A 56,667-nucleotide genomic window follows, 5' to 3' on the forward strand; every position below is an offset into this window, starting at 1 on the left:
ATGCGCCGAACAAAGGCCGATGCAGAAGCAACAAGACAGAAGATCCTGAGCGCCGCCGAGCGCGTCTTCTACGAAAAGGGCGTCTCGAACACGACGCTCGAAGAAATAGCCAAGGCCGCCGGCGTGACCCGTGGCGCCATCTACTGGCACTTTGCCAACAAGACCGACCTGTTCCTCGCGCTGCACGACGCTGTGCCCTTGCCGCAGGAAGACATGGTCGCCCGCGAGATCGAAGCGGAAGCTGCCGATACACTCTCCATCCTCGAAGGTGCCATGGGCGACTGGCTGGATGTTCTGGCCGCCGACGAGCAGCGCCAGCGCATTCTGACGATCATGTTGCGCACCAATTACGACGGCGACCTGGGCGAGGTCCTCGCCCGCCAGAAGGAACTCGACGAGCACCACAATGTCGTGCTCGAACTCGCTTTTTCCCGCGCGCTTGCCAAGGGGCAGATGCACGAGACCTGGACCCCCGCCTCCGCGACGCGGACCCTGCACTGGATGATGCTCGGGCTCTGTACGGAATGGCTGCTGTTCGGCCGCACCTTCGATCTGACGGCCGAGGGACGCGAGGGCCTGAGCCGGCTCTTTGCCAGCTTCCGCGCGCCGGCCGTTACCGCGACCGCCGTCGTAGCCCGCCTGTAACAGCTGTAGCCGGCACCCCTGTGAGTACCGGCTACATGAGGCGCCTTCCGGAACCCTCTAGCTGAACACGACCGTCTTGTGACCGTTGAGCATGACGCGCCGCTCCAGGTGCAGCTTGACGGCGCGCGCCAGCACCCGGCTTTCGATATCGCGGCCGGTGGCGACGAAATCTTCCGCCGTCAAGGCATGGCTGACGCGTTCGGTTTCCTGTTCGATGATCGGGCCTTCGTCGAGGTCCGGCGTGACGTAGTGCGCCGTCGCCCCGATCAGCTTCACGCCACGCTCATGCGCCTGATGATAGGGCTTGGCGCCCTTGAAGCTCGGCAGGAACGAATGGTGGATGTTGATCGCCTTGCCGTAGAGGCGCTTCGACAGATTGTCGGAAAACACCTGCATGTAGCGGGCAAGGATGACGAGATCGGCGCCGGTCTCCTGGACCAGTCGCAGAAGCCTTTCCTCCTGCTCGGCCTTGTTGTCCTTCGATACCGACCAACAGTGATAGGCGAGCCCTTCGGCTTCAGCCGTACGCCGGCTGTCTTCGTGGTTGGAGACGATGGCGACGACCTCCGCGTTCAACCAGCCGACACGGATCTGGTAAAGCAGGTGCAGGAGCGCATGGTCGAACTTGGAGACGAGGACCAGGATCTTCGGCTTGACCGCAGCATCCGTGAGCGTGGTCCGCATCTGGAAACGCTCGACGGCCGGGCGAAGCGCCCGCTCGACATCACCAGCCTGAACGCTCGCTGCAACCTGGAAGGCGATGCGCATGAAGAAGCTGTTGGTCTTGGTATCCCAGAACTGGTTGCTCTCGGCGATGTTTGCGCCAAGGGCGGCAAGCTCCGTGGTGACGGCGGCGACAATGCCGGGTTTGTCGTCGCAGGACAGGACAAGAATGAAGGTCTTCGGCGCCATGATCTCCTCCGATTGCAGCCGTTTCGGATGAGGCTCGAGCCCCTTCCCAAAGGCTGCCTATGAGGAGTTGAACGCGCCGGCAATCGTTCCGGCTGCGACGACTGACGCTTTCTATCATCCTGATGGAAAGGCGCCCGGGAGCATGGAATGCCCCCGGGCGCTGCAAGATTCGTCGCATTCGGCTTTTGAGGTTTTCTGAGAGGTTTCCATCAAAAACCCGGTGTGCACCGACTAGATCAGTGCGCCTCGTCCCAGTTGGTCGCCGCGCGCGCATCGACCTTCAGCGGCACCTTCATGTCGAGCGCCGGCATGGCGGCGTTCTCCATCACCGAGACGACAACCGGAATGGTGTTTTCGACCTCGGCGTCCTCGACCTCGAAGATCAGTTCGTCGTGCACCTGCAGCAGCATGCGGGCCGAAAGCTTCGCCTCGGCCAGCGCCGGCTCCATCTTCACCATGGCGCGGCGGATGATGTCGGCGGCCGAGCCCTGGATCGGCGCATTGATCGCGGCGCGCTCGTTGAAGGCACGGTGCGACGGGATCGACGAGCGGATGTCCGGATAGTGGGCGCGGCGACCGAAGATCGTCTCGACGTAGCCGTGCTCGCGGGCAAACACCTTGGTGCCCTCCATGTAGTCGCGGATGCCGGGGAAACGCTCGAAATAGCGCTTGATGTAGTCGCTGGCTTCGGAGCGCTCGATCGACAGCTGGTTGGCAAGGCCGAAGGCGGAGATGCCGTAGATGATACCGAAGTTAATCGCCTTGGCGCGCCGGCGGATTTCGCTCGGCATGCCCTCGACCGGAACGCCGAACATTTCCGATGCGGTCATCGCATGAATGTCGACGCCATCGGCAAAGGCCTGGCGAAGCTGCGGAATGTCCGCAACATGGGCAAGCACGCGCAGTTCGATCTGGCTGTAGTCGGCCGAGACGAGCTTGTGGCCGGGCGTTGCGATGAAGGCGGTGCGGATCTTGCGGCCTTCGGCGGTGCGCACCGGAATGTTCTGCAGGTTCGGATCGGACGACGACAGGCGGCCGGTGGTCGTGGCGGCAAGCGCATAGGACGTATGCACGCGCTTCGTCTCCGGATGGACGAAGCCCGGAAGCGCATCGGTATAGGTGGACTTGAGCTTGGTCAGCTGTCGCCAGTCGACGATCTTGCGTGGCAGTTCGTGGCCTTCGGCTGCCAGGTCTTCCAGAACCTGTGCCGAGGTCGACCATTGCCCGGTCTTGGTCTTCGAGCCGCCGGCAAAGCCCATCTTGCCGAAGAGGATATCGCCGAGCTGCTTCGGCGAACCGATGGTGAAGGTTTCGCCAGCGAGCTTGTAGATCTCGTCCTCGAGCCCGGCTGCGCCCTGGGCGAGCTCGCCCGAAAGCCGCGAGAGGATCTGGCGGTCGACGGTGATGCCGCGGTCTTCCATGCGTGCCAGAACGGCAACCAGGGGTCGCTCCAGCCGCTCATAGACGCGCGTCAGCCCCTTGGCGGCCAATCGAACCTTCAGGATATGCCAGAGCCTGAGCGTGACGTCCGCATCCTCAGCCGCGTAAGCGGTTGCCCGGTCGATATCGACGAAGTCGAAGGTCACCGAGGATTTGCCGGTTCCGGTGATGTCCTTGTAGGCGATCGGCTTGTGGTTCAGCCAGCGCTCAGACAGCGAGTCCATGCCATGGGTGCCGTTGCCGGCATCGACGACGTAGGACATCAGCATCGTGTCGTCGAAGCTTTCGACGGTGATGCCGTGCCGCTTCATCACGAGGTAATCGTATTTCAGGTTCTGGGCGACCTTGAGGACCGAAGGGTCCTCCAGCAGGCGCTTCAGCCGGCTCAAGGCTTCTGCGGTCGGGATCTGGTTTTCGGCGAGCCCGCCGCCGAGCAAGTCGCCGACGCCGGTCTTGTGGATCAGCGGCACATAGGCCGCCCGGATCGAGGCGCCGGTCGGGTCGGCCTTGTGGTCGGCGATCGCCAGCGAGAAGCCGACGAGGTCCGCCTGCATTGCATCGAGCGAGGTCGTTTCCGTGTCGAAGCCGACGACACCGGCTTCGCGCGCGTCCGATATCCACCGGTCGAGAGTGGCGATGTCGCGGATCGTCACATAGGCGCTCTGATCCCTCGGCGCCTTGGCGAAGATTTCAGCGCGTGCCGCAGCGAGCGCCTCAGGCGTCGCGTCCGCGCCATTCGCTTCGCCGGCACGCGACAGGACGGCGGCGGCTTGCGCAGCCTCGCCACGGGCGGCAGCCGCGGTGGAGGAGCCCTCGCTGACCTTTTCCGCCCCATCTCCCTTGTCGAGATCAGGGCCGCGCGCCTCGGCGCCCCATTCTACCGGCACCAAGGCTGCTTCAACGGCATCGGCGTCCGTACCGGTCGCGGCGGCGACGCGACGCGTCAGCGTTGTGAATTCCATCGCCTTCAGGAAGGCGATCAGCTTCGGACCGTTCTGCGGCTCGAGGCTCAGCTCTTCGAGCGGAACGTCGAGCGGCGTGTCGGTCTTGAGTTCGACGAGCTGGCGCGACAGACGAGCGAGATCGGCATTGGCGATGATGTTCTCGCGGCGCTTGGCCTGCTTGATCTCGCCGGCGCGGGCCAGCAGCGTTTCGAGATCGCCGTACTCATCGAGCAGCTGTGCCGCCGTCTTCGGGCCAATGCCGGGAATGCCCGGGACATTGTCGGTGGAGTCACCGGTCATCGCCTGCAGGTCGATCATCTTTTCCGGCGGCACGCCCCATTTCTCGATCACTTCCGGGATCGAGATCTGCTTGTCCTTCATGCTGTCGTACATCGACACGTTCGAGGTCACGAGCTGCATCAGGTCCTTGTCGGACGAGACGATGGTGACGCCGGCGCCGGCGGCTTCTGCAAGCCGGGCGTAGGTGGCGATCAGGTCGTCGGCCTCATAGCCTTCCTTCTCGATGCAGGGCAGGTTGAAGGCGCGGGTCGCGTGACGGATCAGCCCGAACTGCGGGATCAGATCTTCCGGCGGCGCCGTGCGGTTCGCCTTGTACTGATCGTAGAGCGCGTTGCGGAAGGTCTTCGACGAATAGTCGAAGATGACCGCGAAATGGGTCGGCGTGACGCCGACCGAGGTGTCGCGCGCATCGGTGAGCAGCTTCCACAACATGTTGCAGAAACCCGATACCGCGTTGACCGGAAGGCCATCGGATTTGCGGTTGAGCGGCGGGATGGCGTGGAACGCCCGGAAGATGAATCCGGAGCCGTCGACGAGGAAGAGATGATCACCGTTTTTCATGGGCAAATGGATAGCGCGGGGCAAGCCAAAGGTCCATTGCGGTTTTCCCGCCAGACACTACATTCTCCACCGGTCGCGGTGGCCGCGATCGCCACCGCGGATTGCGAAAACGGGGGCTGATTTCGCCTTGGGATCGAGCGCCAAAAGGCTTCGCAAGCGCCCGTTCGGCTTCACGCAAACGTTACATATTTGTAATGTCCGATTCAGCCCTGGTATCCTTGAAAAGCCACATTTGAATCCTCAAATCTTACTCAACGGCACCGAGTGATGCCGTCTTCTGGTGATTGGCCTGTCCCCCGCCCGCACCAGATGAGGACAAAGGCCTTATCCCCCTCTCCGGGCCTTTGTCCCGTTTTCAAAAGACCGTCACGGCGCCGCCTCCGCACCGTGACGGTTTTTTGTTTCTGCCGTCCGATCACCTCCGCTCAAATCCCGGTGAGACCCGGCGGTCTCAAGGTCCATCGCCTGCATTGTAACTTGTCTTCATGGCGGTTCGGGCGTACCGATAGGCATGGCCTTCAATCGTATGGAATCTGCGACCTACCTGGCCAGCCTGCTGGCTAAGAGCTTTTCGCGCGCGCTTCACGAGCGCGGCCAGAAGCTTGGTTTTGCGCCCGGTCAGTTTCCCATCCTGCTCGAGCTTTGGGCCGAGGAAGGCCTGACGCAGAAACAACTGCTCGATCGCCTCGACATCGAACAGGCGACGATGGCAAACACGCTCTCGCGCATGGAGCGCGACGGGCTCATCCTCCGCCGCAAGCATCCGCAGGACAAGCGCTCGCAGCAGATCTACCTCACCGAAAAGGCAAAGGAGATGGAGGCGGCCGCCAAGGAGGCAGCGCTTGCCGCCGACCAGTCGCTGCTTGCCGGCCTCAGGAATTTCGAACGCGAACTGATGCTCGAATATATGCGCATGGCGCTCGCGAGCGTGGCACGCAGCGACAGTCGCGCCTGACGCACCACCCCCTTATGATCATTCCATCAAAAAAATTGGCTTAAAGCGGGCGTTCGCCCGTTCTAAAGCGGGGGCAGACGCGTCGATCCGGGCGCCCCGGCGCTCACCTTGCCGACGCGCCGGGCTCTCCGTTCACCGTCACCTGAGACCTCGGCCCAAAATCGCTCAAATCGATTTCGCTTTGGCGGCACATGCAGTAGGTTCCGGCGAAACTTGAAGCAAGGATATGCATGATGGCTGACATCACCCCCGTTCTCGAACGCGCAGACGCCAACCTGCCAAGGAGCCTCGACCGGCTGTTCGACCTCGTTCGGATCAAGTCGATCTCGACCGACCCGGCCTTCAAGGCGGAATGCCGCAAGGCGGCCGAATGGCTGGTGGCCGAACTCAACAGCCTCGGCTTCACCGCATCGGTGCGCGACACCCCCGGCCATCCGATGGTCGTCGCCCACCATGACGGCGCCAAGCCCGATGCGCCGCATGTGCTGTTCTATGGCCACTATGACGTACAGCCGGTCGATCCGCTGAACCTCTGGGACACGGATCCGTTCGAGCCCGGCATCAAGGAAATCGAACCCGGCCGCAAGGTGATCACCGGCCGTGGCACGGCTGACGACAAGGGCCAGCTCCTGACCTTCGTCGAGGCGGTGCGCGCCTACAAGGACGTGCATGGCGCCCTGCCCTGCCGCGTCACCATCCTATTCGAAGGCGAAGAGGAATCCGGCTCGCCGTCGCTGAAGCCCTTCCTCGAAGCCAATGCCGCCGAACTCAAGGCCGACTATGCGCTGGTCTGCGACACCAGCATGTGGGACCGCGATACGCCGGCGATCTCCGCTGGCCTGCGCGGCCTCGTCGGCGAAGAAGTCATCGTCCGGGCTGCCGACCGCGACCTGCATTCCGGTTATTTCGGTGGTGCTGCCGCCAACCCGATCCGCATCCTCACCACCATTCTCGCCGGCCTTCATGACGAAAACAGCCGCGTGACGCTGCCAGGCTTCTACGACGGCGTCGAAGAGACCCCGGCCCAGATCAAGGCGGCCTGGGAAACGCTCGGCCAGACGGCAGAGAAGTTCCTCGGCGAAATCGGCCTTTCGATCCCGTCGGGTGAAAAGAACCGCTCGGTGCTGGAACTGACCTGGGCGCGGCCGACCGCGGAAGTCAACGGCATCACCGGCGGCTATACCGGCGAAGGCTTCAAGACGGTGATCGCGGCCGAGGCTTCGGCAAAGGTTTCCTTCCGCCTGGTCGGCAACCAGAACCCGGAAAAGATCCGCGAAGCCTTCCGCGCTTATGTGCGCTCCAAGGTTCCGGCCGACTGCTCGGTCGAGTTCCATGCCCATGGTGGTTCGCCAGCGATCCATCTTCCATACGAATCGCCGCTGCTCAACACGGCGAAGGTGGCCCTGTCCGACGAGTGGCCGAAGCCGGCCGTCATCATCGGCATGGGTGGCTCGATCCCGATCGTCGGCGACTTCCAGAAGATGCTCGGCATGGAATCGCTGCTCGTCGGCTTCGGTCTTTCCGACGACCGCATCCATTCGCCGAACGAGAAGTACGAGCTGCAGTCCTATCACAAGGGCATCCGCTCCTGGATCCGTATCCTCGACGCGCTCGCCGCCTGATGATCGGTGCGGGAAGGGGCGCGATTTTCTGCGCGCATCCCGCCCGAGTCACTTGACCCCGGAAGCCGTGGCGGAGCCTTCCGCCACGGCTTCTTCGCTATGGTTGCGTGGCTGGAGCTGATGCAGCCCTCGCGCGCAAGCGCTCCATCGACGCGCATGCATCTCTGCCCGATCGGCGGGATGTCCACGCTTTACCGTTTCCCCTTCACTGTTTCCCGGCGGTTTCTCCGTTGTCGGCGGGCCGTCAATCCTTGACCTCCGGGGTCTCAGGTGCTTCCTTTTTGTGAAACAAATCACAAAGGGAAATCGGATCGTTGGCAAGGGTAAGGACCGAAGCGTCGCGCTGCGGGCGTGACGTTATGACAAAGCGGCTCAGAAAACTGAACGTCTCCGCTCGGAGAAACCCTCCGGCCGCTGCAACGGAAGTGTCCTTGAAACAACCCCGCCACGCCCTCGCATCCATCGCGGCACCGGCATGAAGCGGCTGCAGACCTATTTCTGGCCCGTTGTCGGCCTTCTGGCGATCCTGTTTTCGGTGAACGCGCTCTATCATGAGCTGCGCGGCCTGTCGTTCGACGAGTTTCTCGCAAGCTTCAATGCGATTTCGCTGAGGAGCTGGCTTCTGGCGATCGGCTCGACGCTCCTCGCCTATGCAGCTCTGGCGGCCTACGACCGACTTGCGCTCGACCACCTCGGCCACCGCATTTCGCTCTGGTTCATCACGCTCTGCTCGTTCACGACCTACGCGCTGTCGCACAATCTCGGCGCCTCGGTGTTCTCCGGCGCGGTCGTACGCTACCGCGCCTACCGCTCCAAGGGGCTTTCCCCGGGCGAAGTCGGCGTTCTCGTCGCCTTCTGCTCCTTCACCTTCACGCTCGGGACCTTGGTTCTATCGGCCGTCGTGCTTCTGGTACGGCCCGACATCATCGAGCGTTTTGCCGAGTTCCTGCCGGTCGAAATGTCGCTCACGACCGGCGTGCTCATCCTCATCGTCATCGGGCTCTATGTCATCGGCAGTCTCGTCGGGCTGCCGTCGTTCCGCACGCGCTGGTTCCAGCTGCACTACCCGAAGCCGAAGATCGTTTTCCGGCAGCTGGTGATCGCTCCGGTGGAGCTGATCGGCGCCGCCGGGATCATCTATTTCGCCCTGCCGGAAGCGGGAAATCCGGGCTATATCGTCATTCTCGGGATCTTCCTTGCGTCCTTTTCGGCAGCCCTTCTGTCGCATGCGCCCGGCGGGCTTGGCGTACTCGAGCTGATTTTCATCGCCGCCTTGCCGGAAATGGACCCGGCTGCCGTGCTTGCGGCGCTTGCGATCTTCCGGCTGCTTTACCTCGTCATCCCGTTCGTGCTTGCGCTGATCGTGATCCTGGTGTTCGAGCGGGCGCGTTTCGTGGCGGAGCGCCAGCCGCCAAAGGGAAGCGACCTCCCCTAGGCGAAGGGACCACGTCCATCACGGATATCAGGGCGCGTTGCAGACAGTGGGCAGCGCCTGCTCGAGCGGCCCCTTCACCTCGTGCAGGCGCGCCGCTTCGATCTGGTAGGGTGTAAACGGCGGCACCTGCAGCGACGGATTGATGATGCGGGCGAGATAGCAGCCGGCGAAGAACCGCACCCGCCCCCGCTTCTCGATCGATTTCACCGCGACGGGAACGGCGGAATAGATACTGCCCGCCCCGGCCTCCGTCTTCACCTTGCCGACCTTGATCTCGACAGACACCGTGCGCTCATAGCCGCGGGTGAAGGCCTTGAAGCCGCCGACGGGTTTCGATTCGCCGAAATAACCGTAGGCGCGGGCATATTCCTTGCGGTTGACGGCGTTGTAGAGCGAGCGGACGAGCGCGGCCCCATCGGACCGGTCATCGACATAGGCGACGCTGTCCTGCGCCAGAGCTTCGCCATTCAGGGCTGCAAATGCGCCGAGGGCAAAGACGGTGGATCGAAGCTTCATGGCAGTCCTCCTTTGTCGCGCGGGCAGCCGAACACAACAATGAGGCGAAGCCATAGCAGGATTCGCGAGCGGATCGATAACGAGGCCAGCCACCGTCCGGCGCGGCACCGGCGATCCGTTTGACTCAGTAAATTTGGGAGGCGGTGGGCGGCGTCACGCCGATGAGCAGAAAGCCGCGGGCGTAAGCGCAAAATGAAAAGAGCCCCGTGTGGGAGGAGGTACACGGGGCTCTCGAACTTGATCGGCAGCTGGGAGGAGGAGTGCCGCCGATCCGCATCGGGCGCCGCGGGAGGAGGTGCAGCGCTTCGATAAGTCGTATAATAGTTATGCGCCGCAACAATTTCAAGACATCATTTTGCACTGCACAAAATCGTGAAGGAAAGGCAGGGCCAAAGGCATCGTCCCTGACGTCGGATCGCGGATGGTGCATCCGGAGGACCGCCGCGACCGATAACCTCATAGAAACCACAACTACTGATGGCAGGTTCCTTTTGTTCAGCTTTTTCTACATACACCTACGTGTAAGCCAAGAATAAATTTTCACTCAGTAATTGCAGGCGCTCAAATGAAATTGCTGCTCCAGATTCCGACCGCCCTCATCGTTGTCCTGATCCTTGCGACCTGGCTTGCCAGCCTCCGTCTCGTGGTGCTGCCGCCCGGCTCCCTCAAACTCAAAGCGATGACGGCCCTCGTTTATCAGGGACATGGCTTCCGTCTGATCGACAGCCCGCTCGGCATGTGCGGCCGTCGGGCCTACCCGGCCGCCGACTGCGAGGAGGTGGCCATGAACCATCTGGGCAAGCGGGTGCTGCTGCGGATGCCTTTCAGCCAATGGCTCTACGATTTCACCGATCCCTATCCGGCAAGCCCCACGGCATCGGTCGAAGAGACTCCGCTTCGAAACGCCATCCAGTGAGAACCGGCGAGCACGGGCTCGGACCTGGAGGCGCCTGCGCGCCTCAGCGTCAAGGTTTTGAACCATCAGGCTTTTTCACAACGACTTTCTTAACCACCCCTTAAATTGCCGCATTTAAAGTTCACCCGGTCGCCGTGGCGGATGGGCGTGGGACGCCGTTACCGCCGTCGAAATCGATTGGCCGCAACGATAGCGCCAAGGGCCACCGCTGGGGTGAGGGATAGATCAAACGGCATGGCAGCAAGCGGCAGGTCAGGACAGCGGATCGAGCCCTCGTTCGGCGGAAACGAGGACGATGACGACGACGATTTTCGCGTCGAGGCCAGCGACCGCGTGACCACGAGCCGCAAGGCGCCACGCGGCAAATCTTCCGGCCAGACCAACAGGAGCAGCGGCAAGAAGAAGCCAGCCGGCAAGCGCGGCGGCGGCCGTCGCGGCTCCGGTGGCGGTGGCGGTGGCTTGGTCGGCCTTGTCCGCACGCTGTTCTACTGGTGTATCGTGCTCGGCATCTGGGGCGCGATGGGCGTCGGCGGCCTGGTGCTCTACTATGGCGCGCGCATGCCGAGCGCCGAAAGCTGGTCGATCCCCGATCGCCCGCCGAACGTGAAGATCCTTGCCGTCAGCGGCGACATCATCGCCAACCGCGGCACCACGGGCGGCGAAGCGCTTTCGCTCGAAAACATGTCGCCCTATATCCCGCAGGCAGTCATCGCCATCGAAGACCGGCGCTTCTATTCCCATTTCGGCATCGACCCCTTAGGTCTGGCCCGCGCCATGCTGACGAACGTCACTACGGGCCGCATGGTCCAGGGCGGCTCGACGCTGACGCAGCAGCTCGCCAAGAACCTGTTCCTGTCGCCGGAGCGCACGCTGGAGCGCAAGGTGCAGGAAGTCTTGCTCGCCTTCTGGCTCGAGCAGAAATATTCCAAGGACCAGATCCTGGCGATGTATCTCAACCGGGTGTTCTTCGGCTCCAACGCCTACGGCGTCGAAGCGGCCTCGCGGCGCTACTTCAACAAGTCGGCACGCGACGTGAACCTCGGCGAGGCGGCACTGCTCGCGGGCTTGCTCAAGGCCCCTTCGCGGCTCTCGCCGGCGCGTGATCCGAAGGCGGCGGAAGAGCGCGCCCAGATCGTGCTGGGCGCGATGCGCGAGGAAGGCTTCGTCACCGACAGCGAGATCAAGACGGCGATGTCGCAGACGCCGACCAAGGCCAAGAGCTACTGGTCGGGCGCCGAGCATTATGTCGCCGACATGGTGATGGACCAGCTTCCGGGCATGATCGGCGAGATCAAGGAAGACCTGGTCATCGACACGACGATCGACCTCAATCTCGAAAAGAAGGCCGAGGAAGTGATTGCCGCGACGCTGGACGCCGACGGCAAGAAGCTCGACGCCTCGCAGGCCGCCCTCGTCTCGGTCGACGGCACCGGCGCCATCCGGGCGCTCGTCGGCGGCAAGGACTATGCCGAGAGCCAGTTCGACCGCGCCTCCAAGGCCAAGCGCCAGCCGGGCTCGGCCTTCAAGCCCTTCGTTTATGCCGCGGCCATGGAGATCGGCCGCACGCCGATGTCGATCCGCAATGACGGTCCGGTCCGGATCGGCAACTGGACGCCGGAGAATTACGACCAGAAATATCGCGGCGAGGTGACGCTTGCCGATGCGCTCGCCAACTCGCTGAACACGATCGCAGCCCAGCTGGTCATGGAGGTCGGTCCTTCCAACGTCGTCAAGGTCGCGCACCGCCTCGGTATCGATTCCGAGATGCAGGCAAACGCCTCGATCGCGCTCGGGACGTCGGAAGTGAGCCTCGTCGAACTGACGTCGGCCTATGCCCCCTTCATGAATGGCGGCTTCAAGGCGACGCCGCACGTGATCCGCCGCATTTCCAAGGCGGACGGAACGGTGCTCTACGAAAACACCTACGACAACCCGCCGCGCGTGCTCGATCCGGCGATCGTCAGCGAGATGAACCAGATGCTGCTGCGGGTGCTGACCAAGGGCACTGGCAAGAAGGCGCAACTGAAAGGCTGGGAAGCGGCCGGCAAGACCGGCACGACGCAGTCCTTCCGCGACGCGCTGTTCGTCGGCTACACCTCGAATCTCACGACCGGCGTCTGGTTCGGCAACGACGACGGCAAGTCGATGAAGAAGGTCACCGGCGGCGGCCTGCCGGCCAAGGCCTGGCACGATTTCATGATGGCGGCCCACGAAGGGCTTTCGCCCTCGCCGCTGTTCGGGACGACCGGCGTGCAGCCGGTCTTCGACGACAGCACCGCGCCGCCCCCCGGCGACCTGATGTCCGGCGACCCGGAAGCCTTCCCGGAAGCACCCGTCGGCGTCGATGGCGGCGTCGCGGTCGGGCAGCGTCCGGTCGACCAGGGCGGCGCCCCTTGGGGCGGCCAGACGGCGGACCAGGGCAACGGCGGCATGGTACCGCCGGCCGATGTCGGCCAGACGACCGGGGCCACGCGCCGCACCACGCTTTTCGATATTCTGACCGGCGGCTGAGCCGCCCGTGAACCTCGATTTGACAGGGGATCCGGCCTGTAGGCAGGCTGCGGCCGATGGCCCATTTCGGGCTAGACAAATCCCGGGCTTGCTTTTGCCCCCAAACGCCCCGCAGAATGCCTTGCAGTCCGAAACGCCGGTCCTTATATACGCCGCATCGGCGCAGTCTAAGCTGCGAAGAAATCCAAAGACCATCCCGTTAGGGGCTGTCTCACGAATGCCTGACCGGGTTCCGACAGTCCGCTGCAAGGAGAGAACGACATGGCTAAAGTTATTGGTATTGACCTGGGAACGACCAACTCCTGCGTCGCCGTCATGGACGGTAAAGACGCGAAGGTGATCGAAAATGCCGAGGGTGCGCGCACGACCCCCTCGATGGTGGCATTCAGCGAAGACGGCGAGCGTCTCGTTGGCCAGCCGGCCAAGCGCCAGGCTGTCACCAATCCGGAAAACACGCTTTTTGCGATCAAGCGCCTGATCGGCCGGACCTTCCAGGACCCGACCACGCAAAAAGACAAGGACATGGTTCCTTACAAGATTACCAAGGCCGACAATGGCGACGCCTGGGTCGAAGCGCACGGCACGGATTACTCCCCGTCGCAGATCTCCGCCATGATCCTTCAGAAGATGAAGGAAACGGCCGAATCCTACCTCGGTGAAAAGGTCGAGAAGGCCGTCATCACCGTTCCGGCCTACTTCAACGACGCCCAGCGCCAGGCAACCAAGGATGCCGGCAAGATCGCCGGTCTCGAAGTTCTGCGCATCATCAACGAGCCGACCGCGGCAGCGCTCGCCTACGGCCTCGACAAGAAGGACGGCAAGACGATCGCCGTTTACGACTTGGGTGGTGGTACCTTCGATATCTCGGTTCTCGAAATCGGCGACGGCGTCTTCGAAGTGAAGTCGACCAACGGCGACACCTTCCTCGGTGGCGAAGACTTCGACATGCGTCTCGTCCAGTACCTCGCCGGCGAGTTCAAGAAGGAACAGGGCATCGACCTGAAGAACGACAAGCTCGCTCTTCAGCGCCTGAAGGAAGCCGCTGAAAAGGCCAAGATCGAGCTGTCCTCGTCGCAGCAGACCGAAATCAACCTGCCGTTCATCACGGCTGACGCTTCCGGTCCGAAGCACCTGACGATGAAGCTGACCCGCGCCAAGTTCGAAGCGCTTGTCGACGACCTGATCCAGCGCACCGTCGCGCCGTGCAAGGCAGCCCTCAAGGATGCCGGCGTCTCGGCTGCCGAGATCGACGAAGTCGTTCTCGTCGGTGGCATGAGCCGCATGCCGAAGGTGCAGGAAACCGTCAAGCAGCTGTTCGGCAAGGAGCCGCACAAGGGCGTGAACCCGGATGAAGTGGTCGCCATGGGCGCCGCCATCCAGGCCGGCGTTCTGCAGGGCGACGTCAAGGACGTTCTCCTGCTCGACGTCACCCCGCTGTCGCTCGGCATCGAAACGCTCGGTGGGGTCTTCACCCGCCTGATCGAACGCAACACGACGATCCCGACCAAGAAGTCGCAGACCTTCTCGACCGCCGACGACAACCAGTCGGCCGTGACGATCCGCGTCTCCCAGGGTGAGCGTGAAATGGCTGCAGACAACAAGCTGCTCGGCCAGTTCGACCTCGTCGGCATTCCGCCGGCACCGCGCGGCATGCCGCAGATCGAAGTGACCTTCGACATCGATGCCAACGGCATCGTGCAGGTTTCGGCCAAGGACAAAGGCACCGGCAAGGAACACCAGATCCGCATCCAGGCATCTGGCGGCCTCTCCGACGCCGACATCGAAAAGATGGTCAAGGACGCCGAAGCCAACGCTGAAGTCGACAAGAAGCGTCGCGAAGGCGTGGAAGCCAAGAACCAGGCCGAAAGCCTGATCCACTCCAGCGAGAAGTCGCTGAAGGATTACGGCGACAAGGTTTCGGAAACGGACCGCAAGGCGATCTCCGACGCGATTGCCGCGCTGAAGACCGCCGTCGAAGCCTCCGAGCCGGACGCCGAAGACATCAAGGCCAAGACCAACACGCTCATGGAAGTTTCCATGAAGCTCGGCCAGGCGATCTACGAAGCGCAGCAGACGGAAGCCGCTCATGCGGATGCCGCCGCCGACGCTGCCCGTGACGGCGATGTCGTCGATGCCGACTACGAAGAAGTCAACGACGAAGACGATCGCAAGCGTTCGGCCTAAGTCGCCCTTCAAACAGACGGAAAAGCCCGGGTTCGCCCGGGCTTTTTTGTTGCCGGTCTCGCCCGTCAGGGCCTGCAATATCGGCGATCGGCACTGTGACTTGCCGCAAACGTACCTTTTCCGACAAAAAACCGTATCTACCGCCGTTCGGGCTATGGTATCGCGCTTCAAGGTTTACTAAATCGGTGGCAAGGTAAACGGGCAGCCGCCGAGCCATCGCGCTGGCTTGCCAACAGGATAATCTTCTACGAATGAAACGTGATCTCTACGAAACGCTTGGTGTTGCCAAGAACGCCGACGAAAAGGAGCTGAAGAGCGCCTTCCGCAAGCTCGCGATGAAGTATCATCCGGACAAGAACCCCGGCGACGCGGCAGCGGAGAAGACCTTCAAGGAAATCAACGAAGCCTACGAGATGCTCAAGGACCCGCAGAAGCGGGCGGCCTATGACCGCTACGGTCATGCGGCTTTCGAGCAGGGCGGCATGGGCAACGGCTTCGGCGGCGGTGGTGCCGGCGGTTTCTCCGACATCTTCGAAGACATCTTCGGCGAGATGATGGGCGGCGGGCGCCAGCGGCGCTCATCGGGCGGCCGCGAGCGCGGCGCCGATCTTCGCTACAACATGGAGATCTCGCTCGAGGAAGCCTTCGGCGGCAAAACGGCGCAGATCCGCGTTCCGACCTCGATTACCTGCGACGTCTGCACCGGCTCCGGCGCCAAGCCGGGCACCAGCCCCAAGACCTGCGGCACCTGCCACGGCTCCGGCCGCGTGCGCGCCGCTCAAGGCTTCTTCTCGATCGAACGCACCTGCCCCACTTGCGGCGGGCGCGGTCAGACGATCACCGACCCCTGCGGCAAGTGCCACGGCCAGGGCCGGGTCACCGAAGAGCGCACCCTCTCGGTCAACATTCCGGCCGGCATCGAGGACGGCACGCGCATCCGCCTTTCGGGCGAGGGCGAAGCCGGGCTTCGCGGCGGACCGTCGGGCGACCTCTACATCTTCCTTTCGGTCAGGCCGCATGAGTTCTACCAGCGCGACGGCGCCGATCTCTATTGCAGCGTGCCGATCTCGATGACGACGGCTGCTCTTGGCGGCAAGTTCGACGTGACGACACTCGACGGCACCAAGTCGCGCGTCACGGTTCCCGAGGGCACTCAGGCCGGCAAGCAGTTCCGCTTGAAGGGCAAGGGCATGCCGGTGCTGCGCTCGGCGCAATCGGGCGACCTCTACATCCAGATCCAGATCGAAACGCCGCAGAAGCTGACCAAGCGCCAGCGCGAACTGCTGCAGGAATTCGAGGAGATCTCCTCCAAGGACAACAATCCGGAATCGACCGGCTTCTTTGCCCGGATGAAGGATTTCTTCGATACGCTGAGCGACTAAGGCTTCAAGCCCGACGACTTCTGCAGTGCCGCGCGCCGGAAACGGTTGCGCGGCGCTTCTACTTCAGAGCAGGGCGATGAGCTGCCACAGCCCGGCTAAAACGAGCGCTACACCAGCGATGCGGGACAGGATCCTGCCGCCGGGCACGACCTTCTCCGCCAGAACGAAGATGGCGATCGCGGCGATCCACAGCACGTTCATCACACCGCCGACGAACAGCAGCGCCATCAGCGCCCAGCAGCAGCCGACGCAATAGAGCCCGTGCCGCACACCGAGGCCGAAGGCGCCGCCCGCTTCCCGACGAAAGCCGCCGTGGGACTGGATGAAAAGCAGCGGCGCCTGGCATTGGCCGAGACAGCGATCCTTGAGCGGCGTGAACTGGAACAGGCCGACAGCAATCAGCACGATGCCGCTGAGGACCGCACTGGCGCTTGCAAGCGCCGGAGTGAGCAACAGGGCGCGATCGAGCAGCCATTGCCCGAGAACGGCGACGAGCGCGAACAGGATCCAGGCCGACAGATAGCCGGCGGCAAAGAAACCGGTGGCGGCAAAGGGCTTGCCCTGTTGGGCGGCCTTGCGGCCGACACGGGCATAGAGCAGGATCATCGGCGTCGCCGACGGCACCATCATGCCGACCATCATTACGGCCCACATGACGAGGGCATAGGCGAAGGTCGTGGCTGACCAGGGAGCGGCAACCGCGCCCGCCATCGATGCCATGGCGCCCTGCTGTGCCCCCATGGTCATGGGCTCGTCCGCCGGCATGTCCATGGGCATATCCATGTCCATCCCGGAGCCCATATCCATGCTGGCTGAAGGAGCCGGGGGACCAGCCATGTCCATGGCCGACGCCAGCCACAGGATGTAGAGCCAGCTGATCGCCGTCAGGGTGACCAGCGCCGCCACGACGATGACGCGGTCACGTCTAAGCAGGGTTTCGAGCGCCGTGTCTCCCATCGGCGTCAGTGGATCACGCCGCTTTCGGTCAAATGCATCCGGGCGAAATGGGCATGCGAATCCGCAAGCGCCAAAGTCAGCGGCCCTTTCGTATCGGCCCATCCGCGCCCGACTTCGCAAATGTCGTATTCGAAGCCATGGGGGAGATTGATGCGCGCCTGATGGGCGGCGCCGGTCACGGGATTGAGGATCGGCTCGCCGCGTGCGGCGATCCAGCCCGGCACGTTCAGCCGCGCCGTTCGGGCGCCAACATCAACCTCGAAATCGATCTCGGCAAAGACCGGATCGTACATGGTTTCGAAGGTGGTTGCGAAGACCTGGAAGAAGGTCGCGCCGGGTTCCGTATCCTCGCCACTCATAATGCGCAGCAGCGCGCCGCGCTGTTCGTCCGATGCGCGGCTGTCGACGATCGGCACCACCTGCCCCCTGCCCTCATGGATCGCGCCCGGCCACGCGGCGATCAGGCCGCCGCGAAGCCCATCGAGCCGCGTGTCGCCGTGATAGCCTTCCTCGATCTCGAAGGCGCCGACAGCGCTGCAATGGCCTTGGGTCGGCAGAGCGTTGAACTGGCAGGGGCAGCCATAGGCGCAATTGCAATGAATGAACTCACGCCCCTTCATCATCCATCTGACACTCGTCATCGTCTCCTCCTGAGATCTGATCGGTGTTCGTCTCGCGGTTCCCCGCAAACGGATGCCTTTTATTAGAATGGAAAAATATACTCTTCTCCGCCGCCGATGCCAACGGCAGGCGATAGGCAGAGGCGGGAACACGACAGCGCCGCGGGTCGGTCGGACCCGCGGCGCTTGGGTGATCAGGTTTCGAGCTCTTTATCGGTGCCGTCCTAAAGCGTCGCCATGCCGCCATCGACGATCAGTTCGGCACCGACGGTAAAGGTGGCTTCGTCCGAAGCGAGGAAGACCACGGCCTTGGCGATCTCGCTCGCATCGCCGAAACGGCCAAGCGGGATCTGCGCGGCGATCGCATCGACCACTTGCTTGTTTTGTTCGGGCGTCGGGGCGTGGCCGTCATGGAGCGGCGTGCGGATTGGGCCGGGGCTGACGGCATTGACCCGGATGCCGCGGCCGATGAGTTCGCCGGAGAGCGTGCGGGCCAGCGACAGCAGGCCCGCCTTGGTCAACGCATAGACGCTGGAGGTCGGCATGCCGATATGGGCGTTGATCGAGGTGTTGAGCACGACCGAGGCGCGCTTGGAGAACACGGGCAGCAGTGCCTGGATCAGGAAGTACGGGCCCTTGACGTTGATGGCGATCGACCGGTCGAAGCTCGCCTCGTCCCACTCTTCGATCGGCTGCAGCTTGGCGATGCCGGCATTGATGAACAGGATGTCGAGCGTGCCGAAGGCGGCACGGATCTTTTCGGCAACGGCCGCCTGGCCGGCGACATTGCCGGCATCGGCCTCGATGATGAGCGCAGCCTCGCCAAGGACGGATCGGGCTTCGGCGATGTTCTTCGGATTGGTGCCGGTGACGGCAACGCGTGCGCCTTCGGCAATGAACTGGCGGGCGGTTTCGAGACCGATGCCGCTGGTGCCGCCGGTGATGAGTGCCGTCTTGTTCTCCAAACGTGACATGATGAAATCCTCTTGCTGGGTTGAGAAGGAGGCCGGTTCAATTGGCCGTCCTTCGATGCCCACAGATATGGCGGAAAACGGTCGTTCGGATTAGTCTCCCAATCGTGGAACTCGAATTCGGAAAAGCCGAACGATGATGAAGATCGAAGGAATAGCTGCCTTTGTCGCCGTGGCCGAAGCCGGCTCGATCAGCGAGGCGGCACGTCGCCTGCGGCTGTCGAAATCCGTCGTCAGCGAAAGAGTGGCAGAACTGGAGCGCGGGCTCAACGCCACGCTTCTCCACCGCACCACACGCAAGCTGACGCTCACCGAGGATGGCATCGCGTTTCGCGAGCGCGCCATCCGGATTGTCAGCGAAGTGCAGGCGGCCGCCAGCGATCTTGCCGAACGCCGCGGGCTGCTGACGGGACCGCTTCGGATCGCGGCCCCCGTCAGCTTCGGCCGAAGGCATCTCGGCCCGGCGCTCTATCCGTTCCTGGCCCAACACCCGGAGATCGAGCTGACGCTTGACCTCGACGACCGACGGGTCGATGCCGCCTCCGAAGGCTACGACGCGATCGTGCGCCATGGCGCGATCGCCGACTCGCGGCTGGTCGTGTGGAAACTTGCGAGAAGCCGGCGCCTGCTGGTCGCCGCGCCCGACTATCTCGACCGGCACGGCACGCCCGCGTCGCTCGCCGAACTCGAGGGCCATCGCGGCATCTTCTACACCAACCGGGGTGCTGCCGACTGGCGCTTCGAAGGACCTGGCGGTGCGACAGTCGTACGGGCGCGCCTGGCGCTTGGCATGAACAATGGCGACATGTTGCACGATGCCGCCGTCGCCGGGCTCGGCATCGCGCTGTTGCCCGCCTTCATCGCCGGTCCGGCCGTGCGCGAGGGGCAACTGAACGAGATCGACGTCGGGCTCAGCCCGGAGCCGGAGTTCATCTACATGGCGCATCCAGAGGGCCGGCGCGCCTCCACCAAGCTCAGAGCCATCGCCCAGCACCTGAAGGAAGCCTTCGGCGATCCGCCCTATTGGGATCCGTGACGGCTCCGCAATCCCGGCACAATCGTTGCGGGCGACGGTATCGCGCCGATCGCCGATCAAGTCTTGACCAAGGCTTGACCGAAACCGGCTGGCATCATCAGCGCATCCCCTGACAACCGAAAATTGGATTCCTATCTTTCATGCGGAACCGCTTTCTGAACTGGATCGTCCTCATGGCGCTTGGCACCAACGCTCACGCAAGTCCGCTTCCCGCTCCCACCGACGCAGAAATTCAGGAGATCCTGGCCGACCGGATCGACAAGCAGCAGCAGTCGATCGGCATCGTCGTCGGTATCATCGATGCCAATGGCCGGCGCATCATCGCGCACGGCCATCCGGCCAAAGGCGACCCGCGCCCCGTCGACGGGCAGACCGTGTTCGAGATCGGCTCGGTCACCAAGGTCTTTACCGCGCTGCTGCTGGCCGATGCGATGGAGAAAGGCGCACTCAGCCTTGGCACACCCGTCGCCACGCTTCTTCCCGAGAGCGTGATCATGCCCGAGGACAAGCAGACGCCGATCACGCTCGGCGACCTCGCAACGCACATGTCCGGCCTGCCGCGATTGCCCAGCAATCTGGTGCCGGCCGACATGAGCAATCCCTATGCCGGCTACGACGCGGCGAAGCTCTATGCTTTCCTCTCCAGTCACAAGCCGCAGCGCCGCCCCGGCGTCGAGCATGAATACTCCAATCTCGGCGCCGGGCTTCTCGGCCACGCGATCGCCTTGAAGGCCGGGGTCTCCTATGAAGACCTCGTCGTCAGCCGTATTGCCGTTCCCCTCGGCATGAAGGACACGGCGATCACGCAGCAGCCCGACTGGGCCGAACGCCGGGCAACGGGCCACGATGCGGCCATGGAGCCGGTGAGCGATTGGGATCTCGACGCGCTGCAGGGTGCAGGCGCCCTGCGCTCGACCGTGGACGATCTCCTGCTTTTCCTTGAGGCGGCCATGGGAAAGACGGCATCGCCGCTCGCTCCCGCCTTCAGCACGCTGCTGTCGATCCGACAACCGCTCGGCAACGGCGATGGCGACCAGCAGGCGCTCGGCTGGGTCGTCTCGGGCAAGGGCGACGAGCAGTTCATCTGGCACAATGGGGGAACCGGCGGCTATAGATCCTTCGTCGGCTACCGTCCGTCGACGGGTGTCGGCGTGGTCGCCCTGTCGAATGCGTCGACCGACGTCGGCGTCGACGACATCGGCCGCCATCTGCTCAATCGCAACGCGCCGCTTGCGCCGCCGATCGTCAAGCGCACTGCCATAGTGATCGACCCGGCGCGCTATGATGCCTATGTCGGCACCTACAGGCTGGCGCCCGACTTCGAACTCACGATCTTTCGGGATGGCGATAGTCTGTTTGCCCAGGCGACCGGGCAGGACCGGCTCGGAATCCTTCCGGAGGCCGAGCACCGCTTCTTTACGAAGCTCATCGATGCCCAGATCAGCTTCACGCTCAAAGGCGACCGTGCCGAAAGCCTGACCTTGCACCAGGGTGGGCAGAGCAGCCCTGCGCCTCGGGTCTCGAAATGACGGGCGCCTCCCGCCTGCTTATGAGGGCGGGAGACGATTTCCTGATCGATCAGAACAGCAGATCGATGGTGAAGTAGGCGAGCGCCGAAATCGCCGCTGCGGCGGGCATGGTGATGAACCAGGCAATGACGATATTGCCGGCAAGCCCCCAGCGCACGGCCGAAACGCGACGCGCAGCACCAACGCCGATGATCGCTCCGGTGATGGTGTGCGTCGTCGAGACCGGGATGCCGAGCCAGGTGGCGGCAAAGAGCGTGATCGCTCCGCCGGTCTCGGCGCAGAAGCCCTGCATCGGATTGAGCCTGGTAATCTTCGAGCCCATGGTGTGGACGATGCGCCAACCGCCGAACAGCGTGCCGAGCGCGATCGCCGCCTGGCAGGTGATCACCACCCAGAACGGCACATAGAACTCCGAGCCGAGATAGCCTTGCGAGTAGAGCAGCACCGCGATGATGCCCATGGTCTTCTGCGCGTCGTTGCCGCCATGGCCGAGCGAATAGAGCGAGGCCGAGACGAACTGCATGACGCGGAAGGTGCGGTCGACGGCAAAGGGCGTCTGGCGCACGAAGATCCACGAAACGATCAGCACCAGCATGAGCGCCAGGAAAAAGCCGATCGCCGGCGACATGAAGATGGCGCCCACGGTCTTCAAAAGGCCGGTCCAGACGATCGAACTGAAACCGGTGCTCGCAAGACCGGCGCCGACGAGGCCGCCGATCAGCGCGTGCGACGAACTCGACGGGATGCCGAAGAGCCAGGTGACGATGTTCCAGACGATCGCGCCGATCAGCGCCGAGAAAATCACCAGCGGCGTGACGATGCCGGGATCGATGATGCCCTTGCCCAGCGTCTCGGCCACGTGCAGGCCGAAGAACAGGAAGGCGATGAAGTTGAAGAAGGCCGCCCACATGACGGCATATTGCGGCCGGAGCACCCGTGTCGAGACGATCGTCGCGATCGAGTTGGCGGCGTCGTGCAGACCGTTCAGGAAGTCGAAGAACAGCGCGATGCCGATCAGCCCGACGAGCAACGGAAAGGCGAGCGTCGCATCCATCAGACGTTCTCGATCACGATGCCGCTGATTTCATTGGCGACGTCCTCGAAGCGGTCGACGACCTTTTCGAGCTCGCCATAGATCTCGCTGCCGATGATGTAGGCCATCGGATTGCTGGCGCCGTGGCGGCGGAACAGGTCCTTGAGGCCCTGTTCGTGCAGTTCGTCGGAACGGCCCTCGATGCGGGTGACCTCTTCGGCGATCGCGATCAGGCGGTCGTGATTGGCGCCGATCCTATCGAGCAGCGGAATGGCCTCGGCGATCAGGTGCGCGGCCTTGACGACCGTGGTGCCCATTTCGCGCATGCCGGGATCGAAGCTCTTCTGTTCGTAAAGGCGGATCGTCTTGACGGTCTTGTGCATCATGTCGATGGCATCATCCATCGACTGGATCAGATCCTTGATGTCGCCGCGGTCGAAGGGCGTGATAAAGGACCGGCGCACGGCCAGCAGCACCTCGGCGGTGATGTGGTCCGCCTCATCCTCGAGCGCGACGATCCGGTCGCAGTGTTTTTCCAGATCGTCGCCGCCAGCGAGAACCTTGTCGAGCGCATCGGCAGCACCGACGACGGTGCGCGAATGTTTTGCGAAGAGGTCGAAGAAGCGATCCTCGCGGGGAAGAAGTTTGCGGAACCAGGCCAGCATCACACGTATATCCATCTGTGGATTGTCATGCGGCTGTCATATTTCACTAGGTCCTTTATGAAAAGCACCGAATCAAAGGGGTTTGTCGCCTTTCCCCTGTCGATATCGGCCTATCTTGCACGATATGGCGACGCGTCCCATTTCGCCTTGCCTTGGCAGGCGCTTTCGTCCTAGCTGCGCCCAACGTCGAATCCGGACTGCCGATGCCAAACAAGGTCTTTCTCAACCGCCTGAAGCTTACGGAGTTCCGCAACTATGCGGCCCTCTCGCTTGAGCTCGATCAGCGCCATGTGGTGCTGACGGGGGAGAACGGCGCCGGCAAGACCAACCTCATGGAAGCGGTCTCTTTCCTTTCGCCCGGCCGCGGCCTCAGGCGCGCAGCCTATGCGGACGTGACCCGGGTCGGTGCCGGCGACGGGTTCTCGGTCTTTGCGGAAGTCGAGGGCATGGAGGGAACCGTCGAGATCGGCACCGGGACTGCCGGCGTCACGGAAGGGCAATCCCGGCGGCTGCGGCTGAATGGAACACCGGCAGCGACCGTCGACGAACTGACCGATCACCTGCGCGTCCTCTGGCTGACGCCATCGATGGATGGGCTCTTTACCGGGCCTTCGGCCGACCGGCGGCGTTTCCTCGATCGTCTTGTACTGTCGCTCGATCCGGAGCACGGCCGTCGCGCCAGCGAATTCGACCGGGCGATGCGCAGCCGCAACCGGCTGCTCGGTGAATTCCGCCCGGACCCTTCCTGGCTGACGGCGATCGAAAAGGAAATGGCTGGTCTCGGCGTCTCCATGGCGCTGGCGCGGCAGGAAATGCTCGGTCTGTTGACGGCGCTGGTCGAGCGCACTGTCGATGAAAACGTCTTTCCCTCGGCACGCCTGGCATTGTCGGGCTTTCTCGACGACGAGGGCCATCGTCCGGCCTTTGATCTGGAAGAACAATATCTGACGATGCTGCGTGATGGGCGTCCGCGCGACGCCGCGGCGGGGCGCACGCTCGACGGGCCGCACCGGAGCGACCTGCTCGTGCGTCACCGCGAGAAGGACATGGAGGCTGCACGCTGCTCGACCGGGGAGCAGAAGGCGCTGCTCGTCGGCCTGGTGCTGGCGCATGCGCGCCTCGTCGGCGACATGACCGGCCACGCGCCGATCCTGCTGCTCGACGAGATCGCCGCCCATCTCGACGTCAACCGGCGCGCCGCTCTGTTCGATCTCGTCGACGGCCTTGGCGGCCAGGCCTTCATGACCGGGACGGACCAAGCGATGTTCGAGGCGCTGGGCGAACGCGGCCGCTTTCTGACGGTTTCGCACGGCAGTGTTACGGGATAAGCAGAGGTCACCGAGGAGGATTTTGCCATGACCGGTGAGAACAAGCTCGACCAATCGGAGATCACCCGCTACGCCCGCCATATCGTGCTGCCGGAGATCGGGGGTGCCGGGCAACAAAGGCTGAAGGCGGCCCGTGTTCTGGTGATCGGGGCCGGCGGGCTCGGCGCTCCAGTGCTCGTCTATCTTGCCGCCGCCGGCATCGGCCGGATCGGCATCGTCGACGACGATGCGGTCGCGCTTTCCAACCTGCAGCGGCAGATCATCCACCGCACGGAAGACATCGACCGCGCCAAGGTCGAGCGGGCCGCCGAGGCGATCACCGCCCTCAACCCGCACGTCGGCGTCGACGAACACAGGCTCAGGCTCAACCCCGACAATGCCGAGGCGCTTTTCCGCCAATATGACCTGGTGATCGACGGCTCGGACAATTTCGATACGCGCTATCTCGCCGCCGATACGGCGGCAGCGGTCGGCATTCCGCTGGTGACCGGCGCCGTCGGCCGCTTCGACGGATCGCTGACGGTGCTGATGCCCTACAGCGCCGGCGCCGATGGACGGCCGAACCCCTCCTATCGCGATCTCTTTCCCGAGCCGCCGCCGGCCGGTGTCGTGCCCTCCTGCGCGGAGGCCGGCATCGTCGGCGCGCTGACTGGCGTCATCGGCACCTTGCAGGCGATGGAGGCAATCAAGGTGATCGCCGGCTTCGGCGAGCCGCTGGTCGGACGGCTGCTGATGTATGACGCGCTGACGGCACAGTTCAACACCATCCGCTATCGCCGCAGAGCATAGGCCGACCATGGTGCAGATCTTTCACATCGACGAAGCATTCGACCGCTACGAGGAACTGCTGGCGCTGATCCTTGGCGCCTTCTCCTACATGGACGGGCGGATCGACCCGCCGTCGTCGGCGCATGCATTGAACATCGAGTTGCTCCGGCAGAAGATCGTTGACGAGATCGCCTTCGGCGTCCGCGACGGCGAAAGGCTCGTCGGCTGCATCTTCTGCAAACCGGAGGACGATTGCCTCTATATCGGCAAGCTTGCCGTCGCGCCTGAGACGCAAGGAAAGGGTATCGGTCGGCTGCTGCTCGCCGAAGCGGAGGCGACGGCGCGTGCGCTGAAGCTGCCGGCGCTGAGGCTTCTCACCCGCATCGAACTCATCGACAATCACCGCGCCTTTGCCGCCTGGGGTTTCGTCCAGAGCGGCACGATGTGCCATCCCGGTTTTACCCGGCCGACGGCGATCGAGATGCGCAAGACACTTTAGCTTCCGGGCTTGAGCGAACCGGATGGACGGCCGCACGGCGTTTCGCGTTCAGTCGCGGCCGGGAAGCACGCGGTCCGGTGGTCGGTGGCCATCGAAGAAGGTGCGGATGTTGATCACCACCTTCTCGCCCATGTCGATGCGGCCCTCAAGCGTCGCCGAGCTCATATGCGGCAGAAGCACGACCTTGCCCTCACCGGCAAGCTTGATCAGCTTCGGATTGACGGCCGGTTCGTTCTCGAAGACGTCGAGGCCGGCGCCAGCGATCTTGCCTTCGCGCAGCGACTTGATCAGCGCCGTCTCGTCGATGATGCCGCCGCGGGCGGTGTTGACGATGTAGCTGTCCGGTCGCATCAGCGCCAATCGCCGTGCCGAGAGCAGGTGGTAGGTCGCCGGCGTCGACGGGCAGTTGACCGAGACGATATCGACGCGGGCAAGCATCTGGTCGAGGCTGTCCCAATAGGTCGCCTCCAGCATCTCTTCGGTTTCCGCCTTCACCCGGTGGCGGTTGTGGTAGTGGATCGAAAGGCCGAAGGCCTTGGCGCGGCGGGCGACAGCGGTGCCGATCCGGCCCATGCCGACGATGCCGATGCGCTTGCCGGCAATGCGCCGGCCGAGCATCCAGGTCGGCGACCAGCCAGCCCATTCGCCTTTGCGATCGGTCAGGATCTGCGCACCTTCGGCAAGCCGGCGCGGCACGGCGAGGATCAGCGCCATCGCCATGTCCGCGGTGTCTTCGGTCAACACGTTCGGCGTGTTGGTCACGGTGATACCCTTGCGGGCCGCAGCATCGACATCGATGTTGTCGACGCCGTTGGAAAAGCTTGCGATCAGCTTCAGCTGCGGGCCGGCCTGCTCGATCAGCGCCGCATCGATGCGATCGGTCACCGTCGGCACCAGCACGTCGGCGCGTTTCACCGCGGCAACGAGTTCCGGCTGGCTGCGCGGCGTGTCGTCGATGTTCAGCTCCGCATCGAAGAGCTCGCGCATGCGCGTCTCGACGATGTCAGGCAATTTGCGGGTGATGTAGACCGTGGGCTTCTTCTTGCTTGTCATTGCTGCGACGGGCCTTGTTGACGGGTCCTTAACCAAGTTGGGCGATACTTTCTCCCTGTAGCCGCAATTTCTACCAGACCCCACCGGGAAGACAAACAAAACTCGCGTCGTCGTCCCCGCGATTTCCGCCCGACCCACGGGCCTCAAGTGAACTGCGCCTGCAAAAGCTAGTGCCACGGAAAATGGGCTTCGTCATGCGTCACGTCATTTCCAGATTCTCGCTCTCGTTGATCGCCGCCTGCCTTGGCGCCGCGATCATGACGTCAGCGGCTTACGCTCAGGCCGCCAAGGGCGCCAGCGGGCTGCCGCTGCCGCGCTTCGTCAGCCTGAAGTCCAAGAGCGTCAATCTGCGGATCGGCCCGAGCGTCGATTACGCGGTCGCCTTCCGCTACATGAAGCCGGGCGTGCCGGTCGAGATCATTCAGGAATACGACAACTGGCGCCGCATCCGCGACGCCGACGGCACCGAAGGCTGGGTGAACCAGGCGCTGCTTTCCGGCGACCGCACAGCCGTTGCAGCCCCCTGGATGCGCGGCAAGGGCGAAGGCGTCTTCGTCAACATGCGCCGCGACGCGCAGGGCAATTCCCCGATCGTCGCCCGCATGGAGCCCGGTGTCATCGTGAAAGTCGGCGAGTGCAATGGCGACTGGTGCCATGCCGAAGCGCAAGGCGTCGAAGGCTGGATCGCCCAAGGCGAAATCTGGGGCGCCTATCCGGGCGAGGCCTTCAAGTAAGGCCGCGCCCGTCTTTAACCAAAAATCAATTCGGTCGGATCAGGCGAGACCAGCCTGTTTGGCGGCCGTTTCCAGCGAGACCATCGGCCGCGGCCCGATCTGGCCGATGACGATGCCGGCCGCGAGATTGCCGAGCTTGCTGCAGTCTTCGAGCGAGCGCCCGGTCGTGTAGCCGTGAAGGAAGCCGGCGGCATAGAGGTCGCCGGCGCCGGTCGTATCGACAACCTGGGCGATCGGCGTTGCGCTGACCCGAACGCGTTCGTCGCCGCGCACGACAACCGAACCCTCTTCGCTGAGCGTTACCGCCGCAAGCTTGCAATCCTTCGAGAGCTTCTCCAGCGCCAGATCGAAATCCTCGGTCTCGTAGAGCGCCAGCGCCTCCTGCTTGTTGGCAAAGACGATGTCGACCGTGCCGGAGCGCATCAGTTCCAGGAACTCGTCGCGATAGCGGTGAACGCAGAAGCTGTCCGACAGCGTGATCGCGGTCTCGCGGCCATTCGCGTGGGCGATCCGTGCGGTTTCGCGGATAGCATCCTTAGCGCGCGGCGGATCCCAGAGATAACCTTCGAAATAGGTGACCTTGGCCTCAGCGACGACGTCGGCTTCGACGTCCTCGGGGCCAAGCTCGACGCAGGCGCCGAGATAGGTATTCATCGACCGTTCGCCGTCCTCGGTGACGAAGATCATCGAGCGCGCCGTCGGCGGCACGGTTTCGAGCGGCTTCGTTTGGAAATAGACGCCCTGGGCACGGATGTCGTGGGCGAAGATCTCGCCGAGTTGGTCGCTTGCGGTCTTGCCGAAATAGGCAGCGCGGCCGCCGAGGCTGGCAACGCCCGCAGCCGTATTGCCGGCGCTGCCGCCGGAGGCTTCGACCGCCGGGCCCATGCGCGAGTACAGCAACTCGGCTCGCTCGGCATCGATGAGGTTCATGGCGCCCTTTATGATGCCGTTTTCATTGAGAAAAGCATCGTCGCAGCGCGCGATGATATCAACGATGGCGTTGCCGATCGTCAGCACGTCGTATTTTGTCATGAACCTCGTCCGGTCTCCGTGATGGCCGGTGTTCGTTAATACCGGTTTTCCGGCCATTTGGAAGACAAAAGACGCGTGCAGGCGGCTTCACGCCGTAGGAAGCGCGCTTTCCTCATAGGCGGCGGCGAATTCGGCGCTCGGCGGAATGGGCTTGATGATATCGATCAGCACGCCATTCGGGTCGGCAGTGATGAAATGGCGCTGGCCGAAATCCTCGTCGCGCAAGGTTTTGAGGATCGGCAGGCCGGCAGCAAGCGCCTGCGCATAGATCGCATCCGGATTCTCGACCTCGAAGTTCAAAAGCAGACCGCGCGTCGGCGCACGCGCCTCCTCGGGGATCGTCTCGTGGCGGTAGTCGAGCACGGCCAACGTCACATGCTCGTCCTCGACCGATTGAAGATGCACATACCAGTCGCTGGTGAAGAGCGCCTGGAAACGGAAGTGATCGACATAGAATGCGGCGGTGGCGGCAACGTCGGCCGTCATGATGACCGGGTAATAGCTCGTCGATTTCATGGCTTTTCCTCGCTCCGGCAATATCATACAATCTGTATGTTTCTTTAATTAACATACAGGCTGCATGTATGCAACAGGAAATCTCCCGACGCTCCAATCGCGAGCGCTCCGACACGACGCGCGCCGCGATCCTCGATGCCGCCCGCGGCCTCTTCGTCACCAGGGGCTACGCCGACACGTCGACGCCGGACATCGTCGCGGCCGCCGGCCTGACCCGCGGCGCGCTCTATCACCACTTCGAAGACAAGAAGGCGTTGTTTCGCGCGGTGGCGGAACGGGAAGCAATTGCTGTGGCGACGTCGATCGAGCAGGCGACGTCAGGCGACCTTTCGGCCCGCCAGGCACTGAAGGTCGGCGCCCATGCCTATTTCGACGCCATGCGCGAGCCGGGGCGTATCCGCCTGCTCTTGCTCGATGGGCCTGCCGTCCTCGGCAAGCGGGAGATGATGGCGATCGACGTGGCCAACGCGCAGAGAACGCTCGAGGAAGGGATTGCCGAGGCAATGGCTCCGGCCACCGTTTCTGCCGAAAGGCTGTCGGCCATGGCTTCGCTGCTTTCAGCTGCCTTCGATCGCGCGGCGCTCGACATTGCCGATGGCGCGTCGAGCGAGGTCTATGCGGAAACGATCGGCACGCTGATCGACCGGATGGTGTCGCCGTAAGGATCAGCGTTTACGGCAGGCGTCAGCTTGCGGCGGAGATCATCTGCGGCGGCAGTTCGACGAGCGACGCCGGGATGTCGCAGGTCTTTTCCGGCGACTTGCAGATATCGGCGATGACACAGCGCTCGCATTCAGGCTTGCGCGCCTTGCAGCAGTAGCGCCCGTGCAAGATCAGCCAGTGATGGGCGTGGTAAAGATACTCGTCGGGGATGATCTTTATCAGCTTGTCTTCCACCTCGTCCGGGGTCTTGCCCGGCGCCAGACAGATCCTGTTGGCGATGCGCAGGATGTGGGTGTCGACGGCGATCGTCGACTGGCCGAAGGCCATGGAGAGCACGACATTGGCGGTCTTGCGCCCGACGCCCGGCAGAGTCACCAGCTCTTCGCGTGTGCGCGGCACCTCGCCGCCGAAGTCGCGGATCAACTTTTCGCTCAGCGCGATGACGTTCTTCGCCTTGTTGCGATAGAGGCCGATGGTCTTGATGTGGTCCCGGACTTTTTCTTCGCCGAGCGCCAGCATCTTTTCCGGCGTATCGGCGATGGCAAAGAGCGCACGCGTCGCCTTGTTGACGCCGGCATCGGTCGCCTGCGCCGAGAGCGCCACGGCGACGACCAGCGTGAAGGGATTGACGTGCTCGAGTTCGCCCTTCGGCTCCGGCCGCTGGATCGAGAAGCGACGGAAGATCTCCTTGAGCTCGTCCTGGCTATAGAGGCTCCTCACCCGCGGCGTGGCGCGGCGGCTCGCCTTCGGTTTTGCAACACCCACGGGCAATTTTGGCTTCACGTTTTTCATGATGCATCTATAGTCAAAGGTCATGATCCATGGCAACGCCACCACCCCATCTGAGGACGCTCCGGTCTTCACCGCCGAGCTCACGCCCTATCGCTCGCTCGGGCGCCGCGGCTTCAAAATGTTCTTCCTGATCGCCGGGCTCCTGAGCCTCGTTCACGGCCTCGTCTTCCTCATCATCGGCGCCTGGCCGGTGGTGTTCTTTTTCGGGCTCGACTACCTGCTGCTGTTCGGCGCCTTCTGGCTGAACAATCGCTCGGGGCTCAGCCGCGAAGAGGTCCGCGTTAGCAGGACGGACGTTTCGGTGCGCAAGTTCACGCCCTCGGGCCAGATCAGCGAGCATCGTTTCAATCCGTTCTGGGCGCGCTTGAATGTCGCCCGGCATCAGGAGATCGGCATCGTCTCGATGACGATCAGCGGCGGTGGCCGCCGAACCGATATCGGCTCGTTCCTCAACCGCGACGACCGCGAGACTTTTGCGCTGGCGCTCTCGGGCGCGCTTGCGACCGTTCGCCGCCGCTGACGCCTGGCGCTTGTGGCGGCATCCCGCCGATCGCATGTTTTCAAGTTTCGGGTGGTTGACGGGGCCAGCAAATGGTTACCTGTGACAAGACAGGAGAAGAGCCATGAACATTGCGACATCCGTACCCACCGACATCACGCCGAAAGGCACCGACTATGATACGGTCAGCCGCGTGATCGAAATGCTCACCGAGGACTATCGCGACCAGCCGTCGCTCGAATCCGTGGCACAGCGCCTGAAGCAGTCGCCGACGCAGCTCCAAAAGGTCTTCACCCGCTGGGCCGGGCTTTCGCCGAAGGCCTTCCTGCAGGCCGTCACGCTCGACCACGCCAAGCGCCTGCTGCGCCAGGAAGACATGCCGCTGCTGGAAACCAGCATCGAAGTGGGCCTGTCAGGACCGAGCCGGCTGCACGACCTGTTCGTCACCCACGAGGCGATGTCGCCGGGCGAATGGAAGGCGCGCGGCGAAGGGCTGACAATCCGCTTCGGCTATCACCCCTCGCCCTTCGGCACGGCGCTGGTGATGATCACCGAGCGCGGCCTCGCCGGCCTTGCCTTCAACGATGCCGGCGGCGAGCAGGCAAGCTTCGAGGACATGGCGCAACGCTGGCCGAACGCCCGCTACATCGAGGACAGCGCGGCGACGTCCCAATACGCCGCGCGCATCTTCGATCCTTCGCGCTGGCGGCAGGACGAGCCGCTGCGCATCTTCCTCATCGGCTCCGACTTCCAGATCCGGGTCTGGCAGGCGCTGCTCAAGATCCCGCTCGGCTGCGCCACCACCTATTCGAACATCGCCGGCAACATCGGCCAGCCGACGGCATCGCGCGCTGTGGGTGCTGCGGTCGGGCGCAACCCGATCTCGTTCGTGGTTCCGTGCCACCGCGCGCTTGGCAAAAGCGGCGATCTCACCGGCTATCACTGGGGCCTGACGCGCAAACGCGCCATCCTCGGCTGGGAAGCCGGCAAGGCGGCCGACGGCACGATCTGATTACAGGCTTCCCAGCATCATCACAGACGCAAAAAGGGGCGCCAAGCGCCCCTTTTTTTCATTCTCCGTCTGTCAGCGCTCAGTGGGCGCCGGACATGTCGCCGAGCACTTCCTTGGAAGCGACGGTCGAATTGGCGTTGAGCTTGTAGACCATCGGCACGCCGGTCGCGAGGTTGAGCTTCAGGATCTGTTCCTTGCTCAGGCGATCGAGCACCATGACCAGCGAGCGCAGCGAGTTGCCGTGTGCAGCGACCAGGACCTTCTGGCCCGACAGCACGCGCGGCAGGATCTCGGTCAGGTAATAGGGCCAGACGCGTGCGCCGGTGTCGCGCAGGCTCTCGCCGCCCGGAGGCGGAATGTCGTAGGAGCGGCGCCAGATATGCACCTGCTCTTCGCCCCACTTCTCGCGGGCGTCATCCTTGTTAAGGCCCGACAGGTCGCCGTAGTCGCGTTCGTTCAGCGCCTGGTCGCGGATCGTTTCGAGCGAGGACTGGCCGACGGCGTCGAGCACGAACTGGCACGTGCGCTGGGCGCGGATGAGATCCGAAGTGAACGCGATGTCGAACTTGATGCCGTAGTCGGCAAGCGCCTTGCCGCCGGCCTTGGCTTCCTCGACGCCGAGTTCCGTCAGGTCCGGATCACGCCAGCCGGTGAACAGGTTCTTCAGGTTCCAGTCGCTCTGGCCATGCCGGACGAGGACGAGAGTACCGCTCATGTCGAATTCCCCTTGAGACTTGAGAGTGGAAAGGTCAGTTGAGCCCGAGAACGTCGAGCATCGAATAGAAGCCGGGTTTCTGGCCGCGGGCCCAGAGTGCAGCGGTGACGGCGCCGCGCGCGAAGATCGAACGGTCCGTGGCGCTGTGCGAGAGCGTCACCTGCTCGCCTTCGCCGGCAAGAATGACCGAGTGTTCGCCGATGACCGAGCCGCCGCGCAGCGTCGCAAAACCGATCGTGCCAGCCGGACGCGGACCCGTATGACCGTCACGCACGCGTACGGAGTGGTCGGCAAGGGCGATATCGCGCCCCTTCGCCGCCGCCGCGCCGAGAAGCAGGGCCGTGCCCGAGGGCGCATCTACCTTGTGCTTGTGGTGCATTTCGAGGATTTCGATGTCCCAGTCGGTCGAACCCAGCGCCCGCGCCGCCTTCTCCGTCAACACACCGAGCAGGTTGACGCCGAGGCTCATATTGCCCGACTTGACGATACGGGCGTGGCGGGCGGCAGCGCGGATCTTCGCCTCGTCGTCGGACGAGCAGCCGGTGGTGCCGATCACATGGACGATGCGGGCCTGGGCGGCGAGCCCGGCAAACTCGACGGTGCCAGCCGGCGCCGTGAAATCAAGGACGCCTTCTGCTTCGACGAAGGCTTCGAGCGGCTGGTCGGTCACCGGCACGCCGATCGGGCCGAGGCCGGAGAGCTCGCCCGCATCGCGGCCGATGAAGGGAGAACCGGAGCGCTCGACGGCCGCATGCAGCCGCACGCCATCCATCGCGTGAACCGTCCTGATCAGCGTCTGACCCATACGGCCGGCCGCACCCACCACCACGAGCTTCATATCGTTTGCGCCCATCGGTGATTTCCTTCTTGTCCGCTAGTGAATTTCGGCGTCGGCCGGCGCTTCGGGCGCCTCGCCTTCAGGCGACTGCTCTTCCGAAGACTGGCCCTGGAGATTGTGGAGGCGAGCGTAGAGACCGTCCGGCCGCCGTGCAAGATCGACATGGGTGCCTTCCTCGACGACGGAGCCATCCTTCATGACGATGATCTTGTCGGCGTTGACGACGGTCGAAAGTCGATGTGCGATCACGATCACCGTGCGGCCATCCATCGCGTGGTCGAGCGCCTTCTGCACGGCGGCTTCCGATTCGGTATCCAGCGCGGAGGTAGCCTCGTCGAGCAGAAGGATCGGGGCGTTGCGCACAAGCGCACGTGCGATCGACAGACGCTGGCGCTGGCCGCCCGACAGCGTCATGCCGTTCTCGCCGACCGGCGTATCGTAGCCCTGCGGCTGCGCAAGGATGAACTCATGGGCGTAGGCAAGCCGTGCGGCGTCCTCCACCTCGGCATCCGTCGCGTCGATGCGGCCGTAGCGGATGTTGTCGCGGATCGAGCCTTCGAAGAGATAGGGCTGCTGCGACACATAGGCGATGCCCTTGCGCAGCGACTGCTTGGTGACGTCGGCGATGTCCTGCCCGTCGATAAGGATCTGGCCGGATGCCGGATCGTAGAACCGTGGAATGAGGCTGATGACCGTCGACTTGCCGGCACCCGAAGGGCCGACCAGCGCGGTCGTCTTGCCGCCCTCGGCCACGAAGCTGACGCCCTTCAGCACCTCGTCGCCATTGGGATAGCGGAAGCGTACGTCACGCAGTTCGACAGCGGCATTCGTAAACGCCAGTTCCCTGGCATCGGCCTTGTCGCGCTGGTGCGGCACGGTGTCGAGGATCTCGTAGACCATACGGGCGTTGACGGCGGCGCGTTCGAGCGAGACCTGAAGACGCGCCAGGCGGCGGGCCGGATCATAGGCCATGAGCAGGGCGACGACGAAGGCGAAGAATGCACCGGGCGGCACGTCGGCGTAGATGGCGCGGAAAGCCGAATAGGCAAGCACGGCCGAAATCGCCAGACCCGCGAAGGTTTCGGTCATCGGCGCGGTGCGCTCGCTCAGCCGCGCAATGCGGTTGGCGCGGTTTTCGGCCCGGTCGATGATCGTCTCGACTTTGCCGCGCAGCTCGCCCTCCATGGTGAAGGCCTTGACGATGGTGATGCCCTGAATGGTCTCCTGCATCGCGCCGAGAACACGGCTGTTGACCTCGATCGCCTCGCGCGTGGCCGAGCGCAAGCGCTTGGACACATAGCGCAGGCCCAGGAGCAGAGGAGGCGCTGCGACAAAGACGATGATCGACAGCAGCCAGTCCTTGGCGAACATGACACCGACCAGGCCGATCAGCGTCAGCAGGTCGCGCGCGATCGAGGTAACGGTCAGATTGAGCACGTCGCGAATGCCGCTGACATTCTGGCTGATCTGGGCTGCGAGCTGCGCCGAGCGGGTCTCGTTGAAATAGCCGACGCTGAGCGCCATCAGATGGGCATAAAGGCGGCGCTGGTAGCGCGCGACGATGTTGTTGCCGATCTTCGAAAGCGCGACGGCCTGGCCATAGGTGGCAAAGCCGCGCAGCACGAAGGCGGCAAGGATTGCGCCGCAGACGAGCAGAACGATGTCCGCCCGCTTGTTGGCGAAGGCCTCGTTGATCACGGTTTCCATGATCGAGGCGGTAAAGCCGGTCGTCGCGGCGACCACGGCCAGGCAACTGATGGCGAAAACATAGCCGCGAATGTGGTCACGACCGTTTTCGGCAATCACCCGCTTGAGGATTCCGCTGATCGTATCGGAGTCGACCGCGTGCTGTTTTTTCTTGCTGGCGCTCAAAAAGCCCGTCTTCCCTGGAACCAATCTGGAGAGCCGGCATCCGGCCCGATCTTTCCCGGCGCTCTATAGTGGTTTGATATCGCTTTGGCGAGTCTTTGCGCGCGCAGCGGGCTCAGCTTCTCCAGCGGCGTCCTTCCGTTGCCACACCGAAATCCCTCGGCGTGCGGGCAAAAGCGGCCAAACCGGAGAGCGCCGCCATCGGGTGAATGACGGCAAAGGTGGGGATCGTCCGCATCAGCGCCGAGTGCGGCGCCTTGTCCTCGAAGGCAGCACGGAAGGGCGACTTCAAGAGCGCCGGCAGGATCTTCTGCGAGATGCCGCCCGCCAGGAAAACGCCGCCACGGGCCATGAAGATCAGCGCCATGTCGCCGGCGACCCGCCCGAGATAGGTCGAAAACAGCGAGATGGTCTCGATCGCCGCCCTGTCGCTCTCAGCCAGCGCGTGCGTCGTTACTTCCGCGGGGTCCGTCAGAACCGGGTCAACGCCATCGGCGGCGCAGACGGCGCGGTAAAGGTTCATGATGCCGCGGCCGCAGAGGATCTGCTCGCCGGCCATGCGGCCTTCGATCGGGTCGAGAAAGGGCCAGATCTGGAAGTCGCGCTCAGTGCGCGGACCGATATCGACATGTCCGCCTTCGCCCGGCACCGGGAACCAGGTGTGCTGGGCAAAGACCAGACCGCCGACGCCAAGGCCAGTTCCCGGACCCAGCACGACGCGGGAGGTCATCGGCCGGATGCTGCCGCCGCCGATCTGCACCAGATCCTCATCCGCCGGAGCGGCGACGGCAAGCGCCTGCGCCTCGAAGTCGTTGATGATGAGCACGTCTTCGAGGCCGAGGCTCGAAAGCATGTCCTTCGGCCGGATCACCCAGCCGGCGTTGGTCAACGGAATTTCGTCGCCCCGAATCGGACCAGCGACCGCCAGGATCGCCGAGCGCGGCTGCACCGAGGTCTTGTCGAGAATGCTCTTCTGCAGCGCCTCCTCGATCGTCTCGAAATCACCGGTCTTGATCGGCGGCAGCTGCTTCGGGTCGGCAAAAGCGTCGATGAGCAGGGCGAAGCGCGCATTGGTGCCGCCGATGTCGCCGATCAGGATCGGAAAAGGAAAGCTGTGTTCACTGGTACCGGACATCGCAAGATCCATCCTGATCGTCATCTTGGGTTGCTGAACTGTCTATCAGACAGAACGGGATGAGGAAAAGTGCGGGAGGATTTCAGTAGAATCCGCCCGCCGGGAGCCCGCATCATCTGGGGTTCAGGTCGATCAACTGCTCGGCCGTTGCACGATTGAGCGCCATCGGAATGTCGTAGACGATGGCGAGGCGCATCAGCGCCTTGACGTCGACATCGTGCGGCATGGCGGTCAGCGGATCGACGAAGAAGATTAACAGTTGCACTTCGCCGGTGGCGATCATCGCGCCGATCTGCTGGTCACCGCCGAGGGGGCCGCTTTTCAGCCGGGTGATATCGAGGCTTGGGCAGACGTCGAGGACGCGACCGCCGGTCGTGCCGGTGGCGACGATCCGCCAGTCAGCCAGAACCGTCTCGTGCGCCTTGGCAAAGTCCGCAAGATCGTCCTTCTTCTGATCATGCGCGATCAGCGCAACACATTTCCGATCCGCCATGCCGCGCCTCGCATCAATATTTAAATCGATTTGATTGCCCTATACATGAGCGCCACGGGAATGGGAAGGCTGATGCCTCCCCGCCCCGCCCGTGTGTCCTTAATCCTACTGCAGCGTCGGACGCGCCATTGGTACGGGGATATCGGCCGGCGGGACATCACCGGACGCACCGATCACCTGCTCGATGCTATCGTTCGCTGCAGCCGGCGCGGCAGCCCGGTAGGCCGTGCCAAAAGTGGCGGCCGCTTCCGAGGCCGGCGCCGGGCCGTTCAGGACCAGAGCGCAGGCCTTCGGCAAGTCGGCAAGTGTCGTCACCTTCGGCTTGACGGGCTTTGCGTCCGGCTTCTTGGTCGGCTTCGCCCATGGCTCGTCGGTGAACCACCAGGCCAGCGACTTGTCGCAGCCGTCGCCCGCCGGCACTTCCGCCTGATCCTTGCAGGTCGAAGCGCCGGCGGGGCACTTGATGCGGATGTGGAAGTGATAATCGTGGCCGTAGATCGGCCGGACCTTGCCAAGATTCGTGCGGTCGCCCGTCCAGGTATCGCAAAGCTTCTTCTTGATCGCCGGATTGACGAAGACGCGCTCCACCTGCGGGTAGCTCGCCGCCAACATGATCAGCTGCGCGTGCTTCGGCGTCCAGATCGAACGGTCGACCGTCAGGAATTTGTTCTTCTGCAACATCGAGGTGGCGGAGATGTCCTCGCGCTCGCGATAGGTAAGCGTGCGTTGCGGCATCGGCGTCAGCCAGATATCGGCATCGAGCCCGATCTGGTGCGAGGCGTGGCCCGACAGCATCGGCCCGCCGCGCGGCTGCGAGATATCGCCGAGCAACAGGCCCGGCCAGCCGACCTTGTCGGCGGCGTCGTGGGAAAACTGCTCGATCAGCGCGATCATCTGCGGATGGCCCCAGCGGCGGTTGCGCGACAGCCGCATTGCCTGCCAGGTCGGCCCGTCGGTCGGGATGGCGACACCGCCGGCTAGGCATCCCTTCGCATAGAAGCCGTAGGAATTTGCCGCCATCTCGGCAGGCAGGGCCTTGGCGCCGAAAAGCGCCTTGGCCGGCGTTTCGTCCGCCGCGGCGTTGTCGGCGATCAGGAGGCTTGTTCCGAGCAGCAGCGCAAGAAACGCCGAGCCGCAACGTCGAAATGGAGCAATCATTGAATTTCGTCCCGTTTGTCTCGCGGCGAGCGGCGCCGATGTGCGGCATGCCTCTCCGGCGAACCCCGATCCTAAGGCCCCGTCTTTGCCTCAGCCTTACGCGCTACACGCTTGTGAATCACCGGGATGTGACTCAAAAATTTGGCCTGATTTGCGGCAGTGCCTGTCATTTGCCCTGATTTCGCCTATGCTCTCGCAAAAGAAGATTGAAATATAAGGGGTACCGGCTGGATGCCAAACTTCTGCAGGACCGTGAAACCTGGCCTCGCTGCCTCGCTACTGACAGCGGCGTTTCTTCTCCTCCCTCCTGCAGGCAATGCCCAAGAACAGCCCGTCTGGCGCTACGGAACATCGTCAATCGGTGAACTGAAATACAAGCCCGATTTTGCGCGCTTCGACTACGTCAATCCTGACGCTCCCAAGGGTGGAGAGCTGCGCCTGTCGGAGAGCGGTACATTCGATACCTTCAATCCAATTCTCTCCAAGGGCGAGGCGGCGAGCGGCGTAACCTCGCTCGTCTTCGATACGTTGATGAAATCGGCCGAGGACGAGATCACAACCGCCTATGGGCTGCTGGCCGAGGGCGTTTCCTATCCCGACGATATTTCCTCCGCGACGTTTCGCCTGCGCGCCGAGGCCAAGTGGGCTGACGGAAAGCCTGTGACGCCGGAGGACGTGGTTTTTTCGTTCGAAAAAGTGAAGGAACACAATCCGCTTCTGTCCAACTACTACCGCCACGTGGTTTCGGCGGAAAAGACTGGCGACCGCGACGTCACCTTCCGCTTCGACGAGAAGAACAACCACGAAATGCCGAACATCCTCGGCCAGTTCCCCATCGTGCCGAAACACTGGTGGGAAGGCGAGGACGAGAAGGGCAACAAGCGCGACATCAGCCGCACGACGCTGGAGCCGGTGATGGGCTCAGGCCCCTACAAGATTGCGTCGTTCCAGGCCGGCGGCTCGATCCGCTTCGAACGCAGGGACGACTATTGGGGCAAGAGCCTCAACGTCAATGTCGGGCAATATAATTTCGGCGTGATCAGCTATGCCTTCTTCAGCGACAGGAACGTGCAGTTCGAAGCCTTCCGCGCCGGCAACGTCGATTTCTACCAGGACAACAGCGCCAGTCACTGGGCGACCGCCTATGACTTTCCGGCGATGAAGGATGGCCGTGTGGTCCGCGAGGAGATCGAGAATCCGCTGCGCGCAGCCGGCATCATGCAAGCCTTCGTGCCGAACATGCGCCGCGACAAATTCAAGGATCAGCGCGTGCGCGAGGCGCTGAACTACGCCTTCGACTTCGAGGACCTGAACCGCAACCTCGCCTACAACGCCTTCCAGCGTGTCGACAGCTATTTCTGGGGCACCGAGCTTGCCTCCAAGGCTTTGCCGGAAGGACGCGAGAAGGCCATTCTGGAGGAACTGAAGGACAAAGTTCCGGCCGAAGTCTTCACCGCGCCCTATACCAACCCGGTCAACGGCGACCCGCAGAAGGTGCGCGACAACCTGCGCAAGGCGCTCGCGCTGTTCAAGGAGGCGGGTTATGAACTCAAGGGCAACCGCCTGGTCAACGTCAAGACCGGCGAGCCCTTCAGTTTCGAATTGCTTTTGTCCAACCCGTCCTTTGAGCGCACGGTTACCCCCTTCATCAACAGTGTGAAGAAGATCGGCATCGATGCCCGCATCCGCACCGTCGACGACTCGCAATACACCAACCGCGTCCGAAGCTTCGACTATGACATGATCTACGGCATATGGGCGCAAACACTGGTACCCGGCAACGAGCAGATCGACTACTGGGGTTCGGCTTCGGTCAATCAGCAGGGATCGAGAAACTATGCCGGCATATCCGATCCGGCGATCGACGAACTCATCCGCAGGATCATCTTCGCGCCCAACCGCGACGAACTGGTGGCAACAACACGGGCCCTCGATCGCGTTCTTCTCGCCCATCACTTCGTGGTTCCGCTGTTCTACTCGCGCTCGGTTCGCGTGGCTTACTGGAACCAGCTCGCCCGTCCGCAGGAACTGCCCTACTACGGAATAGGCTTTCCGGACGCGTGGTGGTCGAAAAACGCCTCCCCCAAATGAAGTCCTTGCACTCGAATGGCGTCTCGATTCCAAATGCAAAAAAACGAATCACTGAAACAAGCCCCGATCCGGGCCTGACAGCCGCAAGGAGACACAGGGATTGAGACACCATAGACGGCTTGCCGACGCTTCGCCGGTCCGGGCCACCGCCCACACGTCGATCGAAAGGCCCGCCTGATGGGTGCCTACATCCTGCGCCGCCTGCTTTTGATGATCCCGACGATCTTCGGGATCATGGCGATCTCCTTCATCGTGGTGCAATTCGCGCCCGGCGGCCCGGTCGAGCAGGTGATCTCGGACCTGACCAATGCCGGCGGCTCCGATCGCCTGTCGGGCAGCAGCGGCGACCTGATGCAGGCCGGCGGCGACGAAGGCGGGCGCTATCGCGGCGCTCAAGGGCTTGACCCGGAGTTCATCGCCAAGCTCGAAAAGCAGTTCGGCTTCGACAAGCCGCCGCTCGAACGCTTCGCTACCATGATGTGGAACTATCTCCGCTTCGATTTCGGCGAGAGCTTCTTCCGCAACACCTCGGTGATCGATCTGATCAAGGAGAAGATGCCGGTCTCGATCTCGCTCGGGCTGTGGATCCTTCTATTCTCCTACGCGATCTCCATCCCGCTCGGCATCAAGAAGGCCGTATCCGACGGTTCGGCCTTCGACGTCTGGACCTCGGGCATCATCGTCATCGGCTACGCCGTGCCGAGCTTCCTCTTCGGCATCCTGCTGATCGTCGTCTTTGCCGGCGGCTCGTTCTTCGACTGGTTCCCGCTGCGTGGTATCGTCTCCGACAATTTCTGGGATTTGCCCTGGTGGCAGAAGATCCTCGACTACATCTGGCACATGACGCTGCCGCTGATCACGCTGCTGCTCTCGGCCTTTGCGACGACGACGCTGCTCACCAAGAATTCCTTCATCGACGAAATCAAGAAGCAGTATGTAACGACGGCACGGGCCAAGGGCCTGACCGACGGCCAGGTGCTCTATGGCCACGTCTTCCGCAACGCCATGCTGATCATCATCGCCGGCTTCCCCGGCGCCTTCATCTCGGCCTTCTTCACCGGCTCGCTTTTGATCGAATACATCTTCTCGCTCGATGGCCTCGGCCGGCTCGGCTATGATTCGGTCGTCAAGCGCGACTATCCGATCGTCTTTGCCACGCTCTTCATCTTCTCGCTGATGGGCCTGCTCGTCAGCCTGCTGTCGGACCTCATCTACACCTGGGTCGATCCGCGCATCGATTTCGAGCGGAGGGACGTCTGATGGCAAGCCTCGCAACGTCCCCGACCGCTGTGGCGCCGCGTGGCTGGTTGTCACCGGTCAACCAGCGCCGCTGGCAGAATTTCAAGGCGAACCGACGCGGCTACTGGTCGCTTTGGCTGTTCCTGGCGCTGTTCGGGCTCAGCCTGGTCGGTGAACTGATCGCCAACGACAAGCCGATCATCGCCTCCTACAAGGGCGAGCTTTTGTTCCCTGTCGTCATCGACTATCCGGAGGAAAAGTTCGGCGGCTTCCTGGCCGAGACCGACTATCGCTCCGACTTCATCCGCGACGAGATCGAGGCCAATGGCTGGATGATCTGGCCGCCGGTGCGCTATTCCTACCAGACGGTCAATTCCAACATCCCGCATTCGGCGCCGACCAAGCCGTTCTGGCTGATGGACAAGGAAGAGCGCTGCTCCGCCTACCCTGACAAGACCAACGACCGGAACTGCATCGTCGGAAACCTCAATTGGCTCGGCACCGATGACCAGGCCCGCGACGTCTTTGCGCGCATGATCTATGGCTTCCGCATATCGGTGCTCTTCGGCCTGACGCTCACCATCGCCTCGGCGGTGATCGGTGTCACCGCCGGCGCCATCCAGGGTTATTTCGGCGGCTGGACCGACCTCCTGATGCAGCGTTTCATCGAGATCTGGTCGTCGATGCCGGTGCTCTACATTCTCCTGATCATCGCCGCGATCCTGCCGCCAGGCTTCTTCATCCTGCTTGGTATCATGCTCTTGTTCTCCTGGGTCGGTTTCGTCGGTGTCGTGCGCGCCGAGTTCCTGCGGGCTCGCAATTTCGAATACGTCAACGCGGCACGCGCGCTCGGCGTCGGCAATGGCACGATCATGTATCGCCACCTCCTGCCGAACGCGATGGTGGCGACGCTGACCTTCCTGCCCTTCATCCTCTCTGGCTCGATCACGACGCTGACTTCGCTCGACTTCCTCGGCTTCGGCATGCCGCCGGGATCGCCCTCGCTCGGCGAGATGATCGCCCAGGGCAAGTCCAACCTGCAGGCGCCCTGGCTGGGGCTGACGGCCTTCTGCGTCATGTCGCTGATGCTGTCGCTGCTGATCTTCGTGGGCGAAGCGACGCGCGATGCCTTCGATCCGAGAAAGACGTTCCGGTGAGCGCGACGATGACAGATCCAATCCTCTCCGTCCGTGACCTTTCCGTCGCCTTTCACCAGGGCGGCAACACCTCCGTTGCCGTCGACCATATCTCCTTCGACATCAGGCGCGGCGAGACCGTGGCGCTTGTCGGCGAATCCGGTTCGGGCAAATCGGTCTCGGCCAACTCGATCCTGAAGCTCTTGCCCTACCCGTCCGCCAGCCACCCGAGCGGCGAAATCGTCTTCAACGGCAAGGACCTGCTGAAAGCCAGCGATGCGGAGCTGCGCCACGCCCGCGGCAACGACATCACCATGATCTTCCAGGAGCCGATGACCTCGCTCAACCCGCTGCATTCGATCGAGCGGCAGATCGGCGAGATCCTCGAACTGCACCAGGGGCTGGAGGGTGCAGCGCGGCGCACGCGCATTCTCGAGCTGCTCAACCAGGTCGGCATCCGCGAGCCGGAGAAGCGGCTGAGCGCCTATCCGCACGAGCTCTCGGGTGGCCAGCGCCAGCGTGTGATGATCGCGATGGCGCTCGCCAACCGACCGGAACTCTTGATCGCCGACGAGCCGACGACCGCACTCGACGTCACCGTGCAGGCACAGATCCTCGAGCTGTTGAAGACGCTCAAGGATGAGCACGGCATGTCGATGCTGTTCATCACCCATGACCTCGGCATCGTGCGCAAGATCGCCGATCGGGTCTGCGTCATGACCAAGGGCAAGATCGTCGAAACGGGACCGACCGCCGAGATCTTTGCCAATCCGCAGCATGCCTACACCCGCCATCTGCTCGCCTCCGAGCCGAAGGGCAATCCGCCGCCGTCTGACGCGTCGAAGCCGATCGTGATGGAAGCCTCTGAGATGAAGGTGTGGTTCCCAATCAAGGCGGGATTCCTGCGCAAGGTGGTCGATCATGTGAAGGCCGTCGACGGCATCGATCTGAAGCTGCGTGCAGGCCAGACACTCGGCGTCGTCGGCGAATCCGGCTCCGGCAAGACGACGCTCGGGCTTGCGTTGACGCGGCTGATCTCGTCGAAGGGTCGCATCGCCTTCATCGGCAAGGACATCGACCGCTACAGCTTCAACGAGATGCGGCCGCTTCGAAACCGGATGCAGATCGTCTTCCAGGATCCCTACGGCTCACTCAGCCCGCGCATGTCGGTGGCCGATATCATCGCCGAAGGCCTGAAAATCCACGAGCGCTCCCTATCCGACAACGAGCGCGACGCCCGCGTCGCGGCGGCGCTCGAAGAAGTGGGCCTCGATCCCGCGACCCGCTGGCGCTATCCGCACGAGTTCTCCGGCGGCCAGCGGCAGCGCATCGCCATTGCCCGCGCCATGGTGCTTAAGCCGCAATTCGTGATGCTCGACGAGCCGACCTCGGCGCTCGACATGAGCGTGCAGGCGCAGGTGGTCGACCTCCTGCGGGACCTGCAGAGCAAACACGACCTCGCCTATCTGTTCATCAGCCACGACCTCAAGGTCGTGCGCGCCCTTGCCAACGAGATGATCGTGATGCGCATGGGCAAGGTGGTGGAGCAGGGCCCGGCCGAACGCATTTTCAATGCCCCGAGCCAGGACTACACGAAGGCGCTGATGGCTGCCGCCTTCAACCTCGAAGCCGTCAACTTGACCGCGATCCGCCAATAGGTGCCCGAATGTCCGCAAAAAGCCCCGTCATCGTCGATCTGAAGTTCATTCCGGAGGAGGTCGAGGCGGCGCTTCGCGGGGCCTTCCCGGATCGCGAGGTGATCAACCGCGCCGATGCCGTGCACCACAACCGCGACCTCTCGGGCATCGACTATGCAGTCGTCTGGAAATCGGCACCGGACCTGTTCGACCGGGCGCCGGATCTCAAGGTGGTGTTCTCCGGCGGCGCCGGCGTCGACCACGTCCTGACCTTGCCGAGCCTTCCCGAAGTGCCGCTCGTGCGCTTCGTCGACCAGACGCTGACGACGCGCATGAGCGAATGGGTGGTCATGCAGTGCCTCATGCACCTGCGCCAGCACCGCACCTACGAGGCGCAGGCGGCGAAACGCGAATGGCGCGACCTGACCCAGCCAGAAGCCGCCGACATCACCGTCGGCATCATGGGCATGGGCGTGCTTGGCCAGGACGCCGCCCGCAAGCTCTCGGCCATGGGCTTCAAGGTCATCGGCTGGTCGCGCAGCAAGCGCGACGTCGCCGGCATCGAGACCTTTGGCGGCAACGAACTCGACAGCTTCCTGGCACGCAGCGACTTCCTTGTCGGCCTGCTGCCGCTGACGCCGGACACCCGCGGCATTTTCAACCTGCGCCTGTTTGCAAGGCTCAGCCGTAACGGCCCGTTCGGCGCGCCTGTCTTCATCAATGCCGGCCGCGGCGGTAGCCAGGTCGAAGCGGACATCCTGAAGGCGCTCGACAGCGGCGTGCTCGCTGGTGCCTCGCTCGACGTTTTCGAGCAGGAGCCGCTTGCCCAGGACAGCCGCTTCTGGACCCTGCCCAACGTCTACGTCACGCCGCACGTGGCGGCATCCTCCGACGTCAAGGCGCTCTTCCGCCATGTGGAGCAGCAGATCGCCCGCTTCGAAGGCGGACAGGCGCTCGAACACGTCGTCGACAAAGTAGCCGGCTACTGATCCAGCGAAAGCGAGGTGCGACGCTTGCCACGCCGAGCCTCCTGGCAGAGACGCAGCGTCGCATTCTGCGACGTGAACGGGTGTTTTGCCTTCATCGGCTGCGATTGCGGAGGCTCGCGCGCCCCAACGCTCAGCTAGCGGGCGCTCAGGGACGGCGGTAGCCCGTCGGCTGCTCATAGAGCCAGCCAATCCGCTCGATCGAGGCCTCCAAGCCCTCTCGCGCAACCGTCATCGTGTGACCGTTGGCGTGGATCAGGGTTTCGTCGTCCTCCATCAGCGCGACGTGCCCTTTCCAGAAGACGAGGTCGCCGCGCGTGAGCTCTTCGCGCCCAATCGGCGTTCCCAACCCCGTCGCCTGCATGTCGGAATCGCGCGGCGCCTGCCTGCCGACCATCATCATCGACAATTGCACAAGGCCGGAGCAATCGATGCCGAAGCCGGAACGCCCGCCCCAGAGATAGGGTGTTTCGACGAAACGGGCAGCGACCGAGACATAGTCTCCCGGCACGACACTGCCGACCTCAATGCAGTGATTGGCGATGACCGCCTGGCCGCCGTCGAGCAGAAAGTAGCGCGTGCCCCTCGTTTCGCGCTCATCGACAACCGTCAACCGGCTGCCCATCGACAGCGGATAGACCGTCGGGAAACGCAGATCATGGCCGGTATAGACGAAGGTGCGCGGCGCCGTCACGATATGGGTCGGGCTCTTGACCACCGGCGCAAGGCAATACTCCGGAAGATAGCCGACATAGCCGTCGAGATCGGCCTTCACCCAGCACCAGCTTTCGTTGGTGTCGAGTACCCGAACGGGTTCGCCGAGCAGCAGCTCGGTGTCGGTGCCGCAGGCGAGATCGGGCTTGGCCCGCAGGGGCGCAACCGGAACAGAGATGCGCGCAACGCTTCCCTCGACGTAGCGTTCGGCTTGCACGACACCGCGTAGCCGGCTCTCTGCGAGGTCGGGGCGATAGGCGTTCAGGCGGCGATCGGGCGGTGTCGACATGTCTACTCACTTCAGCTGCTTGCGGCCCTGATCAATGATCAGGTCACCGAATTTTTCAAGATAGAGAGCACCCTCGACTGTCCTTTTGATGACGACGTTGCGGCGATCACGCTCGTCGCGGGTGCGATCGACAAGTCCAAGCGCTCCCATGGTGTCGAGCGCGCGGGTGATGACCGGCTTGGTGACCCCAAGCGTCGCCGCCAATCCACGCACGGTGTGCGGCGGCGGCACGAGGTAGATGTGCAGCAGGATCGCCAGCTGCCGCAAGGTCAGGTCGCGGCTGTCGACGCGAACCTGGGCGAGCGACACCGAATGCCAAAGCCCGAGGGCCTGGGAGGGCGTTAGCTCGATCGGCAATGGCGGCTCCTACGCGTGATACTGATCCGCCACGATAGCGGCGGATCGTTACGCAAGCGTTTCTTTGCCGGTTACGCCTGGTTGCGGTTACCTCGTCATCTTCTGGACGTGCTGGTAAAGCGCACGGATTGCCTGCGCCTCCCCGCCAACCGTCGAATGCGGGCGCTCGGACGGAGCCCAGCCGAAGATATCGAAATGGACCCAGCTCTTGGCGTTGGTGACGAAGCGCCGGAGGAAGAGTGCCGCAGTGATCGATCCGGCCATGCCGCCCGCAGGCGCGTTGGTGAGGTCGGCGATGCGGGCCGAGACATCCTTGTCATACCCGTTATAGAGCGGCATGCGCCACATCGGATCGTCGACCTCGAGGCTTGCTTCCGTCAGATCATGGGCGAGACCGGCATCGTCGGTGAAGAACGGCGGCAGATCCGGACCGAGCGCGACGCGCGCGGCACCGGTCAGCGTCGCCATGTCGACGAGCAGATCCGTCTTCTCTTCGTCGGCATAGGCGAGCGCGTCGGCAAGGATCAGCCGGCCTTCGGCATCGGTATTGTCGATCTGCACCGTCAGGCCCTTGCGGCTGCGATAGATGTCGCCGGGCCGGAAAGCATTGGCGGAAATAGAGTTTTCGACCACCGGCACGATGACGCGCAGATCCACCTTGAGCTTGGCGTCCATGATCATCAGCGCCAGGCCAAGGACGTTGGCGGCACCGCCCATGTCCTTCTTCATCAGCAGCATGGAGGCCGACGGCTTGATGTCGAGACCGCCGGTATCGAAGCACACGCCCTTGCCGACGAGCGTTACCTTCTTGTGGCCCTTCTTGCCCCAGCGCAGCTCCAGCAGGCGCGGAGCCTCGGCGCTGGCGCGGCCGACGGTGTGAACCAGCGGGAAGTTCTGCGTCAGCAGCGCTTCGCCGGTTATGACCGAAACATCGGCCTTGTAGTGGGCGGCAAGCGCGCGGAACGCGCCTTCGAGCGCTTCCGGTCCCATGTCGTTGGTCGGCGTGTTGATGAGGTCACGGGCGAGGAACACGCCGGCGAGCTGGCGCTTGATGTCGGTCGCGTCCGCATCGGCGGGGATGAGCAGCGTCGGCGGTTCGCCCTTGGCGGACTTGTAGCGCTCGAAGCGATAGGAGCCGAGGCCGTAGCCGAGCGCCAGCCGGTTGGCCGTCAGCGGTGCCGTTTCGATATGCCATTTGCCGGCCGGCAGCGCCCGCGCCAGCTTGCCTGCGAGGAACGGCGCTTCCGACGGGTTGCTGCCGAGGCCGAAGAGCGCGCCGCCAAGATGGCTGTCGGCGGACGGGATCAGCAGCACCGCGCCGGACTCGGCCGTAAAGCCTGCCTTGCGCGCCCAGTCCAAAGCGATCGGGTCGATCGTCCCCGTCTCGATATGCGCCGGCGTGACGGCGAAGATCGGCAGGGTCTTGCCGGCGCTGGTGTTGAACGGCGACGGCCGCTCGATGAACTGATAGGGAGCCATGAAAGTCCTCGGCTGACAGAGATGGAATCGCGCCATTAACGCTCTGTTAGGGTTAACAGATTATTGCTGAAGTGAAAGTTGCGCCGGTGTTGTCTGAAGTTCAGGTGCGCGAATGCATGCTGGGGACACACATGGCCAAATATACGACCTCATCCTCGAAACGCGCCCGTTTCTTGCAGGGCGCGGCGATCGCGCTGGTGGCGCTTTCGCTTGCCGGCTGCGCCAACCAGCCGAAGAAGGAACTGACGACAGGGTCGATCTCCAGAACGTCAAAACCGGTGCAGTCGATGACCGCGCCTGAGCTTTCGGCCGCTGCCGAAAGCATCGGCCAGGCCTATGAAAAGAACCCCAAGGATCGCGAAGCGGGCCTCAACTATGCCAATCTCCTGCGCATGACCGGCCGCAATGAGCAGGCGCTTGCGGTGATGCAGCAGGTCGCGATCAACCATCCGTCGGACCGCGAAGTGCTCGGCGCCTACGGCAAGGCACAGGCCGCCGCCGGTCAGCTCGAGCAGGCGCTTGCGACAATCGGCCGGGCGCAGACACCCGACCGTCCGGACTGGAAGCTGAAATCGGCCGAGGGCGCAATCCTCGACCAGCTGGGCCGCGCCCAGGAGGCGCGACTGCGCTACCGCGAGGCTCTCGACCTCAAGCCGAACGAGCCGTCAGTACTCTCGAATCTCGGCATGTCCTATCTTTTGACCAAGGACCTTCGCACCGCCGAAACCTATCTCAAGTCGGCGGCAAGCCAGCCCGGCGCCGACAGCAGCGTGCGCCAGAACCTCGCGCTCGCCGTCGGCCTTCAGGGCCGCTTCCAGGAAGCCGAGACGATCGCCCGCCAGGAGCTTTCCAGCGAGCAGGCGGAAGCGAACGTCGCCTATCTGCGCTCAATGCTTTCGCAGCAGGGCGCATGGAAAGAGCTCGCCAAGGCCGACGACAAGAAGGTCGCCAACTAAGGCGCGCCGCGTTCTTCAGAGACGCTCTTGGCGCCTCTAGCGCTTCCCATCTACCGCCACCGTCATCCGCAAAGTCAGCCGCGCACATTTGCGCGGCATGCCTTTGTCCGCCACCGCGCAAGCGGTTTTCGAACCCATGATTGTAGAGCGCCGACAGCGGCGCCGCTGTTTAGAATTTGTCGGCGACCTGGATGCCGGCCGGTCCAAGGATGACGGCGACCAGCACCGGCAGGAAGAACAGGATCATCGGCACGGTCAGCTTCGGCGGCAGGGCAGCCGCCTTCTTCTCGGCTGCCGTCATGCGCTGGTCGCGACTTTCCTGCGCTAGCACACGCAGGGCCTGAGCGATCGGCGTACCGTAGCGGTCCGCCTGGATCAGTGCCTGGACCACGGATTTCACCTCGTCGAGGCCGGTGCGCTGTCCGAGATTTTCAAGTGCAACCCGGCGCTCGGGCAGAAACGACAGTTCCGCCGTCGTCAGCACCAGCTCTTCCGCCAGTTGCTGCGATTGCGATGCCACCTCGTCGGCGACGCGACGCATGCCGAGCTCCATCGACACGCCCGATTCGACGCAGATCAGCAAGAGATCCAGCGCATCCGGCCAGGCCCGGCGTATCGACGCCTGGCGCTTGGTGATGGCGTTGGCCACGACGATGTTCGGCGCATAAAAGCCAAGATAGGCAAAGCCGATCGCAAAGAAGAGCCGCACCATCAGCGGCTTGTCGGCAAAATTGCCGAGTACGAAGATATAGACGAGCGCGACGAGCAGAAACAGGAAGGGCAGGCAGAAGCGCGCGAACAGGAAGGTGTTGAGCGCGTTCTGCGAACGGAAGCCGGCCATTTTCAACCGGTTGACGGTATTATCGTCGACGAGCGCCGAGCGCAGGTTGAGCCGTTCGACGACCTGGCGGATGGAGGCGTTGTTCTGCCCGCGCAGGCTTGCCCGGCCGTTTTGAACCTCGGCGGCAAGCCGCGCGCGTTCGCGCGCCCGGATCTGCTCGCGCTCGGTCGCAACGGACTTCATCCGCTTGCCGAGATCGCCGCGATCGAACAGCGGCACGATCAGCGAATAGAAGGTTGCGAGCACGGCGAGCGAAACCAGAATGGCGACGACGACGTTGGGATCGGTCAGGGTCTTGATCAGGTCAGTGCTCATCGACGCCCCTCAGATGTCGAAGTTGATCATGTTGCGCATCACCCAAATGCCGATGCTCATCCAGAACAGGCCGGCACCGATGATCAGATGACCGCGGGGGTCGGTGAAAAGCACCATCATGTAGGCGGGCGATGTCAGGTAGACCAAAAGCGCGACGATGAACGGCAGGGCGCCGATGATGCAGGCCGAGGCCTTGGCTTCCATCGACATGGCACTGACCTTCGCTCTCATCTTCCTGCGCTCGCGCAGGACCTTCGACAGGTTGCCTAGGGCTTCCGAGAGATTGCCGCCCGCCTGCGCCTGAATGGCGATCACGATGGCGAAGAAATTCACCTCCGGCAGGGGAATGCTGTTGACCATACGGGCGCAGGCTTCGGTCACGCTCAGGCCCACCTGCTGGGATTCCACCACGCGGCGAAACTCGGTCTTGACCGGCTCCTGGCCGTCGGCGGCGATGAGACGTAGTGCGTCGTTCAAGGGAAGGCCCGACTTGATGGAGCGGACCATGACTTCGAGCGCATTCGGGAATTCCTCGAGGAACTTTTTGCAGCGCCGCTTGACCAGGTAGCCGATGAACCAGCGCGGCAGGCCGAGACCGGCGACCAGGCCGAAGCCGACGGCAATGGCGAGCCCGGCCCCCAGCATCAGCACGATCAGAAAGGCAAAAAATCCGAAGAGCGCGCTGAACAGATAAAAGCGCCCGATCGAGATCGACAGGTCCGCCTGGGTGAGACGCACCTTCATCGAGGGCGCTGTCTTTGCCGAGCGTTCCTGCTGCTTCTTTTCCAATTCCTTCAGCGAATCCTGGACGGATTTTCGCCGTTTCGACAGTTCGCTCACGCGGTCGCGCGCGGCCTTCATCTTGGCGCGGTCGGTTTCCGCCGCGCTGATCTTGCGCACGCGGCCTTCCGCCTTCTTTTCGCTTTCGATGCGCGAGAACAGCAGGCCGTAGGCAAGCGCCGCCGCCGATATGGCGACGAGGGCCGCTAGCGCCAGAACGGTGATGTCTATCCCGAACATCGCAGCTCCTAGCCCTTGTCCATCGCGTCGAGGGTCGCGGCCAGTCGCTTGTCCTCGTTGAAGTAGCGCGCACGATCCCAGAAATGCGGCCGGCCGATGCCGGTCGACATGTGGCGGCCGATGATCCGCCCGCCGGCGTCTTCGCCATCGATCTCGTAGCGCATCAGGTCCTGGGTGATGATTACGTCGCCTTCCATGCCCACCACCTCGGTGATGTGGGTGATGCGGCGGGACCCATCGCGAAGGCGGGACGCCTGGATGATCACGTCCACCGATCCGGCGATGATCTCGCGCACGGTCTTTGCCGGCAGCGTATAACCGCCAAGCGCGATCATAGATTCCATGCGGCTCAGGCATTCGCGCGGCGTGTTGGCGTGGATGGTTCCCATCGAGCCGTCATGGCCGGTGTTCATCGCCTGCAACAGGTCGAAGACTTCCGGGCCGCGCACTTCGCCGACGATGATGCGTTCGGGGCGCATGCGCAGGCAGTTCTTGATGAGATCGCGCATGGTGATCTCGCCTTCGCCTTCGATATTCGGTGGGCGGGTTTCGAGGCGCACGACATGCGGCTGCTGCAATTGCAGTTCGGCCGTGTCTTCGCAGGTGATCACCCGCTCGTCCGTGTCGATATAGCGTGTCAGGCAATTGAGAAGCGTCGTCTTGCCCGAGCCCGTGCCGCCCGAAATGACGATGTTGCAGCGGACACGACCGATAATCTGCAGGAGAACGGCGCCCTCTGGCGTGATCGAGCCGAAGCGGACCAGCTGCTCGAGCGTCAGCTTGTCCTTCTTGAACTTGCGGATGGTCAGCGCCGTGCCGTCGATGGCGAGCGGTGGGGCAATAACGTTGACGCGGGATCCGTCCGGCAGGCGGGCGTCGCAGATCGGGCTCGATTCGTCGACACGGCGGCCGACCTGGCCGACGATGCGCTGGCAGATCGAAAGAAGCTGCGCGTTGTCGCGGAAGCGGATTTCCGATTCCTGCACTTTACCGGCGACTTCGATGAAGGTCTGGCCTGCACCGTTGACCATGATGTCGGCGATGTCGTCGCGGGCAAGCAGCGGTTCGAGCGGACCGTACCCCAGAACGTCGTTGCAGATATCGTCGAGTAGTTCCTCCTGCTCGGAGATCGACATCGCGAAGTTCTTGATCGTGATGATGTCGTTGACGATATCGCGGATTTCCTCGCGCGCGCTCTCCGTATCGAGCTTGGCGAGCTGCGACAGATCGATCGTGTCGATCAGCGCGGAGAAGACCTGCGATTTCGTGTCGTAGTAGTCTTCCGTCCGCGCCTGCCGCCGTCTTGCCGGCGGGGCTGGCGTCGGCGACTTGGCACCAGCGGAGGGCGTATCGGCGAGAACCGGCACGGCGCGCTCGACCACCGGCGCTTGCACCGCAGCCACGATCGGCGGAGGGGCGGAAACCGGGGTGCCGCCGCCTTTGCCGAAGCCTTCGTTTCCGCGCTTGCCAAACATCTGCGTAATCCTACGTCCTATTTCCTGCCGAGCGCTGCAAGCATCTTGCCGAGGCCACCGCGCCGGGCCTTCTTCATCGTCACGCGGCCGGTCAGAAGATGTGCGAGCTGCGAGAAGGTTTCAGCGGCCGGCGCTTTCTTGTCGATTTCGGCGATCATCCGCCCGCTGTTCGAAGCGTTACCGAACAGAGCCGCGTCGAAGGGAATGATGGCCGCGGCTTCGATTTCCAGCGAATCGCAGAACTCGTTGGCGGCAATCTCCGGCCGCTTCGGCATGCCGACCTGGTTCAGCACCAGGTGGGGCGCCTTGTCGTTGGGGCGCAGCCTCTTCAGGGCGTCGAGCAGGTTCTTGGTGTTGCGCAGGCTGGCAAGATCGGGGATCGCCGTGATCACCACCTCGTCGGCTTCGCCGAGCACGGACCGTGTCCAGTCCGTCCACAGGTGCGGAATGTCGAGAACGGAAACGGGGGCGCTGCGCTGCAGGATCTCGAGGATCGGGTGAAAAGCCCCGGTCTCGAAGTCATAAGCGCGGTCGAGCATCGAAGGTGCCGCCAGAAGCGACAGGTGCTCGGAGCACTTGGTCAGCAGACGATCGAGAAATACCTCGTCCAGGCGCTCCGGCGCAAAGACCGCCTCTGCAATGCCCTGCGGCGGATCCTGGTCGAAATCGATGTTGGCGGTGCCATAGGGCAAGTCGAGATCGGCGAGAATCGTTTCGGTCGAAAACAGGCTGGAGATGCCCCAGGCGCAATTGTGTGCGATCACGGACGATCCGCAGCCGCCCTTCGCACCGATGAAGGCGATGCTTCGCCCCAAGGGTTCGGCATCCGGGTCGACGAAGATCGCCGAAACGGCAGTGAGAATGTCCGGCATCGAAACCGGCGCGACCATGTATTCGGAAATGCCGTTGCGGATGAGTTCGCGGTAGAGCCCGATATCGTTGTGCTTGCCGACGAGGATCACCTTGGTGCTGGGATCACAGACTTCCGCCAGCGGCGCCAGTTCGGTCAGCAGCGACCGAGGTTCCGTCGCCGTCTCGAGAATGATCAGGTTGGGCGTCGATACGGTCGCGAACATGTTGGCGGCGGCATCGATGCTGCCGCTGTTGATGCGCAGGCTAACCTTCGCCATGCGCCGATCCTGGCCGCACCGCTCCATCAGCTGCAACATCGCGTTGCTCTCGCAAAACGCGTGGATCGAAATCCGCGGCAACGGACGAACCTGCTCCAGATCGCTCATACGCGCATCGAAGGACGGGTCGTCCCCCTCGGTGCCAGTCTCGATCCTGTAATCGATGGTACTCATCTTTTCATCCAGCCGATATCAGTTGAAGGTGATGACCGTGCCGTCCTTCTTCTCGGTTCCACGCCAATCCGTGATCACCTGGCCGCGTTGCTCGGCGTCGATCGGCGACATCTGACGCGGACCGAGGAGGTCCGTCGGGTTGGCAAGCTGGGCCGCCAGGTTCGATTGCGAGGCGCAACCGAAGTTGTAATAGTTCTTGTTTTCCAAGGTGTTGAGGTTCAGGTCTTCCGGCCAGGTGCCGCAAGGTCCCGTCTGTGCCGTGATCGCCACGTAGCTCAGACGGATAGGGGCCGCGTCGCCATAGGGTCCGGCGTCGTAGCTCGTCTCCAGCAACCTCTTGGCCGGTACGCCTGCATTCACCAGCACGCCGCGGATTTCCCGGCGCATCGCCTGGGCGGCGTGGCTGTTGGCAGCGCCCCGCGGCATCATGATCTGCACGACGCCGCTTGCCGAGTTGCGATAGTCGGCCGCAAAACCGGCGACGACATCGCGCGTACCCTGAGTAAGACGGCGATCGCCCGAGGCGATCGGGATGTCGATGACGCGTTCCCCCTCGGCGAGCACAATCGGATGCCGGGTGCGGTAGTCATCGGGGATGGAGCCAGTCGCGAGATTGTCCCTCGTGCCGCAACCGGCAAGCAGGGCACCGGCCAGCACCAGGACGGCTGCCCGGCTCATGCGACGGATGAATGTTCCGGACGGACCTGAGGACATGGCGTTCGGCCTTTCGGAATTCACGTGGAAATCGGTTCGAAGCGTCATGACCCAGCCTATTTGTAGATGAAGCCAACGTTGCCGTGGTAACGGCCTGCCGGAGCGGCCGCTTCCGGCCGGCCGTAAATGCGGTTCACGCGGCCGAGGAAGTAGCTGTCGAGATCGTTGGCCGGATTGAAGTTGTCGTCAGGCCGGGAGATCGCACTTCTGGCGACCGGACGGACCAGATAGGGTGTGGCGATGATGACCAGCTCGGTCTCGTTGCGCGCGAAATCCTTGCTGCGAAACAGCGTGCCCAGCACCGGGATCTTCGACGCGCCCGGCAGGCCTGACATCGCCTGGCGAATATTGTCCTGAACCAGGCCGGCGATCACGATCGAGCCGCCGGACGGCAATTCGACGCTGGTCGAGGCCTCGCGCTTGCGGATCCCTAGGAAGGTATTGCCCGGAATGTCGGTAAAGCTGTTACCGGTAACGACAGACCCTTCGTAGGTTGGCTCCGAAACGTTCGTCTCTATCTTCAGGCTAATGCGCCCCGGACCTAGCACGACTGGTTTGAAGTTCAGACGGATGCCATATTCAACGTCGTTGACTTCACGTTCGACCTTTCTCTTTGGCTGCTTCGTTACCGGATCGTCTTCTTCCGATACCTCTTGCGTTCCCGCCAATCGAAACATACCGCCGACATAGAACTTCGCTTCCTGTCCCGAAATCGCCGTCAGGCTCGGTTCGGCCAGCGTCCGCATCACGCCGGCCTGCTCCATCGCATTAATGTAGCTGGAGATCGCTGTGCTGCCGATCGACCCGTTGACCACCGCGTTGACGCCGACACCGATCGCATCGCCGAGATTGGCCGGATTGCGGAAGGCAATGCCGCTTCGCCCATCGCTGACACGGCCGTTGAAGCCGAGCTGTTTCAGCACCTGGCGGCTGACCTCGGCCACGGTGACCTTGAGATTGACCTGATCGTCGCCATCGATGGTCAGGAGATTGACGATCTGCGACACCTGCCGGTCTTCGGCGAAAATATCGGCGTCGCCATTGTTGCCCTGGGCCGTGATGTTGCGCGTGGTCGCCTCACCGCCCTGAAGGAAGGCCTTGGCAAGGTCGACGGCACGGGTGGAATCGAGCGGTGTGCGCACGGTGCCGGTCAGCACGATGTTGTCCGAGACGATCTCGACATTGATATCGGCGTCCGGAATGAAGCGGCGCAGGTTGGACTGAAGGCTGGAGACATCGCGCTCGACCTCGATGTCGAGGGAGACGATCTCCTCGCCATTGGGACCGAAGACGAAGATGTTGGTCTGGCCGACCGACTTGCCGAAGAGGTAGATGCGCCGCGACGTACGGGTCACGGCGTCGGCGAGAGACGGGTCGGCAACGAGGATATCGTGCGCGTCTGCAGGCAAATCGACGACTACGGCCTTGTTCAAACCGAGGTTGACCTTCTTCTTCACGCCGGGGCCGCTTTCGACGATGCGGACGACCGAGGACGCGCCGGCAAAAGCTTCCGTCGGCGCCGGCAGATACATGCCGGTAACCGCCAGGCAGAATGATAGGCCGGCTGCGACAGACGCCCGAAATTTGTTTCCGCTCCGTTTCACCTTATGCCCCGTTCTCACCTGGTTCCTGCTCGTGTCTGTCATTGCTGCGTCTGGCCGACCGTTCCATCGCCCTTGACGATGGAGCCGGACTTGATGACCTGAATGTTCGGTTGGCCGTCGCCGCTCAGCAGATAGTCCGCGGCGTCCGTGTCAGACTCCTGCGCGTCGGCGACGCTTCGGAGCGCCAGCGAAATACGTTCCGCCATCTGCTGCGCGACCGTCATCACTTTCGACTGGTCGGGCGTAAGTTCCAGCGTGGCCGTGGTTCCAAC

General features: G+C 63.2%; 51 protein-coding genes (1 of these 51 running past the window's edge). 23 read left to right on the plus strand and 28 right to left on the minus strand.

Features of this window, described 5'->3' with window-relative positions; translation table 11 throughout:
- Positions 1–645: TetR family transcriptional regulator (locus ASE71_RS33515; protein WP_034804901.1), on the plus strand; the 645-nt coding region annotated here is incomplete at its 5' end.
- Between the two features lie 57 nt (positions 646–702).
- Here ASE71_RS33515 and purU read toward each other — a convergent pair.
- Both purU and polA read right to left on the minus strand, forming a co-directional pair.
- Positions 703–1,557 (minus strand): formyltetrahydrofolate deformylase, encoded by an 855-nt coding sequence (purU, locus tag ASE71_RS33520; RefSeq protein ID WP_051659688.1) that lies wholly within the window; start codon positions 1,555–1,557, stop codon positions 703–705.
- Positions 1,558–1,793: 236 nt separating this feature from the next.
- Positions 1,794–4,802 (minus strand): DNA polymerase I, encoded by a 3,009-nt coding sequence (gene polA / locus ASE71_RS33525; protein ID WP_060519456.1) that lies wholly within the window; start codon positions 4,800–4,802, stop codon positions 1,794–1,796.
- Between the two features lie 511 nt (positions 4,803–5,313).
- Here polA and ASE71_RS33530 point away from each other — a divergent pair.
- The 3 genes from ASE71_RS33530 (at position 5,314) to ASE71_RS33540 (ending at position 8,814) form a co-directional block, all read left to right on the plus strand.
- A complete protein-coding gene (locus tag ASE71_RS33530) occupies positions 5,314–5,757 on the plus strand; it encodes a MarR family winged helix-turn-helix transcriptional regulator (protein WP_060519455.1) in 444 nt (147 codons plus the stop codon).
- Between the two features lie 230 nt (positions 5,758–5,987).
- Positions 5,988–7,379 carry a M20/M25/M40 family metallo-hydrolase gene (locus tag ASE71_RS33535; RefSeq protein ID WP_089043078.1) on the plus strand — a complete coding sequence of 464 codons (1,392 nt, stop codon included), beginning with the start codon at positions 5,988–5,990 and terminating at the stop codon, positions 7,377–7,379.
- Positions 7,380–7,854: 475 nt separating this feature from the next.
- A complete protein-coding gene (locus ASE71_RS33540; protein WP_034804910.1) occupies positions 7,855–8,814 on the plus strand; it encodes a lysylphosphatidylglycerol synthase transmembrane domain-containing protein in 960 nt (319 codons plus the stop codon).
- Between the two features lie 27 nt (positions 8,815–8,841).
- Here ASE71_RS33540 and ASE71_RS33545 read toward each other — a convergent pair whose 3' ends face one another.
- On the minus strand, positions 8,842–9,330 hold the full coding sequence (locus ASE71_RS33545) for a hypothetical protein (RefSeq protein WP_060519453.1): 489 nt from the start codon (positions 9,328–9,330) through the stop codon (positions 8,842–8,844).
- Positions 9,331–9,895: 565 nt separating this feature from the next.
- Between ASE71_RS33545 and ASE71_RS33550 the strand changes: the two genes are divergently transcribed.
- The 4 genes from ASE71_RS33550 (at position 9,896) to dnaJ (ending at position 16,323) form a co-directional block, all read left to right on the plus strand.
- Positions 9,896–10,246 (plus strand): hypothetical protein, encoded by a 351-nt coding sequence (locus ASE71_RS33550; protein ID WP_060519451.1) that lies wholly within the window; start codon positions 9,896–9,898, stop codon positions 10,244–10,246.
- A 234-nt stretch (positions 10,247–10,480) separates the two neighbouring features.
- Positions 10,481–12,757 (plus strand): transglycosylase domain-containing protein, encoded by a 2,277-nt coding sequence (locus ASE71_RS33555; protein WP_060519448.1) that lies wholly within the window; start codon positions 10,481–10,483, stop codon positions 12,755–12,757.
- 261 nt (positions 12,758–13,018) lie between these two features.
- Positions 13,019–14,941, plus strand: a complete 1,923-nt coding sequence (gene dnaK, locus ASE71_RS33560; protein ID WP_034804922.1) for a molecular chaperone DnaK — start codon at positions 13,019–13,021, stop codon at positions 14,939–14,941.
- 251 nt (positions 14,942–15,192) lie between these two features.
- Positions 15,193–16,323, plus strand: a complete 1,131-nt coding sequence (gene dnaJ / locus ASE71_RS33565) for a molecular chaperone DnaJ (protein ID WP_034804924.1) — start codon at positions 15,193–15,195, stop codon at positions 16,321–16,323.
- A gap of 63 nt (positions 16,324–16,386) precedes the next feature.
- On the opposite strand, the gene ASE71_RS33570 is transcribed toward dnaJ, so the two are convergent.
- The 3 genes from ASE71_RS33570 to ASE71_RS33580 form a co-directional block, all read right to left on the minus strand.
- Entirely contained in the window at positions 16,387–17,280 is an 894-nt protein-coding gene (locus ASE71_RS33570) for a DUF2182 domain-containing protein (protein WP_113544674.1), read from the minus strand.
- A gap of 5 nt (positions 17,281–17,285) precedes the next feature.
- Positions 17,286–17,921 carry a DUF1326 domain-containing protein gene (locus tag ASE71_RS33575; protein ID WP_060519446.1) on the minus strand — a complete coding sequence of 212 codons (636 nt, stop codon included), beginning with the start codon at positions 17,919–17,921 and terminating at the stop codon, positions 17,286–17,288.
- Positions 17,922–18,124: 203 nt separating this feature from the next.
- Positions 18,125–18,874, minus strand: a complete 750-nt coding sequence (locus tag ASE71_RS33580) for an SDR family oxidoreductase (protein ID WP_034805296.1) — start codon at positions 18,872–18,874, stop codon at positions 18,125–18,127.
- A gap of 133 nt (positions 18,875–19,007) precedes the next feature.
- Here ASE71_RS33580 and ASE71_RS33585 point away from each other — a divergent pair, with 133 nt between their 5' ends.
- Both ASE71_RS33585 and ASE71_RS33590 read left to right on the plus strand, forming a co-directional pair.
- A complete protein-coding gene (locus ASE71_RS33585; RefSeq protein WP_034804929.1) occupies positions 19,008–19,907 on the plus strand; it encodes a LysR family transcriptional regulator in 900 nt (299 codons plus the stop codon).
- A 140-nt stretch (positions 19,908–20,047) separates the two neighbouring features.
- A complete protein-coding gene (locus ASE71_RS33590) occupies positions 20,048–21,436 on the plus strand; it encodes a serine hydrolase (RefSeq protein ID WP_060519444.1) in 1,389 nt (462 codons plus the stop codon).
- A 49-nt stretch (positions 21,437–21,485) separates the two neighbouring features.
- Here ASE71_RS33590 and ASE71_RS33595 read toward each other — a convergent pair whose 3' ends face one another.
- Positions 21,486–22,490 carry an inorganic phosphate transporter gene (locus tag ASE71_RS33595; protein WP_034804933.1) on the minus strand — a complete coding sequence of 335 codons (1,005 nt, stop codon included), beginning with the start codon at positions 22,488–22,490 and terminating at the stop codon, positions 21,486–21,488.
- Positions 22,490–23,134, minus strand: coding sequence for a DUF47 domain-containing protein (locus ASE71_RS33600; protein WP_043622835.1), 645 nt, complete (start codon positions 23,132–23,134; stop codon positions 22,490–22,492). Before ASE71_RS33600 ends, ASE71_RS33595 begins: the two co-directional genes overlap by 1 nt.
- A gap of 203 nt (positions 23,135–23,337) precedes the next feature.
- On the opposite strand from ASE71_RS33600, the gene recF reads away from it, so the two are divergent.
- The 3 genes from recF to ASE71_RS33615 are packed head-to-tail and all read left to right on the plus strand — an operon-like array spanning position 23,338 to position 25,729.
- Complete coding sequence (gene recF, locus ASE71_RS33605) at positions 23,338–24,462, plus strand: DNA replication/repair protein RecF (RefSeq protein ID WP_060519442.1); 1,125 nt, start codon at positions 23,338–23,340, stop codon at positions 24,460–24,462.
- A gap of 27 nt (positions 24,463–24,489) precedes the next feature.
- Positions 24,490–25,251 (plus strand): molybdopterin-synthase adenylyltransferase MoeB, encoded by a 762-nt coding sequence (locus tag ASE71_RS33610; RefSeq protein WP_034804936.1) that lies wholly within the window; start codon positions 24,490–24,492, stop codon positions 25,249–25,251.
- 7 nt (positions 25,252–25,258) lie between these two features.
- Positions 25,259–25,729: a GNAT family N-acetyltransferase gene (locus tag ASE71_RS33615; RefSeq protein WP_412523713.1), complete on the plus strand. Its 471-nt coding sequence runs from the start codon at positions 25,259–25,261 to the stop codon at positions 25,727–25,729.
- 48 nt (positions 25,730–25,777) lie between these two features.
- On the opposite strand, the gene ASE71_RS33620 is transcribed toward ASE71_RS33615, so the two are convergent.
- On the minus strand, positions 25,778–26,782 hold the full coding sequence (locus ASE71_RS33620; protein WP_034804939.1) for a 2-hydroxyacid dehydrogenase: 1,005 nt from the start codon (positions 26,780–26,782) through the stop codon (positions 25,778–25,780).
- A gap of 182 nt (positions 26,783–26,964) precedes the next feature.
- Here ASE71_RS33620 and ASE71_RS33625 point away from each other — a divergent pair, with 182 nt between their 5' ends.
- Positions 26,965–27,516 (plus strand): SH3 domain-containing protein, encoded by a 552-nt coding sequence (locus ASE71_RS33625; RefSeq protein WP_034804952.1) that lies wholly within the window; start codon positions 26,965–26,967, stop codon positions 27,514–27,516.
- 39 nt (positions 27,517–27,555) lie between these two features.
- On the opposite strand, the gene ASE71_RS33630 is transcribed toward ASE71_RS33625, so the two are convergent.
- Together ASE71_RS33630 and ASE71_RS33635 are read right to left on the minus strand one after the other, a co-directional pair.
- On the minus strand, positions 27,556–28,548 hold the full coding sequence (locus tag ASE71_RS33630; RefSeq protein WP_060519440.1) for an adenosine kinase: 993 nt from the start codon (positions 28,546–28,548) through the stop codon (positions 27,556–27,558).
- Positions 28,549–28,635: 87 nt separating this feature from the next.
- Positions 28,636–29,064, minus strand: a complete 429-nt coding sequence (locus ASE71_RS33635; RefSeq protein WP_060519439.1) for a VOC family protein — start codon at positions 29,062–29,064, stop codon at positions 28,636–28,638.
- 68 nt (positions 29,065–29,132) lie between these two features.
- On the opposite strand from ASE71_RS33635, the gene ASE71_RS33640 reads away from it, so the two are divergent.
- Positions 29,133–29,726 carry a TetR/AcrR family transcriptional regulator gene (locus ASE71_RS33640; protein ID WP_060519437.1) on the plus strand — a complete coding sequence of 198 codons (594 nt, stop codon included), beginning with the start codon at positions 29,133–29,135 and terminating at the stop codon, positions 29,724–29,726.
- 22 nt (positions 29,727–29,748) lie between these two features.
- Here ASE71_RS33640 and nth read toward each other — a convergent pair whose 3' ends face one another.
- Positions 29,749–30,519 carry an endonuclease III gene (nth, locus tag ASE71_RS33645; RefSeq protein WP_060519852.1) on the minus strand — a complete coding sequence of 257 codons (771 nt, stop codon included), beginning with the start codon at positions 30,517–30,519 and terminating at the stop codon, positions 29,749–29,751.
- A gap of 22 nt (positions 30,520–30,541) precedes the next feature.
- On the opposite strand from nth, the gene ASE71_RS33650 reads away from it, so the two are divergent.
- Together ASE71_RS33650 and ASE71_RS33655 are read left to right on the plus strand one after the other, a co-directional pair.
- Entirely contained in the window at positions 30,542–31,039 is a 498-nt protein-coding gene (locus ASE71_RS33650) for a DUF2244 domain-containing protein (RefSeq protein ID WP_034804964.1), read from the plus strand.
- A 103-nt stretch (positions 31,040–31,142) separates the two neighbouring features.
- Positions 31,143–32,030, plus strand: a complete 888-nt coding sequence (locus tag ASE71_RS33655; protein ID WP_034804968.1) for a methylated-DNA--[protein]-cysteine S-methyltransferase — start codon at positions 31,143–31,145, stop codon at positions 32,028–32,030.
- Between the two features lie 79 nt (positions 32,031–32,109).
- Here ASE71_RS33655 and ASE71_RS33660 read toward each other — a convergent pair whose 3' ends face one another.
- The 6 genes from ASE71_RS33660 to mepA form a co-directional block, all read right to left on the minus strand.
- Positions 32,110–32,745, minus strand: coding sequence for a 2,3-bisphosphoglycerate-dependent phosphoglycerate mutase (locus tag ASE71_RS33660; protein WP_060519435.1), 636 nt, complete (start codon positions 32,743–32,745; stop codon positions 32,110–32,112).
- 34 nt (positions 32,746–32,779) lie between these two features.
- A complete protein-coding gene (dapB, locus tag ASE71_RS33665; RefSeq protein WP_060519433.1) occupies positions 32,780–33,598 on the minus strand; it encodes a 4-hydroxy-tetrahydrodipicolinate reductase in 819 nt (272 codons plus the stop codon).
- 21 nt (positions 33,599–33,619) lie between these two features.
- Positions 33,620–35,455, minus strand: coding sequence for an ABC transporter ATP-binding protein (locus ASE71_RS33670; protein ID WP_060519431.1), 1,836 nt, complete (start codon positions 35,453–35,455; stop codon positions 33,620–33,622).
- A gap of 112 nt (positions 35,456–35,567) precedes the next feature.
- Entirely contained in the window at positions 35,568–36,587 is a 1,020-nt protein-coding gene (locus tag ASE71_RS33675) for a glucokinase (RefSeq protein ID WP_060519850.1), read from the minus strand.
- A gap of 112 nt (positions 36,588–36,699) precedes the next feature.
- Positions 36,700–37,080, minus strand: a complete 381-nt coding sequence (locus ASE71_RS33680) for a methylglyoxal synthase (RefSeq protein WP_034805003.1) — start codon at positions 37,078–37,080, stop codon at positions 36,700–36,702.
- Positions 37,081–37,185: 105 nt separating this feature from the next.
- Positions 37,186–38,238 (minus strand): penicillin-insensitive murein endopeptidase, encoded by a 1,053-nt coding sequence (gene mepA, locus ASE71_RS33685; RefSeq protein ID WP_034805006.1) that lies wholly within the window; start codon positions 38,236–38,238, stop codon positions 37,186–37,188.
- Positions 38,239–38,469: 231 nt separating this feature from the next.
- Here mepA and ASE71_RS33690 point away from each other — a divergent pair, with 231 nt between their 5' ends.
- The 5 genes from ASE71_RS33690 (at position 38,470) to ASE71_RS33710 (ending at position 45,330) form a co-directional block, all read left to right on the plus strand.
- Entirely contained in the window at positions 38,470–40,329 is a 1,860-nt protein-coding gene (locus ASE71_RS33690) for an extracellular solute-binding protein (RefSeq protein WP_060519429.1), read from the plus strand.
- Between the two features lie 177 nt (positions 40,330–40,506).
- The gene (locus ASE71_RS33695; RefSeq protein WP_034805012.1) at positions 40,507–41,589 is read left to right on the plus strand and encodes a microcin C ABC transporter permease YejB; all 1,083 of its coding nucleotides are present in this window, start codon (positions 40,507–40,509) and stop codon (positions 41,587–41,589) included.
- Positions 41,589–42,725 (plus strand): ABC transporter permease, encoded by a 1,137-nt coding sequence (locus tag ASE71_RS33700; protein ID WP_034805015.1) that lies wholly within the window; start codon positions 41,589–41,591, stop codon positions 42,723–42,725. The genes ASE71_RS33695 and ASE71_RS33700 overlap by 1 nt, the downstream gene beginning before the upstream one ends.
- A gap of 8 nt (positions 42,726–42,733) precedes the next feature.
- Complete coding sequence (locus tag ASE71_RS33705; protein WP_034805312.1) at positions 42,734–44,362, plus strand: ABC transporter ATP-binding protein; 1,629 nt, start codon at positions 42,734–42,736, stop codon at positions 44,360–44,362.
- 8 nt (positions 44,363–44,370) lie between these two features.
- On the plus strand, positions 44,371–45,330 hold the full coding sequence (locus ASE71_RS33710) for a 2-hydroxyacid dehydrogenase (protein WP_060519427.1): 960 nt from the start codon (positions 44,371–44,373) through the stop codon (positions 45,328–45,330).
- 145 nt (positions 45,331–45,475) lie between these two features.
- On the opposite strand, the gene ASE71_RS33715 is transcribed toward ASE71_RS33710, so the two are convergent.
- The 3 genes from ASE71_RS33715 to ASE71_RS33725 all read right to left on the minus strand — a co-directional run bounded on the left by ASE71_RS33715 (position 45,476) and on the right by ASE71_RS33725 (position 48,166).
- Entirely contained in the window at positions 45,476–46,330 is an 855-nt protein-coding gene (locus tag ASE71_RS33715; protein WP_060519425.1) for an NlpC/P60 family protein, read from the minus strand.
- 6 nt (positions 46,331–46,336) lie between these two features.
- Positions 46,337–46,687: a MarR family transcriptional regulator gene (locus ASE71_RS33720; protein WP_034805040.1), complete on the minus strand. Its 351-nt coding sequence runs from the start codon at positions 46,685–46,687 to the stop codon at positions 46,337–46,339.
- A gap of 87 nt (positions 46,688–46,774) precedes the next feature.
- A complete protein-coding gene (locus ASE71_RS33725) occupies positions 46,775–48,166 on the minus strand; it encodes a leucyl aminopeptidase family protein (RefSeq protein WP_060519423.1) in 1,392 nt (463 codons plus the stop codon).
- Between the two features lie 131 nt (positions 48,167–48,297).
- Between ASE71_RS33725 and ASE71_RS33730 the strand changes: the two genes are divergently transcribed.
- Positions 48,298–49,122, plus strand: a complete 825-nt coding sequence (locus ASE71_RS33730; protein WP_060519421.1) for a tetratricopeptide repeat protein — start codon at positions 48,298–48,300, stop codon at positions 49,120–49,122.
- Positions 49,123–49,291: 169 nt separating this feature from the next.
- Here ASE71_RS33730 and ASE71_RS33735 read toward each other — a convergent pair whose 3' ends face one another.
- From ASE71_RS33735 to cpaB, 7 genes are all read right to left on the minus strand, one after another.
- Positions 49,292–50,278: a type II secretion system F family protein gene (locus ASE71_RS33735; RefSeq protein ID WP_034805049.1), complete on the minus strand. Its 987-nt coding sequence runs from the start codon at positions 50,276–50,278 to the stop codon at positions 49,292–49,294.
- 9 nt (positions 50,279–50,287) lie between these two features.
- Positions 50,288–51,298, minus strand: a complete 1,011-nt coding sequence (locus tag ASE71_RS33740) for a type II secretion system F family protein (protein WP_060519419.1) — start codon at positions 51,296–51,298, stop codon at positions 50,288–50,290.
- A gap of 8 nt (positions 51,299–51,306) precedes the next feature.
- A complete protein-coding gene (locus ASE71_RS33745) occupies positions 51,307–52,773 on the minus strand; it encodes a CpaF family protein (RefSeq protein WP_060519417.1) in 1,467 nt (488 codons plus the stop codon).
- Between the two features lie 17 nt (positions 52,774–52,790).
- A complete protein-coding gene (locus ASE71_RS33750) occupies positions 52,791–54,077 on the minus strand; it encodes an AAA family ATPase (RefSeq protein WP_060519415.1) in 1,287 nt (428 codons plus the stop codon).
- Between the two features lie 18 nt (positions 54,078–54,095).
- A complete protein-coding gene (locus ASE71_RS33755) occupies positions 54,096–54,755 on the minus strand; it encodes a CpaD family pilus assembly protein (RefSeq protein WP_034805061.1) in 660 nt (219 codons plus the stop codon).
- Positions 54,756–54,847: 92 nt separating this feature from the next.
- The gene (locus ASE71_RS33760; RefSeq protein ID WP_060519413.1) at positions 54,848–56,437 is read right to left on the minus strand and encodes a type II and III secretion system protein family protein; all 1,590 of its coding nucleotides are present in this window, start codon (positions 56,435–56,437) and stop codon (positions 54,848–54,850) included.
- On the minus strand, positions 56,434–56,667 hold the 3' end of the coding sequence (gene cpaB / locus ASE71_RS33765) for a Flp pilus assembly protein CpaB (RefSeq protein ID WP_034805067.1). It continues 576 nt past the right edge of the window; the window shows 234 of its 810 coding nt (coding positions 577–810); the start codon falls outside the window, past its right edge — the gene reads right to left on this strand; the stop codon is at positions 56,434–56,436. Before cpaB ends, ASE71_RS33760 begins: the two co-directional genes overlap by 4 nt.

Origin of the sequence: Ensifer sp. Root954 (assembly GCF_001429005.1) — a bacterium.
Lineage (GTDB): Bacteria > Pseudomonadota > Alphaproteobacteria > Rhizobiales > Rhizobiaceae > Ensifer > Ensifer adhaerens.

Excerpts from the sequence above, each read along its gene's own strand:
- purU (WP_051659688.1), bottom strand. The coding sequence starts at position 1,557 with ATGGCGCCGAAGACCTTCATTCTTGTCCTGTCCTGCGACGACAAACCC.
- polA (WP_060519456.1), bottom strand. The coding sequence starts at position 4,802 with ATGAAAAACGGTGATCATCTCTTCCTCGTCGACGGCTCCGGATTCATC.
- ASE71_RS33530 (WP_060519455.1), top strand. The coding sequence starts at position 5,314 with ATGGCCTTCAATCGTATGGAATCTGCGACCTACCTGGCCAGCCTGCTG.
- ASE71_RS33535 (WP_089043078.1), top strand. The coding sequence starts at position 5,988 with ATGATGGCTGACATCACCCCCGTTCTCGAACGCGCAGACGCCAACCTG.
- ASE71_RS33540 (WP_034804910.1), top strand. The coding sequence starts at position 7,855 with ATGAAGCGGCTGCAGACCTATTTCTGGCCCGTTGTCGGCCTTCTGGCG.
- ASE71_RS33545 (WP_060519453.1), bottom strand. The coding sequence starts at position 9,330 with ATGAAGCTTCGATCCACCGTCTTTGCCCTCGGCGCATTTGCAGCCCTG.
- ASE71_RS33550 (WP_060519451.1), top strand. The coding sequence starts at position 9,896 with ATGAAATTGCTGCTCCAGATTCCGACCGCCCTCATCGTTGTCCTGATC.
- ASE71_RS33555 (WP_060519448.1), top strand. The coding sequence starts at position 10,481 with ATGGCAGCAAGCGGCAGGTCAGGACAGCGGATCGAGCCCTCGTTCGGC.
- dnaK (WP_034804922.1), top strand. The coding sequence starts at position 13,019 with ATGGCTAAAGTTATTGGTATTGACCTGGGAACGACCAACTCCTGCGTC.
- dnaJ (WP_034804924.1), top strand. The coding sequence starts at position 15,193 with ATGAAACGTGATCTCTACGAAACGCTTGGTGTTGCCAAGAACGCCGAC.
- ASE71_RS33570 (WP_113544674.1), bottom strand. The coding sequence starts at position 17,280 with ATGGGAGACACGGCGCTCGAAACCCTGCTTAGACGTGACCGCGTCATC.
- ASE71_RS33575 (WP_060519446.1), bottom strand. The coding sequence starts at position 17,921 with ATGACGAGTGTCAGATGGATGATGAAGGGGCGTGAGTTCATTCATTGC.
- ASE71_RS33580 (WP_034805296.1), bottom strand. The coding sequence starts at position 18,874 with ATGTCACGTTTGGAGAACAAGACGGCACTCATCACCGGCGGCACCAGC.
- ASE71_RS33585 (WP_034804929.1), top strand. The coding sequence starts at position 19,008 with ATGATGAAGATCGAAGGAATAGCTGCCTTTGTCGCCGTGGCCGAAGCC.
- ASE71_RS33590 (WP_060519444.1), top strand. The coding sequence starts at position 20,048 with ATGCGGAACCGCTTTCTGAACTGGATCGTCCTCATGGCGCTTGGCACC.
- ASE71_RS33595 (WP_034804933.1), bottom strand. The coding sequence starts at position 22,490 with ATGGATGCGACGCTCGCCTTTCCGTTGCTCGTCGGGCTGATCGGCATC.
- ASE71_RS33600 (WP_043622835.1), bottom strand. The coding sequence starts at position 23,134 with ATGCTGGCCTGGTTCCGCAAACTTCTTCCCCGCGAGGATCGCTTCTTC.
- recF (WP_060519442.1), top strand. The coding sequence starts at position 23,338 with ATGCCAAACAAGGTCTTTCTCAACCGCCTGAAGCTTACGGAGTTCCGC.
- ASE71_RS33610 (WP_034804936.1), top strand. The coding sequence starts at position 24,490 with ATGACCGGTGAGAACAAGCTCGACCAATCGGAGATCACCCGCTACGCC.
- ASE71_RS33615 (WP_412523713.1), top strand. The coding sequence starts at position 25,259 with ATGGTGCAGATCTTTCACATCGACGAAGCATTCGACCGCTACGAGGAA.
- ASE71_RS33620 (WP_034804939.1), bottom strand. The coding sequence starts at position 26,782 with ATGACAAGCAAGAAGAAGCCCACGGTCTACATCACCCGCAAATTGCCT.
- ASE71_RS33625 (WP_034804952.1), top strand. The coding sequence starts at position 26,965 with ATGGGCTTCGTCATGCGTCACGTCATTTCCAGATTCTCGCTCTCGTTG.
- ASE71_RS33630 (WP_060519440.1), bottom strand. The coding sequence starts at position 28,548 with ATGACAAAATACGACGTGCTGACGATCGGCAACGCCATCGTTGATATC.
- ASE71_RS33635 (WP_060519439.1), bottom strand. The coding sequence starts at position 29,064 with ATGAAATCGACGAGCTATTACCCGGTCATCATGACGGCCGACGTTGCC.
- ASE71_RS33640 (WP_060519437.1), top strand. The coding sequence starts at position 29,133 with ATGCAACAGGAAATCTCCCGACGCTCCAATCGCGAGCGCTCCGACACG.
- nth (WP_060519852.1), bottom strand. The coding sequence starts at position 30,519 with ATGAAAAACGTGAAGCCAAAATTGCCCGTGGGTGTTGCAAAACCGAAG.
- ASE71_RS33650 (WP_034804964.1), top strand. The coding sequence starts at position 30,542 with ATGATCCATGGCAACGCCACCACCCCATCTGAGGACGCTCCGGTCTTC.
- ASE71_RS33655 (WP_034804968.1), top strand. The coding sequence starts at position 31,143 with ATGAACATTGCGACATCCGTACCCACCGACATCACGCCGAAAGGCACC.
- ASE71_RS33660 (WP_060519435.1), bottom strand. The coding sequence starts at position 32,745 with ATGAGCGGTACTCTCGTCCTCGTCCGGCATGGCCAGAGCGACTGGAAC.
- dapB (WP_060519433.1), bottom strand. The coding sequence starts at position 33,598 with ATGGGCGCAAACGATATGAAGCTCGTGGTGGTGGGTGCGGCCGGCCGT.
- ASE71_RS33675 (WP_060519850.1), bottom strand. The coding sequence starts at position 36,587 with ATGTCCGGTACCAGTGAACACAGCTTTCCTTTTCCGATCCTGATCGGC.
- ASE71_RS33680 (WP_034805003.1), bottom strand. The coding sequence starts at position 37,080 with ATGGCGGATCGGAAATGTGTTGCGCTGATCGCGCATGATCAGAAGAAG.
- mepA (WP_034805006.1), bottom strand. The coding sequence starts at position 38,238 with ATGATTGCTCCATTTCGACGTTGCGGCTCGGCGTTTCTTGCGCTGCTG.
- ASE71_RS33690 (WP_060519429.1), top strand. The coding sequence starts at position 38,470 with ATGCCAAACTTCTGCAGGACCGTGAAACCTGGCCTCGCTGCCTCGCTA.
- ASE71_RS33695 (WP_034805012.1), top strand. The coding sequence starts at position 40,507 with ATGGGTGCCTACATCCTGCGCCGCCTGCTTTTGATGATCCCGACGATC.
- ASE71_RS33700 (WP_034805015.1), top strand. The coding sequence starts at position 41,589 with ATGGCAAGCCTCGCAACGTCCCCGACCGCTGTGGCGCCGCGTGGCTGG.
- ASE71_RS33705 (WP_034805312.1), top strand. The coding sequence starts at position 42,734 with ATGACAGATCCAATCCTCTCCGTCCGTGACCTTTCCGTCGCCTTTCAC.
- ASE71_RS33710 (WP_060519427.1), top strand. The coding sequence starts at position 44,371 with ATGTCCGCAAAAAGCCCCGTCATCGTCGATCTGAAGTTCATTCCGGAG.
- ASE71_RS33715 (WP_060519425.1), bottom strand. The coding sequence starts at position 46,330 with ATGTCGACACCGCCCGATCGCCGCCTGAACGCCTATCGCCCCGACCTC.
- ASE71_RS33725 (WP_060519423.1), bottom strand. The coding sequence starts at position 48,166 with ATGGCTCCCTATCAGTTCATCGAGCGGCCGTCGCCGTTCAACACCAGC.
- ASE71_RS33730 (WP_060519421.1), top strand. The coding sequence starts at position 48,298 with ATGGCCAAATATACGACCTCATCCTCGAAACGCGCCCGTTTCTTGCAG.
- ASE71_RS33735 (WP_034805049.1), bottom strand. The coding sequence starts at position 50,278 with ATGAGCACTGACCTGATCAAGACCCTGACCGATCCCAACGTCGTCGTC.
- ASE71_RS33740 (WP_060519419.1), bottom strand. The coding sequence starts at position 51,298 with ATGTTCGGGATAGACATCACCGTTCTGGCGCTAGCGGCCCTCGTCGCC.
- ASE71_RS33745 (WP_060519417.1), bottom strand. The coding sequence starts at position 52,773 with ATGTTTGGCAAGCGCGGAAACGAAGGCTTCGGCAAAGGCGGCGGCACC.
- ASE71_RS33750 (WP_060519415.1), bottom strand. The coding sequence starts at position 54,077 with ATGAGTACCATCGATTACAGGATCGAGACTGGCACCGAGGGGGACGAC.
- ASE71_RS33755 (WP_034805061.1), bottom strand. The coding sequence starts at position 54,755 with ATGAGCCGGGCAGCCGTCCTGGTGCTGGCCGGTGCCCTGCTTGCCGGT.
- ASE71_RS33760 (WP_060519413.1), bottom strand. The coding sequence starts at position 56,437 with ATGACAGACACGAGCAGGAACCAGGTGAGAACGGGGCATAAGGTGAAA.